This window comes from Rhodococcus sp. SMB37, from assembly GCF_004345605.1.
In the GTDB taxonomy this organism is placed as follows: Bacteria; Actinomycetota; Actinomycetes; order Mycobacteriales; family Mycobacteriaceae; genus Rhodococcus.
In genome coordinates this window covers 170,931-227,933 of record NZ_SLVY01000007.1, presented here as the reverse complement: position 1 = coordinate 227,933, position 57,003 = coordinate 170,931, and the positions used below count along the sequence as shown (strand labels likewise).

Sequence of the window (57,003 nt, the reverse complement as noted above, 5' to 3'; positions counted from 1 at the left end):
ACCTCACCGGATTCGATCTTCTCTTCGATCCGTGCAGCGTCGTCGGGGAAACGGGCGCACAGATACTCCGCTACCGTCTCTGACATGCAGTTTTCCGGAAGCCGTAGACGGGTGGGATTCAGTCCGTCTCGGACGGGCAGGGGAGCGTCGGGCACGTGAAGATACGGTAGTCGCCGAGGCGTCGATTTCGGTTTCGGCTTTGCAGGATAACGATTGTGTGCAAGCCTGCTTAAGTCTCGCGTCCACTTATATTGTGTGACGAGAGTGATTTCTGGGGAAGACGTTTAAGGAGAGCTTGGTGTGACGAATTCGTCCGAAAACGGAACGCGACGCGGAACGCGCGCCTTGGTGCGGCTGCTCGTGGCGGCGATCGTGGTTCCGCTCACGCTCGTCTTCGCAGGTTTCGGCGCCGGAACCGCGTCTGCAGACCCGTACACCCGCTTCTCCGAGGACTGGGTCGCAGCACCCGGCGGCGTCGGTCAGATCAAGGTGCGTATCTGGCACGCGAACAACGGCAGCAACAAGGCCGTGTATCTGCTCGACGGCCTGCGCGCCACCGACGATGTCAGCGGCTGGGAGCACGAGACCAACGCCGCATGGCTCGCCGACAACGGCATCAACGTCGTGATGCCGGTGGGTGGACAGTCGAGCTTCTACGCCGACTGGTACGCGCCGAGCAACATCAACGGCCAGCAATACACTTACAAGTGGGAATCGTTCCTCACCCAGAATCTCCCCGATCACCTCGCCGCCGCCTACGGCATCTCCCGCAGCAACAATGCGGTCGTCGGGTTGTCGATGGGCGGAAACGCCGCACTGATCCTCGCCGCCTACCACCGAGACCAGTTCGGCTTCGCAGGCTCGCTGTCCGGATACCTGAACCTGTCCGCACCCGGCATGCGTGAAGCGATCCGCATCGCGATGCTCGACGCCGGAGGCTACAACTCCGACGCCATGTGGGGCCCACCGTGGGATTCGGCGTGGTTGCGCCACGACCCGTTCGTCGCGGCACCGAACCTGCGTGGTCTGCCGATGTGGATTGCCGCATCGAGTGGCCTGCCCGGCGAGCACGACCGTCCCAACTCCGCGATCGGCGTGTTCAACACCGCCAACGCGATGGGGCTCGAAGCACTCGCACTCGCACAGAACCGCGCATTCCAGGTCCGCCTGGCCACACTCGGTATCGACTCCGCACACTTCTCCTTCCCCGCCACGGGCACCCACACGTGGGGCTACTGGCAGGACGAACTCTGGGAGATGCTCCCTATGATGAAGGCGTCGATTGGCGCCTGAGTCCACTGCGTCACAGGTAGCGCCGGTCACCTTCTTGGTGACCGGCGCTACCAGTGGTGTGGGGGAAGCAACTGCTCGTTCACTCGGCGCAGCCGGGGCAACGGTCCTGCTCGCAGGACGCAACACGGCCAAGGGCGAACGCATCGCATCGGAGATCGGCCCGAATGCGTCTATGCGCCGGCTCGATCTGGCCGACCTCGATTCGGTCCACGAGTTCTCCGCCGAACTCGGTAAGCGCACGGTCGACGTACTCGTGAACAATGCCGGGGTCATGGCGCTGCCACTGACCCGGACGCCGGATGGTTTCGAGATGCAGTTCGGCACGAATCACCTGGGGCATTTCGCGCTGACCGGATTGTTGCTCGACCGCATCACCACGCGCGTTGTCACGGTGTCCAGCGCTGCCCACCTTCTCGGCCGGTTGAATCTCGACGATCTCAACTGGGAGCACCGCCGCTACAGCAGAGCCGGCGCCTATGCGCAGTCCAAGCTCGCGAACCTGGTGTTCAGCCTGGAACTCGAACGGCGCCTCGCGGAGTCCCGTTCGCCGTTGCGTGCGATCGCTGCCCACCCCGGCTATGCCGCGACGGAGGTCGGGAGCAACACTGGCACGTGGTTCGACGGACTCTTCGGTTTCGGCAAGAAGGTCCTGCAGCGCACTCCCGCGCAGGGCGCCGAATCGGTGGTGTGCGCGGCGGCGGATCCGTCGATGACCGGTGGTCTGATCGGACCGGACATGCTGTTGTACGGCGCACCGCACCAGGCCCGGATCGCGCGCAGGGCGCGCGACCGCGACGTCGCCCGCAGGCTCTGGGAGCTGTCGGAGAAGTTCACCGGCGTGACGTTTCCCCTCCTCCCGTGACGCTTCCTGCCTTGACTACTCCCCGCCCTGAAAGACGGGGATTCTCGGACTCACATCCGAGAGTTCCTGTTTCACCGGCGAGTGCGGACGGGAAGACCCGTGCCGTCTGACATCGCCTCCACAGGCGTTTGGTGTCTCCGCCGGCCCGGCGGCGACGAGGATGTTCTTCGCGGCATTGACGTCCCGATCGTGCCGGGTACCGCAGTCGGGACACGACCAGTGGCGTGTCCCGAGGAATAGCACAGCGAGCAGATACTCGCACACGCTGCACGTCTGCGAGCTCGGGAAACCAGCGGTCGATCACCACGAACCGGCGACCGGCCTGCTCGGCCTTGTACTCGAGCATCGACCGGAACTCACCCCACCCGCATTCGCTGATCGACTTGGCCAGGCTGCGGTTGCGGACCATGTTGCGCGGGGCGAGGTCTTCGACGGCGATCGTGTCGAACCGCGCCACGAGATCCGTGCTGGTCTTGTGGAGGAAGTCGCGGCGGGCATCGCGGACACGGGAGTGCTTGCGTGTCACCCTCCGGCGTTGCTTGGCTCGGTTGTTCGAGCCTTTCTGCATCCGCGCCAGGCGCCTCTGGTGGCGGCGCAGGCCGCGTTCGTGCCGGGCCATGTGCTTCGGATTCGCGATCTTCTCCCCGGTCGAGAGGACCGCGAAGTCCTTGATGCCGAGGTCCACACCGACCGACTCGCCAGTATCCGGAAGCGGAGCGGGATCGGACGTGTCGACGGCGAACGTCACGAACCACCGCCCGTCGGCCTCGCGGGAGACAACCACCATTGTCGGGTCGAGAGTGGCAAGGTCGATGCCGGGCCAGGACCACGCCACCTTCAGCGGCGCAGTGGTCTTCGCCAGCCACAACCCGTCCGTTTTGATGCGGAACGCGGAGCGGGTGTAGTGCGCGGACTGGCGAGAATGCCGGTTCTTGAACCGTGGGTATTTGGCGGTGCCCGTGAAGAACGACTGGAACGCGGTGTGTTCCTGGCGAGGTTCCGGTGACGTTCGCGCCGTAGTCACGCGCATGGTCGGCCTATTTCTCCGACAGCCCGGACGGCACCCCGGGTTCGAACGTGAATACCGGTGGTGCCGTATTCGTCGAACCGCCACCGCTGTTTCCGCCGGTTTCCGAGCGCTCGGATTCGTCGTCGGAGTCGTTGTCGCGGGAACGGTCGCGTCGAGACGTCCACCCGGTCTCGGTGGTCGTGGGGGAGGGCTCGGTCGTGGGCGACGGATCGGTGGAGGTCTGTGGCGACGATGTCTCCGTCACGGCGTCGGTCACCTCGGTCGTGGGGACCGGGACCGAAGCAACGGTCGACGTGTTCGTCTCCGGGGGTGTGGTGGTCGGTGTAGTCGTGACGGGGGCGGTGGTGCCCTGCGGGTAGTCCCCGAGGTCCACGCGCAGGGTCGCGCCGCTCGGACTCGGGACACTCTGCTCGGCGGGCGCACGATCGACGAATGCGAACACCGCGACGGCGACCAATGCTGCGACCCCGGCTGCGGACGCGCCCCACGCGACGATCGCGCGTCGTGGTCGCCCTGGCGCCGGAAAACCTGCGCGGTCGACAGGATCGATCCGGCGGCCCATTGCGGTGCGTTCCGCGGCGGACGGCGGCGCTGTGAGCACACGGTCGCGCAGATAAGGCGGTGGCGATGCTGTCGGCAGTTGAGTGAGTTGCCCGGCCGGGTCGGTGGAGACAGCGTTCGCGTGCTCGAGCGCTGCGGCGACATCGAATCCCCGGCCGATGATCGCCGCGACCTGACGGTCGGTGAACCCGTGCCGCACGGTGAGGTCGACCGCCTCGAGATCTGTCGCATCCAGCGCGTGCACAGGGGCGAGGACAGTGGTCTCGGAATCGACGTCCGCTTCGGGGCCGGCGGGAACGTACCCCAGCGCAGAACCGCTGGAGGCGCGAACGCACTCCGACCGCGCGATCGCGTACAGCCACGGCCGGAACATGTCGGGATCACGCAGCGTCCGGATCCGATCGATCGCGATCCACACCGCATCGTGCACCACGTCGGAGGCGGTGGACGGATCGAGGAACCCGCGCACGTACCCGTACAGCGTCTCGCCGTGCAGGTCGTAGACGTCGGCAGCAGCGTCGCCGACCTTCGCGCGCAGCGCCGAGACGAGCGAGCGATCTGTTCCTCCCGAATGCCGGCTCAATCGTCGAACCTTCCGCATGTTGAATCGGTCGTGTCGTTCGGCGCAGTCTACGAGGGAATCGGCGCGCCGGCCGCCTGGACCTACGCGGATCCGTCAGCGGCGGATGTAGCCGAGTTCGGTGGCCGTCGCGACCGCTGCGGTGCGGGAGTCGACGCCGAGCTTGGTGTAGATGTGCGCGAGATGCGACTTGACGGTGCCTTCGGTCAGATGCAATCGCCGTCCGATCCGCTGGTTGGACAAACCCTCGGCCACGAGCGTGAGGACCTCGACCTCGCGTCGGGTCAGCGCGGTGCCCGGATTGCGCAACCGGGTGACGAGTCGATCGGCCACGGCGGGCGCCAGAGTGGTGCGTCCGGCCGCAGCCGTGCGGATCCCCGCGGCGAGCTCTTCGGGCGGAGCGTCCTTGAGGAGGTACCCGGTCGCGCCGGCCTCGATCGCGGGCAGCGTGTCGGCGTCGGTGCCGTAGGTCGTCACGACCAGGATCCGCGGCGCGTCGGGGCGGGCGGTGATCGCGGCGGTGGCCTCCGCGCCGGTCATACCACCACCGAACCGAAGATCCATGACGACGACGTCGATGTCGCCCTCCGCCGCGCGATTGACAGCTTCCTCTGCTGTCGCGGCCTCCGCGACCACGGTCATACCCGGCTCGGTCTCGAGCACGGCGCGTAACCCGGCACGGACGACGGGATGATCGTCGGCGAGCAGCAGTCGGATGGGTTCACCTGTCACGGATCCACCTCGATCGTGGGGAGTGGAAGACGAGCAGCGAGGGCAGTGCCTGTCCCGGGTTCGGACTCGAGGGTGAACGTGCCCCGGAGATCGAGTATGCGTGCACGCATGGCAGCCAACCCGAAACCGTCGCCGTCCGGCCCCGGAGGGCGTACCGAGGCGGGGTCGAATCCGCGCCCGTCGTCGACGATGTCCACAGCGACCTGGTCGTCGAGGAAACTGAGGGTGATCTTCACTGTCGTGGCGTCGGCGTGACTCACGGTGTTCGCGAGCGCAGACTGTGCGACACGCAGCAACGCCACCTCATGGGCGGTGGTTAGGGGAACCGGGGTCCCGGTCAGGTCGAACCGGGCATCGAGGCCGTGCCGCGCCGATGTGGTCGTGCAGAGGCGATCGAGTGCGTCGGCGAGGGTCGTGCCCTCGAGTGCCGGGGGAGTCAGGGCAGCGACGAACCGCCGAGCCTCGGCCAGATTGTCCACAGCGGCGGTCCGGGCCTGCACAACGAGGTCTGCAGCGGCATCGGTGCGATCCGGCAGCGCACGTTCGGCGGCGCGCAGCAGCAATTGGATGCTGGACAGGCCCTGAGCGAGAGTGTCATGGATTTCGCGCGCCAGTCGCTCGCGTTCCTGGAGGACACCAGCGCGGTGCTGTGCGGCCGCCAAGTCGGCGCGTGTCGCAGTCAGCTCGTCGATCAGCATCCGACGCTGGTCACTCTCCCGATACAGGGTCTGGTATCCCCACACGACGGCGACGGCGACCGCTGCGCCCAGCGTCGGACCTATCACCGCGGCAGGTGTCACGGTGTCCTGGTGGAGGGCGAACCCCGCCACGGCCCCGATCGCGGTGACGGCCACCGCGACCAGCCCGTAGCGCCGCGGCAGCAGGTGGAGCTGCACGAAGTACAGGGGGAATGCCAGCCACAGGCCTTCCGCGGACAGTGACATCAGAACCAGCCAGACGACGCCGACTGCGACGAGCCAGAGCGCCGCCGCGCGCGTGGACCGTGCGACGACCGGCAGCAGCGGCCCTGCTGCGTAGGTCAGGGCAAGGACGACCGACACGGTGGCCACCGCGCCCGCATCAGGAGCGTCGCCCGCTACCGCGCGCACGACCGTCAGGGCAAGCAGGCCGATCACGAGCAGGTGCAGGCACCAGGCCAGGACCTTGGTGGCGGTCGTCGAAGTATTCACTGTCGAGCCAGTTTACGGACTTCGCCGCGCATCGACATCTGTCGAAAGGTAGAGGCCGAACGCCTCAGTTCGATCCGGAAAGTCACCACGGTCGCCAGATGATCACAGGGGCTGCTGCGACGACAGTGGAGGACATCCGATACCGACTCCGTTCGTATTCGGCCCCGTCCGATTCAGCCATAGGAGTGTGCCGCACCGTGTTCGTCGCCTGGAGAGACCTGAGATTCGCCAAGGGCAGATTCGCCCTCATGGCGGCCGTCATCGTCCTGATCACCCTCCTGGTCGGGTTGTTGTCCGGTCTGACGGCCGGACTCGCCCGCCAGAACATTTCCGCCATCACGGATCTGCCCGTCGATCGCCTCGTGTTCTCCGATCCCGGCGGCGAGGCCCTGTCGTTCACGAACTCCACCCTCACGAGTGAGCAGTGGAGACAGTGGGCCGATGCCCCGGGGGTGACCGGCGCCGAGCCTCTTGCCATTTCCACCACGAGGGTGACGGCAGGATCGCCGAGCAGTCCCGTGACCGGGACGGTGTCGATGTTCGCCGTCGATGCAGGATCGAGCCTCGTTCCGGGCGGTGAACCGGTCTCTGAAGAATCGGCGGTGTTGTCGGAGACGGCTGCCGAGGACCTGGCAGCCGTGGTCGGCGACCGGATCACGGTCAACGATCGCGAGCTGAATGTGACGGCGGTGCACGGGGACGACTCCTTCGGTCACCTCCCAGTTGTGTGGACCGCTCTCACCGAACCGGCCGCCACGGTGATCGCACTGAATGTCGTCGACGGATTCGACAGCACCGCAGCTGATCTGAGTATCGGAACAGAGACCGTCTCGAAGGGCGACTCGCTGTCCGCCATCGGTTCGTATACCTCGGAGAACGGATCGCTGCAGCTGATGCGGGTGTTCCTGTTCGGTATCTCCGCGCTCGTCATCGGTGCGTTCTTCACCGTGTGGACGGTCCAGCGCAGCGGCGACATCGCCGTGTTGAAGGCGCTCGGAGCCCCGACCTCCGTCCTGCTGCGTGATGCTCTCGGGCAGGCGGTGGTTCTGCTGACCGTCTGCACTCTCGTCGGTACCGGTCTCGCTGCGGCCTTCGGCGCGGTGATCTCCGGTTCCGTCCCCTTCGGTCTGTCGCTCTCGACAGTCCTGATTCCTGCAGCGGTGATGATCGCGCTGGGAGCTGCCGGTGCAGCCCTCGCGGTCCGCCGTGTCACCTCCGTCGACCCTCTGATTGCCCTGGGAAGTGCCCGATGAGCCTGAACCTGACCGATGTCACTCTCACCTATCCGGACGGCGACGAGCGTCTTGTCGCGCTCGACCGCGTCACCCTCGACGTCGAAGCCGGCAACGTCACCGCGGTCGTCGGTCCGTCGGGTTCCGGGAAGTCGAGCCTGCTCGCCGTCGCCGCGACCTTGATCGCACCGGACTCCGGCACGGTCACCGTGGCTGGGACATCCACGGCCGGTATGTCCCGCGGTGCGCTGGCGGATCTGCGTCGTAAGAAGATCGGCATCGTGTTCCAGCAGCCGAATCTTCTGCCGTCACTGACCGCCGTCGAGCAACTCCAGGTCACCGCCGCGATCGACGGACGGTCCGTGTCCGCGGCCCGCGGTAGGGCCCTGGCTCTCCTCGACGCGGTGGGGTTGGCCGGTCGGGCGGAACGGCGCCCGCATCAGCTCTCCGGGGGGCAGCGTCAGCGCGTCAATATTGCGCGCGCGTTGATGAACGAGCCGCCGGTGCTTCTCGTCGACGAGCCGACGAGCGCGCTCGATCACGACCGTGGCGCCGAGATCGTCGACCTCATCGTCGGGCTCACCCATCGGCAAGGCGCGGCGACCGTCCTGGTCACCCACGATCGTGCTCATCTCGTCGCGGTCGACGATGTGGTCGAGGTGGCGGACGGTCATGTTGTAGGTGCATGTCCGAGGGCGTAGGCATATCAGTTCGATATGTTCTCATGCTCGAGTGACGTCTATCGGCATGTGCCGATGCAGCGCAGAGTCGACGTATGCACACCCCCACTGTCACCGCGCCCCCGTCAGAGGCTCCGACCCGAGGCTCGAGCCGGCTGTCGGCGGCAACCGACCTCGCGCCGGGACTTGCGCTGTGCGCGGCAGCAACGGCGGCGGCGATGGGAATAAACGCGTTTCTCCCGACCGTCAGCCCGCTGCTGATCGCGATCGTTCTCGGCGCGGTCGTTGCGAACGTGGTCGACCTTCCCCAGCGTGTGCGCCCGGGTCTGACCTTCTCGGCCAAGCGCCTGCTGCGTGTGGGCATCGCACTGCTCGGTCTGCAATTACTCCTCGCGGACGTGCTCGGGCTCGGCTGGAAGGTCATCGTCGTGGTGATCGCCGTGGTCGCCCTCGGAATCTCGGGAACGATGTTCGTCGGCGGACTGCTCGGGCTCACGTGGACCCAGCGCATCCTCATCGCGTGTGGATTCTCGATCTGCGGCGCGGCAGCCGTCGCCGCTGTGGACGGTGTCGTCGACGCGAAAGAGGAAGAGGTGCTCACCGCCGTCGCGCTGGTGGTGATCTTCGGAACCTTGATGATACCCGCCGTACCTCTGCTGGCGCAGGCTCTCGGCCTGTCCGACGAGGCTGCCGGTGTGTGGGCGGGAGGCTCGATCCACGAGGTCGCTCAGGTCGTTGCGGCAGGCGGAGTGATCGGTGGTGCGGCGCTGGGGGTGGCCGCGGTGACGAAGCTGGCTCGGGTAATGATGCTTGCGCCGGTGATCGCGATTCTCGGTGTGCGTCGTCGGCTCACCGACTCCGGAGCAGACGCGCACCGCCCGCCCCTGGTACCGCTGTTCGTTGCAGCGTTTCTCGTGTGCGTTGCGGTGCGAGCAACCGGGCTGGTTCCGGACGTTGCACTCGACGTGGCGTCCGTCGTGCAGACCGCGCTGCTCACCGCGGCGATGTTTGCCCTCGGCGCCGGTGTGCACGTAGTGACCATCAAGAAGGTGGGTGCGCGACCCTTCGTGCTTGCCGCGATCTCGACCGTGTGGGTCGCGTCGATCGCGCTGGCCGGGGTGTTCCTCGCGGGTCTCGGGTCCTGACCGCTGCTCCGGCAGCACCGATATCTGTTCCGCAAGCCCAGTCACCCGTAGTCTGGCCGTCATGGTGGCATGGACTGCGCAGGACATCCCCGATCAGACCGGCCGGACGTTCGTCGTGACGGGCGCGAACAGCGGACTGGGCGCCGAAACGACACGGGCCCTGGCTGCGGCGGGTGCGCGCGTGGTGCTCGCATGCCGCGATGTCGGGAAAGGCGAAAAGGTCGCGGCCGAACTGGGTGACGGCGTTCAGGTGCGCCGGCTGGACCTGGCCGATCTGGACTCGGTGCGCGAGTTCGTCGACGGCCTCGCCGCGTCGCACGAGGTGGTCGACGTCCTGATCAACAATGCGGGTGTGATGGCAGTTCCGCTGCGGCGGACCGCCGACGGCTTCGAGATGCAGATCGGCACCAACCACCTCGGGCATTTCGCGCTCACTGCACTGTTGCTCGGACGCATCACCGACCGGGTCGTGACGGTGAGCAGCGCGATGCATCGGATCGGACGGATCGATCTCGACGATCTCAATTGGGAGCACCGGCGATACGACCGCTGGCTCGCGTACGGACAGTCGAAGCTCGCCAACCTGTTGTTCGCGTACGAACTGCAACGACGCCTGACCGAGCGCGAGTCGCCGGTGCGCTCACTGGTTGTGCATCCGGGGTACTCGTCGACCAATCTGCAGTTCCGCAGCGAGACCCTGTACGGAAAGCTCATGGAGCTCTCGACGCCGATCATCGGGCAGTCACCCGCAATGGGCGCGTTGCCGTCGCTGTATGCGGCGACGGTCCCCGACGTCGAGCCGGGTGGCTTCTACGGTCCCGACTCGTTCTTCGAGATGCGCGGGCATCCGAAGAGGGTGCAGTCGAGCGCTCGTTCCAGGGACGAAGACGTTGCATCGAGGTTGTGGGCACTGTCGGAGAAGCTGTGCGGTGTGGACATGTTGTCGGAATGACGCCGACGAGGAGGTCAAAGTAGCGTGGACGGCACGAGCGGTAGTGCGTTCCGGCGGCACAGCCGGGTCTGGTCGACGAGGTCGAGTGTCCGCAGGTAGTGGCGGACCAGATCTCCGCCCGAGTGCCCCGAATCGGAGGCCGCCTGCAGTGCTGCGGCGAGTCCGTCGCCGCGCGCCCACCGGTAGATCGCAGCAACCGGAGCCGGATCGGGCTCCGGGCTCACCGTCAGACCGTGCCGTTCCTCGGCGGCGGCGAGTTCGCCCCACAACCGGACCGTCGCGCGCAGCGCCTCGTCGACCGCGGGTGTCGTCCGCCCCGCGGTTGTGGCTGTGCGACGGCGATTCTCGCCGAGCACGCTCGACGCAACCGCGGCCAACTCGGCAGGTTCGAGACCGGACCAGGCCCCGGTGCGTAGGCACTCGGATACGAGAAGATCGCTGCGGCAATAGATTCGACTGAGTCGATGCCCGTCGTCGGTGACGTGCGCGTGCCCGCTGAAGGGGTCGTGCAGGACGTGCCCGCGTTCGTCGAGCAGTGCAAGGGTGCGATCGAACGTCTCGACCAGCTGCCCCGAGACCGTATGAACCTGTGCGAGTAGCAGTTCGGTGTCTGTGTGCAGGGCACTGCGCCGGGCGGCGAGTGCGAGCAGACGGTCGCGGTCGCCTCGGCGGTGACCGGGATGAGAGCGGACCGCACGCGCGAGCACGGTGACCGTGTCGGCCGGTGCGGTGCTGCGGGCAATGGCGAGCCGGTCGCGCAGGCTCCGGTATTCGGCGAATCCGTCGGCCTCGCTGAGCTGCGCATCGAGCGCCGCGAGGGTCGCCGTGTTGACCCGGGCGGTCTCTGCCAGCGCAGCGACTGAGTTCTGCGCCTGGAACTGGGCGAACGAGCGCCCGAGCAGCGCACGAGCACCGTCCACGCCGAGATCGTCGATGAGATTGACCGCCGTGTTGTATCCGACGCGCAGCGAACTGTGCAGGGGATAGGTGCGGGTGGAGGCGAGCCCGGCGACCGTTGCGGGGGCGATATCGGGACTCCACAGCACCACGGCATGTCCCTGTTCGTCGATGCCGCGCCGGCCGGCGCGGCCGGTCAACTGGGTGTACTCGCCGGCAGTCAGCCGTACCGGCCCGTCGGCCGTCGGTTTGACGAGACGTTCCAGCACGACCGTCCGGGCCGGCATGTTCACACCCACCGCGAGTGTCTCTGTCGCGAAGACCACCTTCACCAGGTTGCGGGCGAACAGTTCTTCGACGGTGTGCCGGAATGCGGGGACGAGGCCCGCGTGGTGCGCGGCGAAACCGCGCTCGAGCCCGTCGATCCAGTCGGCGTAGCCCAGCGCATCGAGATCGGCGGGAGGCAGTGTGGCGGTGTGTTTCTCCGCGATGGACCGGATCTCGGACAGGTCGGATCCGTCGGTGAGCCGCACCGAGGCCTCGAGGCATTCGGTGACGGCGGCGTCACACCCGGCGCGGCTGAAACGGAACCAGATGGCAGGCAGTAGCTGTTCGGCTTCCAGGCGTGCGACGATCTCGGGTCGGTCGGCTCCGGCCGGCTCGGGCCGGTGGCTGCGTCGCACGCGGCGTCTGCGCCCGGAGGCCGGTGGCGGAGCTGCCTCGACGAGGCGTCGATGCGCGATGTAGCGGTCGAGGTTGTCGTCGACACTCCCGTCGAGTGGCGACAGCAGATCGAACAGGCGACCTCCCGCGAGCATGTGCTGAGTGAGTGGCACCGGGCGGGTTTCCTCGACGACCACGGTCGTCTCGCCGCGGACGCGGGCGATCCACTCGCCGAATTCCTCGGCGTTGCTCACAGTCGCCGAGAGGCTCGCGAGTCGTACGGACGTCGGGAGATGCAGGATCGATTCCTCCCACACCGCTCCGCGCTCGCTGTCGGCGAGATAGTGCACCTCGTCCATGACGACGTGGGTCAGGCCGGTCAGCAGTGGGGAGTGGCCGTGCAGCATGCTCCGCAGGACTTCGGTGGTCATGACGACCACCGGTGCGTCCGGATTGTGTGTGAGGTCGCCGGTGAGCAGGCCCACCCGGTCGTCACCGAATCGTTCGGCGAAGTCGTGGAACTTCTGATTGCTCAGTGCCTTGATCGGTGTGGTGTAGAAGCACGCCCCGTTCGACCGGAGGGCGAGATGGGCGGCGAATTCGCCCACGACCGTCTTCCCGGAGCCGGTCGGTGCGCAGACCAGGACGTCGCGGTGGTGCTCGAGTGCGCGACAGGCACGGATCTGGAATTCATCGAGAACGAAGTCGAGCTCGGCGGCGAACAGCGTGAGCTGCGGCCCGTACTGCGTGTGCACGTGTCCACGCTACGCGGACACTCCGGCCGCCGCGAAGGTGTGCTGTGGATCACATGATCTGGGGAATTGATTGCCTGTTGTGCACGTTAGTTGAGTAAGTACGACTCAAGTTCAACAGAAAGGCTTCGGAATGCCGTCATTCTTCGGGCCTGGTGGCCCCGGCCGCATCGATATCTCGCGCTTCATGAGCCGCGGGACGCAAGAGCTCATGGCCAATGCGGCGCGTTTCGCAGCGGAACGCGGCGACGCAGATCTCGATGCCCTGCACGTTCTGCGTGCAATGGCTGAGCAGGACCCGGCCCGGACTGTCATGACCCGCTCCGGTGCTGATCCCGCCGACGTGATCAAGGCCGTGGAGCAGCGACTCCCCCAGGGTGATTCCGGGAGCGGTGTGACTGCACCTGCCCTCAGCGGTGCGGTGAAGACCGCGCTGCTCGAGGCTCATCAGCTGTCGCGTGCCCTCGGATCCACGTATATCGATCCAGAACACCTGTTCTTCACGCTCGCTGCCGACCAGACTCGCGCGCCGGGGCGTCTGCTCGCGTCGCTGGGGGTCACCCCGCAGTCGCTGCAGACCGCGCTCCAGCCGGTACCTGCGGCACCGGCGGAGACGGAATCGTCTACGCCTACCCTCGACAAGTACGGCGTCGACCTGACCGATCGTGCTCGAAAGGGTGGGGTGGACCCCGTCATCGGTCGTGCCGACGAGATCGAGCAGACCATCGAGATTCTCTCGCGTCGCACCAAGAACAACCCGGTGCTCGTGGGTGAAGCAGGTGTCGGCAAGACCGCGATCGTCGAGGGACTGGCCCAGCGCATCGTGGACGGCGACGTCCCGGACACTCTGCGCGACAAGCGCATCGTCCAGCTGGACCTGACCTCGATGGTGGCCGGTACCCGATATCGCGGTGACTTCGAGGAGCGGCTCACCTCGGTCCTCGACGAGATCACCGCGCAGGAGGGTGCGCTGATCGTCTTCATCGACGAGCTGCACACCGTCGTCGGTGCAGGTGGTGGCGGCAGTGAGGGCTCGATGGACGCGAGCAACATCCTCAAGCCGAAGCTCGCCCGCGGCGAACTGCACATCGTCGGCGCGACCACGCTCGACGAATACCGTAAGCACATCGAGAAGGACCCGGCGCTCGAGCGGCGATTCCAGCCCGTCACGGTGGGCGAGCCGTCGCACGACGATGCCGTCACCATCCTGCTCGGACTCCGCGACCGGTACGCACAGTTCCACGGTGTCCGGTATGCCGACGAGGCGATCGAGGCCGCAGTGGACCTGTCGGTGCGGTACCTGCCGGACCGGCACCTTCCCGACAAGGCCATCGACCTGATCGACCAGGCCGGAGCGCGGCTGCGGCTGCGCACCCCGCGGGTCGACACCGATGCGCTCCGCGAGCAGGTGGTCTCGCTCGAGGCGGAGAAGGACGCTGCCGTCGCATCCGAAGATTACGAGGAGGCGTCGCGGATCCGCGACGAGATCGTCAAGGTCCAGACCAGGATCGACTCGGGTGCACCCGCGAGCGACGACGCCGATGTCCCCGTGGTCGACACGGAGCTGATCGCCGAGATCGTCTCCCGCGCAACGGGTATTCCCGTCACCCGGATGACGAGTGGCGAGAAGGACCGGCTTCGGAACCTCGAGAGCGAACTGCACGAGCGTGTCGTCGGACAGGACGAAGCCGTCCGCGCGGTGGCACGCGCGGTCCGTCGTAGTCGTTCGGGGATGAGCGATCCGGGCCGGCCGGTGGGCAGCTTCCTGTTCCTCGGGCCGACCGGTGTCGGCAAGACCGAGCTGGCGAAAGCCTTGGCGGAGGTGCTGTTCGGAGACGAGCGATCGATGCTGCGCGTCGACATGAGTGAGTTCGGTGAGCGGCACACGGTCAGTCGTCTCGTCGGCGCCCCTCCCGGGTATGTCGGGTACGGCGAAGCCGGCCAGCTCACCGAGAAGGTCCGGCGCAACCCGTACTCGGTGGTGCTGCTCGACGAGATCGAGAAGGCGCACCCGGACGTGTTCAACACGCTCCTCCAGGTCCTCGACGACGGTCGCCTGACCGACGGAGAAGGCCGCACGGTCGATTTCAGCAACACCGTGGTGATCATGACGAGCAACCTCGGATCGGACATCATCTCGAGCCGCGGTGGCGCGCTCGGTTTCACCACCGGTGATGCAGAGGCGGCCGAGAAGCCGTTGCGCGACAGGGTGATGGCTCGGTTGCGGGAGACGATGCGACCGGAGTTCCTCAACCGGATCGACGAGATCGTGTTGTTCCGCAAGCTCGACGATGAGCAGCTGCGGCGCATCACCGATCTGTTACTCGGCGACACTCGGAAGAAGCTGGCGGACAAGGGCATCGATCTCGATATCGATGGTGTGGCCGTCGACTGGCTCGCCGATCGTGGGCACCAACCCGAGTTCGGTGCCAGGCCGTTGCGTCGCGCGATCCAGCGCGAGGTCGATGATCGCATCGCAGATCTGTTGCTCGACGACGAACTCGTCGAAGGCGGCGCGGTGACCGTGGCCGTCGAGGACGGAGAATTGGTCGTCAGGTGACCGGAAACGGTTGGTAAAGAGATGCATTGGCCCGCCTCGGATGGCAACACCTGAGGCGGGCCGATTGCTGCGTGGGCGGTAGCATCGAGAGTCATGGTCACACGAGCCGGATTGTCCGTCATCGTTCCCGTCCACAACGAGGAGAGGTATATCGGACCGTGCCTCGACGCGTTGATCGAGCAGCAGCACGACCTCGTCGATATCGTCGTGGTCGACAACAACTGCACCGATTCCACCGTCGACGTCGTACGGCGTGCGCAGGAGCGATGCCCGAAGATCAAGCTTGTGCAAGAATCGAAACCCGGTGTCGCGCATGCGAGAAATGCCGGATTCGAAGCAGCCGATGGCGACATCCTCGGACGGGTCGATGCGGATACGCGTGTCCGTCCGCACTGGGCCCGGGCGGTGTGTGACTTCTTCGGAAGGGGCGACACCGAGGAGGTCGGTGCCATCAGCGGACTGAACAATTCGTACGACTCCCCCTATCGCAGAATCAAGGGGTGGTATGTCGAAAAGCAGGTTCAGCGTGGCATTTTCGGTGGAGAGCGACCGTATCGCAATCTGCACGGAGCCAATATGGCGATCCGCCGAGCCGCGTGGGAGAAGGTTCGTGACGACGTGAGCGTGGCTCCGGATATTCACGAGGATCTCGACCTCGCCCTGTGTCTGGGCGCGGCGGAGGTCTCCATCGTCCAGCTCAGCGACATGCGGGTGGACATCTCGCCGAGGCGGGCGCTGACGCCGCCGCGGGAGTTCCGGTCCTACATCGAGTCGGGGGTGAAGACCTTCGACCTGCACGGGAGGATGACGCCGGAGATCCGCCGAGCCGTGAGGCTGCACGAGAAGTTCCACGTTCTCGTCTACGCCGCGTATCGGCCCTATGATCCAGAACTCGGCCGATTCTCGTTGCGGGCTCTGCTCGGCAAGCCGCAGGCGCGCACGATGCCCGTGAGTGAGGGTGTCGAGGAAAGATAGCGCGGGCGCTGCCGAGCTGTGCGAAGGTGGTGGAGACGAAACCGGCGGGCCCCGCGCTCGAAAGCAACGGGACCCGCCGTAGGCGGGGACCGGGAGTTCGCTGCAGCCCTCAGCTCTCCGCTCGGTCCTCAACAGGCCCACTGATGAATATAGGTTAGGCAATCCTTATGCGCAAGGGCCTGGTTTCGGCGCTGCCGATCGGGCGCCGGGTCGAAGCCGACCCACAGAAGCGCGCACGCCGACCCGTGGCGGATCGAAATGCATGTGAACGCATGTGTGTGCCGATAGATTGGCGGCCATGACAGCGAACCGGCCGGAGGGGCGGGTGGCAGAGCTGTGCACCCGCATGCGCTCCTTCATCGACGACGAGGTCGTCCCCCTCGAGCCCGTCCTCTCACGGCATGATGACGAAGCGGTGGCGGCACTCACCCGACTGAAATCCCGCGCGAAAGACCTCGGGTTGTGGGCGCTCGGGCATCCGGAGGAGATCGGTGGGGGAGGAGTGCCGTTCCTCGACTTCGTCTACCTCAACGAGATCATCGGCCGCTCGGAGTTCGGGCAACTTGCCGTGGGATCGGTGTCGATGCAGGATGCGCTGATGCTGCACCGCCACGGCACCGACGAACAACGTCGCCGCTGGGTTCCCGGGCTCGTGTCGGGAGAGATCCTCCCGTCCGTCGGAATGACCGAACCCGAGGTGGCCGGATCCGATCCGATTCTCGTCCGGACCGCCGCAACCCTCGACGGAGATCACTGGATCATCAACGGACACAAGTGGTTCACCACTGGCGCCCGGGAGGCCGGTTACTGCACGGTGTTCGCCCGCACCGAACCCGAGTCGACAGCATTGCATCGCAGCATCAGCGCGATCATCGTCCCCGCCGACACTCCCGGCTTCGAGATCGTCCGCTCCATTCCGACGATGGGTCACGATCCCAGCGACCACTACGAGGTCCGCTACACCGATGTGCGGGTACCTGCGACGAACCTGCTCGGCGCGCGCGGCAACGGATTCGTCGTCGCACAGGACAGGCTCGGGCCGGGGCGGATCTTCCATGCCATGCGCTGGCTCGGGCAGGCGCAACGTGCGTTCGAGTTGATGTGTGCACGAGCCGACGAACGATTCGCCCACGGATCGTTGCTGTCCGAGAAGGGCGAGATCCAAAGGTATGTGGCCGAATCGGCCGCGGAGATCCACGCGTCGAGGCTGATGACGCTCGACGCCGCCCGGGTCATGGATTCCGGCGAGGATGCGCGAGTGCAGATCGGGCTCGTGAAGTTCTGGGGAGCTCGGATGCTCCACAACGTCATCGACCGGGCCATCCAGGTGCACGGCGCGCTCGGGCTGACCGCCGACACACCGCTCGAAAGAATGTATCGCCAGGCCCGTTACGCGCGAATCTACGACGGGCCCGACGAGGTGCACCGCATGTCCACCGCGCGACGACTCCTGCGTGACGGGGAGGCAGCGCCGTGGAAGTAGCGGCGGGCATCGCCGAAATCCTGTCGGCGCACTGGGGAGCGGCGGTGTCGGTGACGAACCTGCGCCGGCTCACCGGCGGTGCCAGCAGGCAGATCTGGTCGTTCGACGCGGTCCACAGTGAGGGCACGGGCGGCTACGTGTTGCGCCGCGACCCGCCCGGCCACGGCGACGCACCGCGGATGCGCGCCGAAGCCGCGTGCCTGCGCGCGGCGCGAGCGGCGGGAGTGCCGGTGCCGGAGGTCGTCGTCGCCGCCGACACCGCGCCCGGCCTCGACGCGCCGTTCCTCATCATGGAACGTCTACCGGGGGAAAGCATTCCGAGGAAAATTCAGCGGAACGAGGGGTTGTCCGGAGCGCGAACGCGGCTCGCAGGCGAACTCGGCGGAATCCTCGCCCGCATCCACGCCGTTCCCGTGTCGGAGGTTGCGATGCTCGGCACCGACGACCCGCTCCACGTCGTGCAGGATCTCTACCGTTCGTTCTCCGAGCCGAGACCCGTTGTCGAGATCGCATTGCGGTGGCTGAATGCGCATCGTCCCCCGGCGCATGGTAAAGCGTTGGTGCACGGTGATTTCCGACTCGGCAATCTCCTGATCGCAGGCGACGGCACCGCGGGGGTTCTCGATTGGGAGCTCGCGCACATCGGGGACCCGGTCGAAGATCTCGGATGGTTGTGCGTGCGCGCGTGGCGTTTCGGCGGTGACGCGCCGGTGGCCGGGGTCGGTACACGCGAAGAGTTGCTCGACGGATACGAACGTGTCGCGCGGTGGCGGCCCGACCCGAAGGATCTGCACTGGTGGGAGGTTTTCGGAACGTTGCGATGGCTCGTCCTCGGACGTTTTCAGGCGCAGAAGCACATCGCCGGAACGGAACCGTCCGCCGAGTTGGCGGCGATCGGCAGGCGGGTGTGTGAATCCGAATGGGACCTGCTGCGGATCATGGGACTGGTCGACGACGTGGTGCCACCTCCGGAACCGGTACCGGCCCCCGAACTCCCCGGAGATCTGCACGGACTTCCCGGCGTCGCTGATCTGCTCGATGCGGTGATCGAGGAGCTCGGTGATGGAATCGCCCCGTCGCTCACCGATGCCGGTGCGGCGTATCGCTTGAAGATCTGCACGAGTCTCCTGCGAGTCGTGCGGAGAGAACACCAGATCGGTTCCGGTCAGCGGGTGGCGCATTCCGGGCGTCTGGCGCGTGTGGACTGTCGCGACGAGGCGGAACTGGCGCTCCGTCTCCGCAATGGAGGACTCGACATGTCCGATCCGGATGTGCACTCCGCGGTGATCGGTGCGGTCGTCGAAAGGCTGCGTGTCGCGAATCCGCGGCACTTCGATCCACACCGAACGCAGGGAAGTTCGCAGCCGGCCGGATCCGCCGGGCCACTGTGAGGCGACCGTCACACCACTGCGATAAAGGCTTCTGTTATGGTCGTCGGCATGCAGCGCGCATATTTCTGGTTTAGCAGGCCGGCCCTGGTGGGGTCGGTCGGCGTCACCACGCGCTGACTTCTTCCACCTACGAGCCGGATGACAGACCGGCTCGCTGGAGATCACAGCATCCTCGAGGGTCGGCCTGGGAACAGGAACCGAGAACCCGATGAGTATTCAGACGAACAGCATCTCCACTGCAAATCTCGACGAGCAGCGCACCGTGCGGGTCAGCCCGCTTGCGGCACCGTCCGTCGTGCGTGCCGAACATGCCCCCGACGAGGTCGCCGCCGCGACCGTGCGTTCGGGTCGCGCCGACACCGTCGGAATCCTGAACGGCACCGACGATCGTCTCGTCGTCGTCGTGGGTCCGTGCTCGGTGCACGACCCTGCCGCTGCGATGGATTACGCCCGCAAGCTCGCGGCGAAGGCCGACGAACTGCGCGACGACTTGCATATCGTGATGCGCGTGTACTTCGAGAAGCCCCGTACGACGCTGGGCTGGAAGGGTCTGCTCAACGACCCGCACCTCGACGGCACGTACGACATCAACACGGGTCTGCGGATCGGCCGCAAGCTGCTCCTCGACGTGTCGAGTCTCGGCCTGCCCGTCGGCTGCGAGTTCCTCGACCCGATCCTGCCGCAGTACTACGCCGACCTGGTCACCTACGGTGCGATCGGTGCCCGCACCGCCGCCAGCCAGGTGCACCGCCAGCTGTGCAGCGCGCTGTCGATGCCGGTCGGGATCAAGAACTCCACCGAGGGCGACGTGCAGGTTGCGGTCGACGGCACGCGTGCCGCCGGCGCGAGCCACGTGTTCCCCGGAACCGATCTCGAGGGCAACACCGCACTGATCGAGACGGCAGGCAATCCGGATTGCCACGTCATCCTGCGCGGCGGCAGCGCAGGACCCAACTACGACGCCGAGACCGTCGCCGACACGATGGCGCGCCTGCGCAAGTCGGGTCTGCCCGAGCGTGTCGTCATCGACGCGAGCCACGGCAACAGCAGCAAGAACCACGAAAAGCAGGTCGACGTCGTCACCGACATCGCCGACCGTATCGTCGCAGGTGAAAAGGGCATCGTCGGTGTCATGCTCGAAAGCTTCATCGAAGCCGGCCGACAGGATCTGACGCTCGGGAAATCGGATGAGCTCGAGTACGGCAAGTCGATCACCGATGCGTGCATCGACTGGGCGACCACCGTCGACCAGCTCGACCGTCTCGCGGACGCAGTGCGCGCTCGCCGGTCGTAGAACTTGACCCCGACGTAACGTCAGGGTTGATGCTGGAGCCATGAGAATCGGCGAACTGGCCGCGGCGGCAGACACGACCGTGCGCACGGTCCGGCACTATCACCGGCTCGGGTTGCTGCCGGAACCACCGAGGTCCTCCAACGGGTACCGCGTGTACTCGCTGGAGGACCTCGTGCGTTTGATGCGCATCCGCTGGCTGGCCAGGTCGGGTGTGCCTCTCGGCGCCATCCCGACGGTGGTCGGCGCCGCTCACGACGGCGAGGCGCGGGACGACCTCGCTGCAGATCTCGAGGCGTTGATCGCCGACCTCGACACGCAACTGCACGCGCTCGAAGGAAAACGGCACGCACTGGCTGTGATGCTCGACGGACACAGCCGCGGCGAAGCCATCTCACCGCTTCCCGAGCCCCTTGTTCGGGCATTCGACGAGCTCATCGATGGTGAAGACGATCCGCGCACACGTGAGGTCTTCGAACACGAGCGTGACAGTTGGGAGATCGTCGCGCTGTCCGGTCAGGCCCCGCAGGAATTCCTCGATGCCGCGACCTCGGTGCTCACCGATCCGGCTCAGCGGGAATCCGTGGTGGCCTTGTATCGCAGGTTCGGTGCGCTCGCTGGGCGCGCACCCGTCGATGTCGCAGACGAAGTCGAGGCGGTTGCCGCAGGGCTGACCGGATTCCTCACCGTGCTCACCGACCGCGGCGACGGCGTCTTCGCGGAATGGGCCGCGACCGCGGCCGGCCACGCGGCGAGCGGAGAGTCGATGATGTCCGAAGTACTCCCCGACCCCGCGCAGCGGGCGGTCGCGATCCGGGTCATCGCAATGGTCGCCGATGCGGCGGGAGCGCAACGATGATCGGGGCACGAGCACGTCGCCTGCACGGGGCGGCCGTGGCGATCACGATCATGGTGGCGGTCGTCAATGCCGTGCTCGCAGCACTCGGGATTCTGAGCGCGGGTGCGGCGTTCGGGTTGTGGTCGGCGGTCGAGATTCCGCTCGCCATCGTGGTCGGCGTGATCACCGTGCTGCGTATCCGATCGCTGCGACGAGAGGGGCTCGAGTGGAATGCGATCCTCGACGAGGTGATCGGGAAGGTCGCAGCCCACCTCATTCGGTTCGAGATACGTGGCTACCGCGCGATATGGCTCTTTGTCCACCGACGCTACGACGGCGCGGGGCCCGGCGTGATGCCGGTCGGATACACGAGGGGCACGATGGGGATCCCGATGGCCTTCCTCGTCGCATGCGTCATCGAAACAGCCGTCGTTCACGTGCTTGTGCCATGGCCTGCGATCCGTACCGCACTGCTTGTGCTCTCAGTCTGGGGACTCATTCAGATCTTCGGGATTCTCGCAGGTCGGATCACACATCCGCACCTGTTGACGGACACACGACTGACGATCCGGGCCGGACATCAGGTGATCGTGGAGCTCGACCCGCGGGAGGTCGGTCGAGCGGTCGCACGGAGGCGGTGGGAGCACACGTCTCAGACCGTCGCCGACAATGCACTGTATCTTCCGGGGCCGGACGGCACCTGTCTGGACCTGGTGCTGACCGAACCCGTCGTAGTCAGGCGACCGGCCTTCTTCGACCGCACACGCTCGACCGCCTCGGTATCGCGCCTGTCGTTGCAGGTCGACGATCCCGAGGCGGTGGCCGCACAGTTCAGAGCAGAGCAGTTCAAGACAGGGGCATGAAGTCTCTGCTACCGAGGTACGACGGACGTGGCCTGCTCGCAATGGCTGCGCCTACTGTCTCCACGCGCACACCCGCGACGCCCTCGCGGGCGGGAATCACCGCATCGCATCGCCGTCCTGCCCGCCTGGCGTGACACCGACCTGTGCACCGACCGTGAGCGCGCCGCGCTCACCCTCGCCAAAGAGGCATCGATATGCGTTTCGGCCGGAATCAGGAATCCTCGGCGACCGACCTGCGGGGTTGGGGTGACGGGTGGCGGCCGAGTTGTCGCCCGAAGGGAACATTCGTGAGCGCCTATACCGTCGGATACCTTCCTCGGTCGGTGTGGCCGGACCCGGACGCCCCTGTCCACACCCGAGGGGTGTAGTAGGTTTGTAGTCAAGATTTTTCAGTGGATCCGGGGCGCGGGGCGGAGTGTAGGACCGCGCCACCAAGGTAGTCGTCGCCGAGGTGTTTCGGGGGTTGTCCAGGACATCGATGCGCGCCGGGGCGATCGCGACCCTGGCCTTCAGCATGGGTTCGCTCATCGGCGTCTGATCCCTGTTCTCACCCCGCACCCCAGGTCCGCAGCCGGGTCACCCCCGGTTTCGGTCGTCGGTCAGCCGGCGTGGGCACCGGACCGCAACACCTGCTCGTCGCAGATCTCCACGAATCGACCGGGGCCGAGACGGATGGCCCCGGCCTTCTGCAACGCCGAGAGCCGACGGCTGAGCGTTTCTGCTGTCGTGCCCAGATACGAGGCGAGGTCCTTCTTGCTGGACGGCAAGCGGAACCGTAGCGAATCTGCATCGTATGCCAGCTGCAGCAGATGCTCGGCCAGTCGCTGCTCGACCGACCGCCCGGTCAACGACGACACCATCTGTTCGGCGGCCGACAACCGTTGCGAGACGGTCTGCAACATCGTCACCGCCACCGACGGCCGTTCGGTGAGGACGGCGAGAATCCGGCGCCGGTCGATCGAGCACACCTCCGCGTCGTCGAGGGCGACGGCGAAGTGGTCGACTTCCGTTTCGGACAGCACCGCGGTCTCGCCGAGGAACTCGCCCGTCCCCAGGATACGGATCAGTTGTTCACTGCCGGATTCGAGCAGCCGGTACACCTTGACCCGCCCCCGATGGACGATGTGCAGGTCCAGCCGGTCCCCGGCCCGGAAGACGTGTTCGCCGCGTTCGTACCGTCGTGTGACCGCTGATTCGGCAATCCGATGCCGGTCTTTCTCCGACAGCGCCGCGAACAACGGCACGAGGCTCACGCATCGGAACCGATGGTCGTGATCGTGCGCCGCGTCACCGTGGAGGCGTCCCGAGGTCATCGCCGCTCCTCACCCGTCACCGGTCTTCTCCCCACCGCACTGCCCGGCGTGCCTTGTCCGGTCGAGGCTGAACCCGTGGGCTTGGGCTCGTTTTATGAACCGGACCACCGGTGCCGGGCGGGTAGGCCCGATACCCCGACGGTGACCGCGGTGGTTGCGCCAGCAGGCCCCGGCGTTCGTAGTATCGCAGTGTCTGGACGTATCGCAGTATCTGGACGTTGACTCCGGCACGGGTTGCCAGCTCGCTTCTGCGCATACCGCCATTCTGAACCCTGTACCCATGTATAGGGGCAAGTAGCTTTCGGTCACCTGACCGTCGGCTCGACAGATGTCGGTTTCTCGGGTGGCTACCGCGTTCGCGGTAGCAGTCCTGCGTTCTTTCCCTCGGGCTCGGAACGCAGCGGGTCAGTGCCCGGTGGTGGGTATGGGCAGTTCGACGGTGAAGCGTGCCCCATGGTCTACATCATCGACGGTCTGCTGAAGAACACCTCCGACGTGCAGCCGGATCCGCTGTATACGGATACTCGAGGCGAGTCGCTGCCGGTTTTCGGGTCGCTTCGCTCCTGGGGAAGCTGCCGCGATCACGTCGGCGGCTGCGGCGGCCGCGGATCGCAGGCGGGTGTCGACCACGACGAAGTTCGATCGGTTCGCCCACGTAGGTTGAGACAGACCCAGCAGGCACGCGGAAAGGACGATCATGGCGAATCTCAGAGAGCTGACCGAATCCCATCTCTCCACGGCGCGAACGGACAAACACGGCCGCAGCGCCGCACTCGTCGCCAATGATGGACCACTCCGTCAGACGGTGATCGCACTTCGGGAGGGCACCCGGCTTGCCGAACACAATTCCCCGCCGGCGGCGAGCCTCCAAGTACTCGCGGGACGAGTTCGCGTCGACCTCGAAGAGGAGTCTCAAGGGGAATTCGGCGAAGGCGAACTGTGGATTCTCACCCATGAACGCCATTCGGTGCTGGCCCTCGCCGACAGCGTCTTTCTACTTACCACGGTGACGAGCCAGCAAGGCCAACAATCATACTCCTGAGCGCTCAGGATCCCTCACTCCTGGCTCTCTGGGAGCTTACGAATTGCGGCGCTGTCAACGCCGCCTGAAATCTGACCCCTTTCGGGCATCCGACCGCGCCACCTGCCGGAGCACCACCATTTCCGAGGTACTCGCTGCTCGCGTCGTGCGAGCAGCGAGCTCATCGGCTGCCCGGTGCGTTCGGCGTACTGTCCCCGCCGGTCAGGTCACGGCTCGACGACGAGCGTGCCTACGGTGTGCCCTTCCTCGACGGCGGCGATCGCCCGGGCAGTGTCGTCCAGGCCGTAGCGCGCCGTCACGGTGGGGTCCACGAGGCCGTACCCGATTACTTCGGTGATCTTCTCCAGACTCTCGTCCGTGGGTTGGACGGGCGCCCGGCCGAGTTCGCGTGCGGTGTCAGGTTTCGCGGTGGTGAGGATGCGTGAGGAATCCTTCGCTAGGCATGCGGGGGCTCGTCCTCGCCGGCGGCCTCGGCCGCGTCGGCCTCTTCCTTGGTGGCATAGGCGCCGTCGGCGGCGTGCTCCGGCGGGCTGTACATCGTGTACAGCACCAAAGGTTCGTCGCCGATATTGCGGAAGTTGTGGCGAGCACCCGCGGCGACCGCGCACTGATCGCCGGCCTCGACCATGTGGGTGTGCCCGTTCAGCACGGCTTCGCCTGTTCCGGAGACGAAGGTCAGGATCTGGTCGGTGCTCTCGTGGACCTCATCCCCGATCTCACCGCCGACCGGGATGGTCATGACCACGATCTGGGCGTATTTGCCGGTCCACAGCACCTTGCGGAAGTCCGGGTTGGCCCGGGCCACGTCCTCGATCGTGAAATGCTCGACGTTGCCCTCGAGGGAGAAGTTCTGCTTGCTCATTGCACACTCCTTGCGTGTGTTGGTGGTGATCTGTCGCGGGTGGATGGTGGTTGTCGGTACCGCGCGGGGTCCGGGGTGACGGGCCACGCCCGGCTTCGGTTTCAGACAGCAATCGTCTCGGCGTCGGTTGCCGCTCGGATCTGCTTTCTCTGGGGGTTCGCGGTGGAACCCTGCGTATTTCGCAGCAGTCGCATGGCGTTGATGATCACGATGAGCACCGAACCCTCGTGGACGAGCATCCCGATCGACATCGTCACACCACCGAAGAAGACACCCGCCAAGAGAACGACGACGGTGAACAGAGCGATCGCGATGTTCTGTTGCATCACCGCCACCGTGCGCTTGGCCAACCCGATCGACTCCGGGAGTTTGAGCAGGTTGTCGCCCATCAGCGCGATGTCCGCGGTCTCCACGGCGACGGCCGAACCTGCCGCTCCCATGGCCACCCCGATGTCCGCGGTGGCCAGGGCCGGGGCGTCGTTCACGCCGTCGCCCACCATGGCCACCGTGTGTCCCTGCCGCTGCAACTCCGACACCGCGTCCAGCTTGTCCTCGGGAAGGAGGCCGGCGTGGATTTCGTCGATATCTGTCGCCTTGCCGACGGCCTCGGCCACCAGTCGGGTGTCACCGGTGAGCATGACGACCTTCTCGACGCCGGCGTCGTGCAATCGCCGGACCATCTCCGGCGCGTCCCGGCGAATCTGGTCCGCCACAGCGACGACGCCGATGACCGCACTGTCGACGGCCACGATCATGGGGGTCCTACCCGCCGCGGCAAGTTCTCTTGCCGCGGCCGCGGCGTCCACGTCGTCGATGACGCCGTACTGCTCCAACAAGGGCATATTGCCGATGAGGACCTGCCTGCCCTCGACATCGGTCACGATGCCCTTGCCCGGCACCGGGGTGACGGTGCCTGGAATACCCTTCGGCGCCACTCCCTCGGCGCGGGCGGTGTCGAGGATCGGGCGGGCGAGAGGGTGCTCCGACCCTGCCTCGGCGGCTGCGGCCCAACGCAGCACCTCGACACGATCGAGGTCGGGCGCCAACACCACGACGTCGGTCAGCTGCGGCCGACCCTCGGTAAGGGTTCCGGTCTTGTCGACCGCCACGGCCGAGATCTTCGCGGAGGTTTCGAGGAACTCGCCGCCCTTGATGAGGATGCCGTTGCGGGCGGCACGGCCGATACCGGAGACGATCGCGACCGGAATGGAGATGACCAGCGCGCCGGGGCAACCGATGACCAGCAGGGTCAGTGCCAGGACGACGTCGCCGGAGATCAGCCCGGCCACAAGGGCCAGCACCATGACGGCCGGGGTGTACCAGGTGGAGAACCGGTCGATGAACGCCTGGGTTTTGGCCTTGGCGTCCTGAGCGTCCTCCACACGGTGGATGATGCGGGCCAAGGTCGTGTCGGCTCCGATGCCGGTGGCAAGCACCTGCAGGAAACCACCGCGGGAAACCGTACCGGCAAAGACCTGATCCGACTTGGATTTCTCGACCGGGATCGATTCACCGGTGATCGAGGCCTCGTCGATCGCGCCGGTACCGGCCACGACCTGTCCGTCGACCGGGACCTTGGCGCCGTTCTTCACCAGAACGATTTCGCCCATCCTGACCTCGGACGCGGGAACCTGCTGCTGTTCGCCGTTGCGCATGACGACAGCGGTGTCCGGGGCCACGGCCACCAGTTCGGCCAGAGCCGAGCGAGTCTTGTTGATGGTCGCTGCCTCGAGCGCGTGGCCGATGGCGAACAGGAACGTGACCGCAGCCGCTTCCCAGAAGTTGCCGATGATGATCGCACCGATCGCCGCGATCGAGACCAGAAGATCGATGGCGAGGTGCTTGACCGTCAGGGCGCGCAACGCCGCGACAACAATGCCGTAGCCGGCCACTACCGCCGCGGCGAGCATCAGTGCGTTCGCCAGCGTGAAGACCGGGGACGTGGTGGAGTGCTCCGCGGCGTCGATCCACCACTGGGGCCCGACAGTGGGATTGAGCGACTCGCTCAGCACATGCTCGAGGAGCAGAGAAATGGCAATCAGCGCACCGGCGGTGGTGGGAACCGACCACTTGCCGTAGATCCACCGTTGGAACCTGTTCACGACGCTACGTCCTTTCAGACGTGAGACCTGGGATCTGTCCGTGCCCGCCTCGGCCGGTTGATCTGGGATGCCCGGGGGCGGACGTAATCAAAATGCCGAGGGCCGGGCGGTGTATCCCGCCTTGGCTACGGCTGCGACGATGTCGTCCACCGACGCCACCTCTGCATCGTGATCGACCTCGATGCGAGCGGACGCGAAGTGGACCTCCACCTTCTTGACGCCCTTCAAGCGGTTAACCCGCTTCTCGATTTTCGCCACGCAGGATGGGCAAGAAAAGCCTTCGGCGCGAAGAACGGTGTGTGTGGTGGTAGTGGTATTCATACTGCAGTCCTCCTCGACTGAATTTCGACGTCGATCGCGCCTCAGCGCTTCTGGTCGACAAGCTCAGCGTAGAGACCGCAGAAATTTACTTCATTGATCCAGATCAATTATCCCGATACTGCCGGTGAACGGGCGATGCCAGCATTCACGAGCCGCTGCGTGAACCGAACCGCCGTATATCGACAGCCCTTGGCACTGTGGAAAATCAACTCCCCGACGTGGATGTCGCGGGAGTACAAGGTCCCAATCATCCTCTGGCCGGTGCTGACCGAACCCGTCGAGGTCCGGCGACCGGCCTTCTTCGAACACACACGCGCCACCGCCTCGGTATCGCGCCTGTCGTTGCAGGTCGACGATCCCGGGGCGGTGGCGGCGCAGCTCAGAGCCGAGCAGTCCAGACCAGGGCGGTTCAGGCCAGGGGCGTGAAGTCCCTGCTACCGAGGTACGACGGGCGCGGCTTGCTCGCCGCGAACGGCTCGGTAGGCGTGTTCTCGACGCTGTTGAACACCACGAACAGGTTGGAACGGGGGAGCGGTGTGATGTTCCCGTTCGATCCGTGCATGCAGTTCGAATCGAAAACCGTTGCCGAACCCGCAGATCCGCGGAACGTGGTGATGCCGCACTCGGCGCTCATCCGGGTCAGGGTGTCTTCGTCGGGCGACCCTGTCGGCGGGACATGGGTGACCAGCGACTCTCGGTAGTAGTCGTCCGGAGTCTCGCCGACACACGAGACGAACGTCTTGTGTGAACCAGGCATGATCATCAATCCGCCATTGAATCCGTAGTTTTCGGTCAATGCGATCGAGATGCTGAGCGCACGAGGAGCCGGCATTCCGTCTTCGGCGTGCCACGTCTCGAAGTCGGAGTGCCAGTAGAACGGACCGCCCCGGAATCCAGGTTTGACGTTGAGTCGGGACTGGTGGACGTACACGTCCGAATCGAGCAATTGCCTTGCTATGCCCACTACTTCGGGACGTCGAATGATTCTGTCGACGAGATTGCTCAGGCGGTGTACGTCGAAGATCGAGCGCACATCACCGCTGCCCTGCTCGCGGATCACCCGTTCGTCGTTGCCGAGTTCACGACCGAGTCGTGATGTTTCTTCCAATAGGTTGCCGACATCGTTGGCGGCGAGAAGTGCCTTCGCCGTGTGGAATCCGCTTTTCTCGTATTCCGTGACTGCAGAGGAATCGAGTGGTCCGGTGGCGGAGCCCCAGACGACAGGATCTTTTCGCGCGATGGATTCCGAAACAGTTCGGTTGCGAGTCGGATATTCGTCCTTCACGACCGTGCGCATGTCTTCCGAATCACCCTCTCGAGGATCGACGATGGTTCCTCTCGACCGTCTCACTCCGGGGCCGGTTATGCAACCCGACATACAGGGCAGGCGACAGAGAATGCCCAGTTCGTCGGGTTGCGCGTCGAGCGGGGAGCCCTGTCGGAGGTCGGAGTTAGGGTCGTGAGATGGGATACGAATTTCAGGTGACAGTCGATTGCAACAACCCCCACATTCAGGCGCGGTGGTGGGCCGAAGCGCTCGAGTGGCGCGTCGAACCCAGCGACGAGCACTTCATCCGCGGGCTGGTGGCAGCCGGTCACGCACGCGAGGAAGACACCGAAATTTTCGACGGCACACTCGTGTGGCGAGCAGGGGCCGCGATCGCCGACCCCGACCACCCGCACCGGCCCCGGATGTTGTTCCAGCGGGTCCCGGAGGGAAAGACGGTGAAGAACCGGATGCACCTGGATATCCAGGCGGGAGACGGTCGAGAGATGGTAGCCGAGCGGCTCGCAGGCGCGGGCGCCACGATGCTGCATCGTGGCAGCCAGGGGCCTTACGAGTGGATCACGATGGCCGATCCGGAAGGCAACGAGTTCTGCATCGTGTGACAGCCGCTTGCCGGGGTCACTTCTCAGTCGTGTGCCCGGTAGGCGCGCGGCGTGTTGCCCGTCCACCGCTTGAACGCGCGTCGGAATGCGCTCGGTTCGGAGAATCCGAGACGCGCCGACAGGTTGTCCACCGGTTCACCACGCCGTAGTCCGGCGATCGCCAGGTCGCACAGCACTTCGTCGCGCAGCCGGCCGAGGGAGGTGCCCTCCTGACGCAGCAGTCGTCGCAGGTGCGGCGGACTCACCGCAAGCATGTCGGCGATCTCGTCGGCGGTCGCGGTGCGTCCCTTGATGCCCGACTCGAAGATCCTGCGTACCTGGGTGGATACTGTCGATTCGTAGTCGCGCTCCGACAGCATGAGGTTCGGGGAGTCTCGCAGATATTCCTCGAGTGCTTCCTCCGACCGGATGATCGGCGACCTCAGAGCGGCGCTGTCGATTTCGAGGGCGGCGCGGCCCGCAAGGAAGGTGACGGGGACACCGAAGATCGCGTCGTAGCTGCGGGCGAGGACGGGATCGGGCTCGGTGTACGGCAGCGCCACCGACACGAGCGGTACTCGGCCGCCAACGAGCCATGCCGCGAATCGGTGCATGAGCATCAAGAGGAAATCGACTGTCACGCGGGTCTTTTCCGTCACCTCGGCGGGAAGGCCCACATCGAGGTAGGTGCTCGTCTCGCCGATGGACAGACTCATCTTCGGGAGTCCCTGAAGGACCCGGTTGACCTCGATGATGCGAGCGAGCGCATGCGCGAGGTCCGGACAGTGGATCAACGTCAACGTCATGATCCGGAACGACCCGCGCGGTACCGAACCGGTACCGAGTCCGAACAGCTCGTCGTCGGTGATCTGCCAGACTGCGCGAGTGAACAGGCTGACCTGCTCGGGGGTGAGACGCGCGTGCGGCTGGGCGAGTACCGCTCGGCTGATCCTGCCTGCGTCGAGTGCCGGCGTGAGGTCGATGCCGTCGTCCGCCGCCACACTCACTGCTCGGCTGACGAAATCGGAGGGAATCGTCGGTGCCGACATCGTCTACAATTCCTCCCCGATACCGTGAAGTCGCCGGACCGCTTCGGCGAGAACATCATCGCGCTTGCAGAACGCGAAACGCACCAGATGATTCCATGCCGGGGTATCGTCGACGAACACGCTCACCGGCACTGCGGCGACACCCACCTTCTCCGGCAGTGACCGACAGAACGAAACCCCGTCGCGGAAGCCGAGCGGCGTGATGTCCGCGCAGACGAAATACGTACCCGCCGAATCGAGCACGTCGAAACCGGCCTCGACGAGCGCGCCCGACAACAGTGTCCGTTTGCGCTGTAGGTCCTCACGCATCGATGCGACCCATGGTTGCTCGTGAGTGAGCGCGTGCGCGACCGCGGGCTGGAACGGCGCGCCGCCGACGAACGTCATGAACTGTTTGGCCGCGCGTACTCCGTCGATCAGGGCGCGGGGGCCGATCGCCCACCCGATCTTCCAGCCGGTGACGTTGAAGGTCTTCGCGGCGCTCGACACCGTGATCGTGCGCTCGGCCATTCCGGGTAGGGACGCGACGGGAGTGTGATGGCGGCCGTCGAAGACGAGGTGTTCGTAGACCTCGTCGGACAGCACCAGCAGATCGCGCTCGCACGCGAGTTCGGCGATCGCGGCCAGCGCGTCGTCGTCGTACACCGTCCCTGTCGGGTTGTGCGGGGTGTTGACGACGAGCATGCGGGTGCGGTCCGTGACCGCGGACCGAAGCGCATCGACGTCGAGGACGAACCCGCTGCCCGATCGAGTCAGCGGCACAGTCCGTCGGGTCGCGCCGGCCATCGCGACCGAGGCCGCGTAGGAGTCGTAGTAGGGCTCGGTGAGCAGCACTTCGTCGCCGGGTTCGACGAGACCGAGCAGCGCAGCACTGATGGCCTCGGTCGCGCCGACGGTCACCAGGACCTCGGTGTCCGGGTCGTGATGGAGGCCGTAGCGCGCCGACCGGTCGGCGGCGATCGCCGTCCTCAACGCGGGCATCCCGGACCCCGGCGGGTATTGGTTGACTCCATCGGCGATCGCTCGACGGGCGACCTCGAGCATCTCGGACGGACCGTCGGTGTCGGGGAAGCCCTGCCCGAGGTTGATCGCACCGTGCTCGACGGCGAGCGAGGTCATCTCGGCGAAGATCGTGGAGGCGAACGGTCGCAGGCGAGCGACGGTGCGAGCCTGTCGCGAGTTCGACGAATCTGCCATTTCTGCAGCGTAGTCGCCGCACATCCGCCATGTTCGGCTGCCGTGTCACATCCGGCTGCGCTGTCTCGTCCAACAGATGGAGGACGAAACAACGACGGAGGAGACAGGCCATGACACGGATACCACCGTTGACCCCGGACCAGGCGGGATTGACGACGAAGGCGATGTACAAGGTCGCAGGACGCATGTTCGACCAGATTCCCGAGCCGTTCACCGTGGTGGCGTACCACCCCGGATTGTTGCGCGCGAGCGGTCTGCACGAGATGCTCGTCGATCGGGCATCGAAGGTGCTGCCGAAGAACGTCCGGGAAATCGCGGTGTACCGCACCGCGTGGACGGTGGGCTGCTCGTGGTGCGTGGATTTCGGGACGATGCTGCAGCGGCTCGACGGTCTGGACACCGATAGGCTCGAGCGCATCGCCGAGTACGCGACCTCGGATCTCTACAGCGACGACGAGAGGGCCGCGATCGCCTACGCCGACGCGATGACCGGCGACGTGGCGAACGATGTGACCGACGAGCAGGTCGCCGACCTCGAACAGCGGTTCGGTCGGGCGGGTGTCGTGGAACTGACGTACCAGATTGCGCTCGAGAACATGCGCGCACGGATGAACTCGGCGCTCGGAATACACGACCAGGGCTTCAGCACCGATGCGTGTCGTGTGCCGTGGGCGGAAGCGCCGGCAGCCGGTGACACTCAGGACAGCACGAAATCGGTGATCACGCCGCGGTCCGCGAAGTAACGCGTGTCGACGCAGCCAGCGTCACCAGGGCACACGGGTGCCCTGGTGACGCTGGCTGGAGATGTTCGGTTGTGGGTCAGGCGACCAGATCCGGTCGGTTTCCCGGTATCGGTGTCCGGAACAGATCGACACTCGCGGGTGGAACGAACTGCGGCCGCCGGGATTCCGTAATTTTCACGTCCCAGCCTGTGTGGTGCATCAACCGATGATGATGACCACATAACAACACCAAATTGTCGAGGTCGGTGTTGCCGCCGTCGGCCCAATGCTCCACGTGATGCGCATCCGTCCACGCCGGCGGAGTGCTACATGCAGGGAAGGCGCATCCTCCGTCCCGCACCGCCAGGGCGCGACGTTGCGCGACGGTCGCCGTGCGTTGCATGCGGCCGTGCACAAGGGGCACGCCGTGTTCGTCGAGAAGAATGCTCGTGACGTGGCAGTCGCAGGCGAGCATGCGGGCGGCGTCGATCGAGATCGGTCCGGCCCATGGTTCGGTGGCATATCCGTGTTCGGGGCTGTTCGCGAACAGTTCTTTCAGTGCGGCGTTGTTGGTGAGGTCTTTGATCGACGCGGTGACCGATAAATGCGGCTTCACACCGCCTTCGACGGGGGCGAGTCCGGCGGCTTCGACGAACTGCAACAGCTGGTCGAGCGCATCGGCGTTGCGTTTCGACGCCGGCCGATCATCCTTCACACCGCCCGTCTCGGGCCGTGGTGCGGAGAGCGGGGAGAGCAGATGCCGCAGGCGGGCACCGGTGACGGCGTCGAACTCGCCTTTGATCACCACCCGGCCGTGCCAGGTGGTGGAGACGAACAGTTCGTTACGCGACGAGTCTTCACCCGGTGGTGGACCGTCGCCGGTGCCGAAGAGATGCTCGAGTCTGCGGATCAGGGCTCGCACGGTAGCCTTCGTCGCGACCTTTTCGCTGGCGTGTTCGAGCAGGATGGTGCGGGCCTTCTCGAAGTCGCAGGGGTTCATGTTCTTCGGGTAGTGCTGGCAGAAGTAGGCGATCTGGCGGGCCTTCTCAGCGTCGAGTAATCCGGATGAATACGCTTCGCGTACTTCCGGTTCGAGCCGCAGTAGCTTCGCGAGTGCTTCGATGCGATGAGATTCACCGATCTCGAGGTTCGTCGCAGCGGCCAGCCAATGCGCGGGGCTACGGTAGCCGTGCTCGAGGAAGGTGTCGCGTTCGAACATGTCGATGACCAGATCGACGCGTTGCACCTGCAGCGTGTGGATCTCGGCGCAGACGGCGAGCGTGGTGGCCATCAGCTGACGATTGTCGAGTTTCCATTGCTCCCCACCCATGTCCGAATTCTATCGAATGAGCATTCGAACTTCAAGGTTTTTGGAACATCCGTTCGAATCCTCCCTGATGAAGTCGATGCGCTGATCCACGTTCACCCTTGCGGGTCGGACGGAAGTCGGACACCGCCGAGCTTGGCCGGGTTTGCCATGTCGTATGCGGCCCACACGCGTCCGTCACGCACAGTGACTCCCATGACGCGTCCGGGAAACCCTCGGTGTGTGTCGTCGCCGGCAGACCCGCGATTGAGGAACCCCAGCTCGCCGTTGATGAGCGCGGGCTCGAGCGACGTGAGTGCCTCCGCGCCGTAGAGGCGTACGAGCCCGAGGAAGAACCGCGCAAAGTTCTCGGGGCCCACGATGACGTTGACTGCAGTGCGCGTGGTTCCGCCTGCGTCGCCGATCATGCGGGCGTCCGGGTGGAGTGCCGCGATCACCTTGTCGATGTCGCCGGTGGCGATGGCTGCCATCAGCTGCTGTACTGCGTGCTCGTGTTCGCTCGGGGACGGTGGTGGCGGGGCGTCGGCGACGGCGCGTCGACCACGTGACGCGAGTTGCCGCGCCGCCGGAACCTCGATGTCGAGGATGCGCGCTACCTCGTCGAACGGGACACCGAATCCGTCGTGCAGCACGAACGCGATCCGTTGTGTGGGGGTGAGGGTATCGAGCACGACGAGTGCCGCCAGACGGTTGTCCTCACTGCGCACGACCTGCTCGAGCGGATCGGGCGGCGTCGCGCCCGCGAGGGGTGTGACGATCGGCTCGGGCAGCCACTGGCCCACGTACTTCTCGCGGCGGGCCACGGCCGATTTCAGCCTGTCGAGGCACAGTCGTCCCACGACGGTGGTCAACCACGCCCGCAGATCGTCGATACTGTCGGCGTCTGCGCTGTCGAGTCGAAGCCACGCATCCTGCACCGCGTCTTCGGCGTCGGCCACGCTGCCGGTGAGCCGGTATGCGACCGACAGCAAGTGGCCACGGTGTTCTTCGAACGATTCCGCCATCGCGGGTGCGCGCATATCCTCGATGCTACGACGCGACGGCATTGGGGACGAGGGGGCGTATGGAGAAGTACGACGTCAAACGTGCACACAAGGACTTGTATTCTCCGCCGTCCGACGACTTTACGGAAGTGGATGTACCCGAGTTCCGGTACCTCGCGGTCGACGGGAGTGGAGACCCGAACATCAGCTCGGCATATGCGGAGGCGGTCGAGGCCCTGTACAGCGTGGCGTACACGGTGAAGTTCGTGTCGAAGCAGAACCTCGAGCGCGATGCCGTTGTGGGGCCGTTGGAAGGATTGTGGTGGGCCGACGACATGTCGACCTTCGTCACCCGCGACAAACAGGCCTGGAAGTGGACGATGATGATCAACCAGCCGCCGTGGATCACCCACGACATGATCGACTCGGCGAAGTCTGTCGCGGCGGCGAAGAAGGATCTGCCGGGGTTACCGAAGCTGTATTCGACGACGTGGACCGAGGGAAAGTGCGTACAGATCCTGCACATCGGCGCGTACGACGATGAAGGCCCGATTCTCGAGAGGCTTCACCACAGTGTGATTCCCGAGCGAGGTCTCACCTTCGACGGCAAACATCACGAGATCTACCTGAGCGACCCCCGGCGCACCGCACCGGAGAAGCTGAAAACCATACTTCGACAGCCGGTTGCCGTCGCATGACCGTCACGAGCGCGGGCCTGCTGCTGTATCGCATCGACGACTCGGGCCTTCTTCAGGTGTGGCTCGTGCATCCGGGTGGGCCGTACTGGAAGGGTAAGGACGAGGCCGCGTGGTCGGTTCCCAAGGGCGAGTACGGCGACGAGGAGGATCCTCGCGACGTCGCATTGCGCGAATTCGAGGAGGAGTGCGGATTTCCCGCTCCCGATGTGCCTTTGACTCTGCTGGGACGTTACAAGCAGCCGTCCGGGAAGATCGTGAGCGTCTACACCGGCGAAACCGCGACAGACCTGCAGTTGGTGTCCAGCAACATGTTCGACCTCGAATGGCCTCCGAAGTCGGGGAAGATACAACAGTTTCCGGAGGTCGACGACGCACGGTGGTGGTCGCTGCCCGACGCCGAGTTCAAGCTTCACAAAGGGCAGCGCCCCATTCTCGAAGGGCTTCGCGCGCGACTCGACGAACTCGGCAGACGCTATCGCCTCGAGTGACGCCCCTGATTTTCGGGAACGCAGCTATCAGCGAACGCAGCGGATAACCGCGCTCGGCACGACGCACTTGTCCGTCGAGCGCGCATCTGTGGCGTCTCCTTTTACTCACCGTGCGCCGAACCATTGTCGGTGAGGTGACAGATCGCGATGCTTGCACGGTCGTCATCGAACAGAAGGGAAATCGTCGTGCGTAGCTGTCCGTGTTGTCGCTGAACCGCAACCACACACTCGAACCGGTGCCCGTGCATACGGGCCGACGCAAGGACACCTCGAACACGATGTCTCACCACACGCTGCGCCGGCGCCTCGTGACCGCCATCTCCGCAGCTGCAGCACTTCTCACTTTGACCTCACTGACCGTAGCCTGCTCGTCGAGCTCGGATGCCGCCGTGACCGCCGACGGTAAGACCGTCCTGCGGTACGAGGGTTCACCCGCACAGGTCGTCTACGCCGAGCTTGCCGAAGCGCTCGGATATTACGAGGACGTCGAACTCGAATGGATCGGCGACAACGGCAACGGACCCCAGTCGTTGCAGAACACCGCCACCGGGCAGGTCGAGTTCGGCGGGGCCTTCAACGGTGCCGTCATCAAAGCTCAGGCCGGTGGCGCGCCGCTCACCTCTGTCCTCGGCTACTACGGCGCGGACAAAGAGAGTTTCCAGGGGTACTACGTACTCGACGACAGCCCGATCCGTGAGGCGCGCGATCTGATCGGCAAGAAGGTCGGCATGAACACACTCGGAGCCCACCACGAATTCCTGACGCGTGAATGGCTCGCGCAGGAGGGCTTGACACCCGAGGAGATCGCACAGGTCGAACTCACTGTGGTGCCTCCGGTCAACACCGAGCAGGCACTTCGCGAAGGCCAGATCGACGTCGGAACCCTTGGAAGTGTGTTCCGTGAGACCGCCGTCGAGCGCGGTGGAATTCGGCCACTGTTCACCGATGAATCGCTGTTCGGAGCGTTCACCTACGGAACGTATGTGTTCCGCGACGACTTCATCGCGACCAACCGCGGCGCCGTCGAAGATTTCGTGCAGGGCACCGCACGTGCCATCCGCTGGGCTCAGACCACTCCCCGCGACGAGGTGGTCGCCGAGTTCGAGGACATCATCAACAGTCGCGGCCGCAACGAGAACACCGACCTCGTGGGCTATTGGAAGAGCACCGGAGTTGCCGGTCCGGGCGGCGTGATCGCCGACAAGGAAATCCGGACGTGGCTGGACTGGCTGACCCGCAACGGTGAACTCGACGAGGGCACGTTCACGACCTCCGAGGTCTACACCAACGAATTCAACCCCTACGCCAACGGAACCTACGACCCGAACAGCGGCCCGAACGGTGAACCCGTCGAGGAGGCAGTGCAGTGACAATCCTGAAGACGACCCTGAAAACGGCGCCGAAGACGACCCCGAAGCTCCGACTGGAGAACGTGACCAAGCAATTCGACGTTCGCGACAGCAACGGCCGATTGACCGCGCTCGACGACGTCAGCATCGACCTCGCGGAGGGCGAGTTCCTCGTCCTCGTCGGCCCCAGCGGATGCGGCAAGTCCACGCTGCTCGACCTTCTCGGCGGGCTGAGCGAACCGACCTCCGGCCGAATCCTTCTGGACGGCCGCGAGATATCGGGTCCGGGACTCGACCGGGGCATCGTCTTCCAGCAGTACGCGCTCCTCCCGTGGCGCACCGCCCGCTCGAACATCGAATTCGGCCTCGAAGCGAAGGGATTGCCGAAGAAGGAGCGACGTGAACTCGCCGAGCACTACCTCGAACTGGTCGGGCTGCACGGCTTCGGCGACCGCTACCCGCATGAACTCTCGGGCGGCATGAAGCAACGTGTGGCCATCGCGCGCAGCCTCGCGTTCGACCCCGAGGTGCTGTTGATGGACGAACCCTTCGCGGCGCTCGACGCGCAGACCCGCGAATCCTTGCAGGACGAGCTCCTGCGGATCTGGCGGGAAACCGGCAAGACGATCCTGTTCATCACCCACGGCATCGACGAAGCCGTCTACCTCGGACAGCGCGTCGCAGTCCTGACCGCCCGTCCCGGACGAATCAAGACCATCGTCGACATCGAGATCGATCGCACCGTCGACGATGTCAGGTCCGGCGACGCATTCCGTCGTCATCGCCACGACATCTGGAGCGAACTACATACCGAGGTGAACCATGTCCAGCACTAGTTCCACACTGATCCGGCCCATCGAAGAGCCTGCGTCCGTCATCGAACGGAAGGCGGACACACGGGCCGTTGCCTCCGCGTCAACCGCTGTGGACCGCGGACGTGCAGTGGCGTGGAAGATCTTCAAGCCGGCCGTCGCCATCGTCGCGTTCTTCGCCCTCTGGGAGATCGCGCCACGCGTGGGTCTCGTCGACGACGTGTTCCTGCCTCCGCTCACCACGGTGCTCAGTGCGTTTCGGGAGCTGGTCGTGGGCGGCCAACTCGCGCAGCATCTGGGTGCGAGCCTGACTCGCGCACTCACCGGATTCGCGATCGCGCTCGTGTTCGCGGTTCCGCTCGGTGTGGCGATCGGCTGGTACAAGCCGGTCGCCGAAACACTCAACCCGATCCTCGAGATCTTCCGCAATACGGCCGCGCTCGCGTTGCTTCCGGTGTTCATCCTGATCCTCGGCATCGGTGAGACCTCGAAGATTGCCCTCGTGGTCTACGCGAGCACCTTCCCGATCCTGCTCAACACCATTTCGGGTGTGCGCACGGTGGATGCGCTGCTGGTCAAATCGGCTCGCTCACTGGGGCTTCCGTCGTACCGGCTGTTCCAGAAAGTGATCCTGCCCGCTGCGGTGCCGACGATCTTCACGGGAATCCGGATGGCCGCGGCATCCTCGATCCTGGTGCTCATCGCCGCTGAAATGGTCGGGGCCAAAGCCGGTCTCGGATATCTGATCACCGCGTCACAGCTGAACTTCCAGATCCCGAACATGTACGCAGGCATCATCGCGATCTCGATCGTCGGTCTCGTCTTCAACGGCATCCTCGTGACCGTCGAACGCAGGCTCTCACGCTGGCGCGTCTCGCAGTGATCGTGCCCTTCATCCATCCAGAAACGTCCTCGGTTAGGTAGTCATGTCTCACTCTCCGAAGCAACTCAACCTCAACGCATTCCTGATGGGTGTCGGCCATCACGAAGCAGCGTGGCGCCACCCCCGCACCGAGGCCCACCGGGTCCTCGATGTGAAACATTTCCAGGAACTCGCGCAGATCGCCGAACGTGGAAAACTCGACTCGGTGTTCTTCGCGGACGGTCTCGCGATCGGCCCCCGCGTCGAACACAACGCGCAGGCCATCTTCGAGCCCATCACACTCCTGAGCGCAATGGCCGTGGTGACCGAGCACGTCGGTCTCATCGCCACCGCCTCCACCGGATACAGCGAGCCCTACAACCTGGCTCGGAAATTCGCGTCCCTCGATCACATCAGTGGTGGCCGCGCAGGCTGGAACATCGTCACCTCGGGGGGCGAGGACGAGGCCCGCAATTTCGGGTACGACGAGACCCCCGACCATGCAGGCCGTTACGACCGCGCAGCCGAATTCGTCGATGTCGCTGTTGCATTGTGGGACAGCTGGGAGGACGACGCGATCGAACTCGATGCCGCAACAGGTCGATTCGCTGATCCTTCCAAGGTCCATGCAGTCGAGCACGAAGGTGAACGCTTCCGGATCCGGGGTCCGCTCAACTCACCGCGTTCGGTGCAGGGCCGTCCTGTCCTGGTGCAAGCCGGATCGTCGGAGAGCGGCAAAGACTTCGCTGCGGAATATGCAGAGGCCGTGTTCACCGCACAACGTACGCTGGCCGAAGGACAGGAGTTCTACCGAGACTTGAAAGCCCGCGTCATCAAGGCGGGCCGCGACCCACAGTCGCTCAAGATCCTGCCGGGGATCGTTCCGTTCGTCGGCGCAACGGAGGAGGAGGCGAAGGCCCTCGAACAGGAATTCACCGATCTCATCTCGCCCGCCTACTCACTGCGCCAGCTCTCTCGGATGGTCGGCGTCGACCTCACCGAGCATTCACTCGACGCGCCGTTGCCACCGCTGCCGCCCATCGACGAGATCCAGGGCAACAAGAGTCGCTACCAGCTGGTGAAGGACCTCGCCGAGAAGGAGGAGCTCACCGTGCGGCAGCTGATCGCCAAGCTCGGCGGCGGGCGCGGGCACCGCACTTTCGCCGGTACACCCACGCAGATCGCCGACGAGATCCAGCTCTGGTTCGTCAGCGATGCGGCCGACGGGTTCAATGTCATGCCGCCGTATCTGCCCGGCGGCCTCGAGGACTTCACGGCGCTGGTCGTGCCGATCCTGCAGGAGCGTGGCCTGTTCCGCACCGACTACACCGCGACGACGCTGCGTGGACACTACGGACTGGAACGCCCGGTGAACCGCTACGCGCCGGCATCGCGATCGGCTGTTGCGACTGCGTGACGCCGGCCATCCGGGAGTCGTCACCGCCTTCGGCGCGGATACTCCCTCGTTCACGAGGGAGAGGAAGCGCCGTCCTCCTTCCAAAAGGTGGGCTGCGTGGAGCAACCGTGTCGGACCGAGCACACCGTGTCGGTGGGCGCGGATATGGTGCCGGGCATGGGGACCGAGGTGGTGCGTTACAAGTACCGACTGAGGCCGGATGCGCTCGCCGAACGTGCCCTGATCGAGGAATGGCACCGTTGCCGATTTTTGTGGAACGAAGCTGTCCACCAACAGAAGACTGGTCGGAAACCGAACTTCACGAAACTGGGCACCATGCTGACCGAGACCCGCGCCCGTTCGTCGTGGTTGCGGGAGGGTTCTCAGGTCGCGCAGCAGCAGATGCTCCGCACCTACGCGCAGGCGTTGGATGCCTCGTTCACCGTCAAAGGCCGCGGTCGTCCCCGCTACAAGGCGCGGAAAAAGGCGTTGCCGTCGCTCGAATACACCCGCCGCGGTTTCCGGATCCGCGACGAGCAGTTGGTGCCCAAAGGTGTGACGATGCCGGTGGTGTGGTCCCGTGACTTGCCGTCGGAGCCGTCGAGTGTGCGCATCACGCGTGATTCGCTCGGCTATTGGTGGGCGTCGTTTGTGGTGACCCGCGAGAGACAGCTGATCCCTGCCGTTGAGGAGGACAGTCGTGTGGGGATCGACTGGGGCGTCACGCAGACCGCGACGGCCACCGATGAGCAGTTCGATCTGCCGCATGCCGAATATCGGAGACGGTGCTCTGCGGAGTTGGCGAAATCCCAGAAACGGATGGCGCGACGCCGGCGTGGGAAGGGGCAGGCGCCGTCGAAGGGCTACCAGCAGGCCCGCAGGCAGGTCGCGAAGGTGCACAAGAAAGCGGCCCGGCAGAACCGGCACGACGGACGAGCCTGGGCCACGCGGGTTGTCGACGAGCATCAGTTGTTGGCGGTGGAGGATTTCAAGCCGAAGTTCCTGGCGAAATCGCACATGGCGCGCAAGGCTGCGGATGCGGCGGTCGCGACCATGAAGCGGGAACTTGTCGAACGTGGCAGGCGGGCCGGCCGGAAGGTGGTGTTGGTGCGGCCCGCGTATACGACGATGACGTGTTCGGGGTGTTTCGCGAGAGCCGAGCAACCCCTCGGACTCGGGGAACGAATCTTCCGATGCTGGGCATGCGGACACACCGCGTGCCGGGATCGGAACGCTGCCGGAGTGATTCTGGCTGTGGCGGAGCGTGGCCACACCGGTGTCGACGACGTAGGTCACTGGGGTCCGCCTCCTTCGGGTGGTGGTTCGGGTGCGGTGTGAGTCGGGAATCTCCTGCCTTCAGGCAGGGGAGACGTTAAGGTTCGAACCGGTAGCCCCGACCAGGTTCCGTGATCAAGTGCCGCGGATGCGCGGGGTCCGGTTCGAGCTTGTGCCGCAGCTGGGTGAGGTAGACGCGCAGATAGTGCGTCTGCGTGACGTACGTCGGCCCCCACAGTTCGGTGAGTAGTTCACGTTGCCCGACGAGCTTGCCGCGGTTGCGGACGAGCATCTCGAGCATTCCCCATTCCGTGGGTGTCAGGTGCACGTCGACACCGTCGCGCGTGACCTTCTTGGCTTCTAGGTCGACGGTGAAGGCTGCGGCGACCACCACGGGATCCGGTAGCCCGGGGGATGCGGTGGCGCGCCGGGCGGCCGCGCGGATCCGGGCCATGAACTCTTCCATCCCGAACGGCTTGGTGACGTAGTCGTCGGCTCCGGTGTCGAGAGCTGCAACCTTGTCGGCCGCATCGGTGCGGGCCGACAGCACGATCACCGGGGCGGTGCACCAGCCGCGGAGTCCTGCGAGGACCTCGATCCCGTCGATGTCGGGTAGACCGAGGTCGAGGACGATCACGTCGGGATGGTGCTGTGCTGCGGCACGCAGGGCTGAGGCGCCATCGGAGGCGGTGACCACGTCGTAGCCGCGGGCCTGGAGGTTGATGCGCAGGGCACGCAGGAGCTGCGGTTCGTCGTCGACCACCAGGATGCGAGTCACGAATCCATCCTGCCCGGTGACGTGGGAAGGTCGATCACCATGGTGGTGCCTCCGCCGGGGGTGTCGGTGATGGTGAGGGTGCCGCCCATCGCGTCGACGAACCCCCGGGCGACGGTGAGTCCGAGGCCCGCGCCGCCGGTCGGCCGACGATCCCCGGATCGAGGGAAGACAGCGAACGCGTCGCTGTGGTCGGCGTGCAGAAAGCCGGGGCCGTGGTCGGTCACGGTGACGATGGTGCGGGCTTCGGCGACGGTGGCATCGACACGGACCGGGCCGCCGGGTGCATACCTCACCGCGTTGTCGATCAGGTTCGCGAGAACCCTCTCGAGCAGTGCCTCGTCGGCGCAGACGGTGGTGTCGTCGACCTCGATGGCGATGCGTTCGCGGAGGGCATGGGCGATGTCGGTACCGCCGCTTGCGAGGGTGAGCACCGCACGATGGACCACTTCGTCCAGGTAGACCACATCGAGCGCGGGGGAGACGACCCCGGAAGCGAGGCGAGACGAGTCGAGGAGATTCGTCACCAGCCGGGTGAGCTGATCGGTGGATTCTTCGACGGTTGCGAGCAACTCGGCGGTGTCCTCTTCGGAGAACTCGATGTCGGTGCTGCGCAGGCTCGACACAGCAGCCTTGACCGCAGCAAGCGGGGTGCGCAGGTCGTGACCGACGGCGGAGAGCAGTAGTCGTCGCAGCCGGTCGGTCTCGGCGAGCGCCGACGCGCGGGAGGCTTCGGCAGCGAGGCCGCGTTGCTGGACGAGTCCGGCGATCTGCCCCGTGACCGCGGTGAGGATCCGCCGGTCGCGTGGACGCAGACGTCGTCCCGACAGCAACAGCGCGTACCGCCCCTCGTCGACCTCGCACACTGTGTCGGCCGTACCGGACCCGGTCGGCGCGGAATCGCCGGTGCTGTCCACGACGTGGTGTACGCCGTCCTCGACCCGCAGGACGGTCACTCCCTTCTGGCCGTACGTCTCTCGTACCTTGACGAGCAGCGCATGCACGTCGGCACCACGGAGTACGGCACCGGCGAACAGTGCGAGCAGTTCGGCTTCCTGCGACACGAAGCGGGCCTCCCGCGTTCGCGCGGCGGCAGCGTCGACGAGCGCGGCCACGGCCACTGCGACGACGAGCAGTACGACGGTGGTGACGAAGTTCTCCGGTGCCGCGATCGTGAGACTGTGCAGCGGTTCAGTGAAGAAGAAGTTCAACAGCAGACCGGACAGCAGAGCAGCAATGATGGCCGGTCCGATACCACCGAACAGAGCGACGGTCAGCACGACGACGAAGAACAGGGCTTCCTGACCCGCCACCCCGATGGTGCGGTCGATCAACATCATCAGCGCGGTGGCCACTACGGGAATCGCGAACGCAGCGATCCAGGCCTGGACTCGCCGTTCGTGGCGGCCGAGGAACGCCACTTTCGGTGCGCGCGCAGTGTGTTCGTGGGTGACCATATGCACGTCGATCCGGCCGGAGTCGCGGATGACGGCTGCCCCGATGCCTTCGTCGACGATCCGGGCCCAGCGGGAGCGTCGCGACGTGCCGATGACGAGCTGCGTGGCATTCACCTCCCGCGCGAACGCGAGCAAGGTCGACGGCACGTCGTCGCCGACGACGCTGTGCACTCCTGCGCCCAGGTCTGCGGCGAGCTGCCGGACCTTGCCCATCTGACGGTCCGAGACCCGGGTGAGGCCATCACCGCGGACGATGTGCACGACCAGCAGCTCGGCGCTCGCCTTCGCCGCGATCCGGCTTGCGCGACGAATCAGAGTGTCGGACTCGGGGCCACCGGTGACAGCGACGACCACGCGTTCGCGTGCTTCCCACGTGTCGGTGATGGCGTGCTCGCCGCGATATTTCGCGAGTGCCACGTCGACCTGGTCGGCGAGCCACAGTAATGCGATCTCTCGTAGCGCGGTGAGGTTTCCCTCGCGGAAATAGTTGCGCAGCGCGGCGTCGACCATGTCCTGCGCGTAGACGTTGCCGTGCGCGAGCCGCCGTTGCAGCGCCTGCGGGGTGATGTCGACGAGCTCGATCTGCTCGGCACGGCGCACCACCGCGTCCGGGACCGTTTCGCGTTGCACCACCCCGGTGATCTGCTCGACGACATCGTTGAGTGATTCGAGATGCTGGATGTTGACGGTGGACAGTACGTCGATGCCCGCATCGAGCAGCTCCTCGACGTCCTGCCAGCGCTTCTCGTTCCTGCCGCCGGGTACGTTCGTGTGTGCGAGTTCGTCCACCAAGGCGACCGCAGGTTTTCGCGCGAGCACGGCGTCGAGGTCGAGTTCGTCGAACTCGGTTCCTCGATACGTTCTGCACTGCGGCGGAACGACTTCGAGGTCGGTTAGCTGCTCTTCGGTGCGGATGCGCCCGTGGGTGTCGACGACCGCGACGACGACGTCGCCGCCGCGCGCGATCCTCCGATGCGCCTCGCCCAGCATCGCGTACGTCTTGCCTGCACCCGGCGCGGCGCCGAGATAGATTCTCAGGCGTCCGCGTCGGGTCGGCGGGGCGGTGGTGCCGCTCATTGCACTCTCACGAGCCGGTGGTGCATTCGGGTGCCGTCAGACCGAGCGCCACATTCAGCTCCGGTACGTTCACCCGCTCCATGCCGAGGAACCCGAGCTGCCTGCCGTCGGTGTGTTCGGCGACGAGTTGGCGGACGCGGTCGAGGCTCAGGCCGGTCACTCGTGCCACCCGCGGGGTCTGCAGCGCGGCGTACTCGGGGGAAATGTGAGGGTCAACGCCGGACCCGGACCCGGTGACCGCATCGACCGGCACCTCCTCAGCAGACACACCTTCACGAGCAGCGATCGCGCTACGCCGCTCCTCGATGAACGTTGCCAGAATAGCGCTGCTCGGACCTTGGTTCGAGGGCAGCGCGGCCGCAGGGTCACCGGGTGCGAAGGGATCCTCGTCGGCGATCGACCCCACGACCCTCAGATGGAAGAACGGGTCGGGGTCGCCGGGCGCGACCTGCGGATCCACACCGATCAGCGCGCTGCCGACCACGCACCCCTTCGTGTCGATCAACGGTGCTCCCTCGGCGCTCACGGCCTCGAGGCGGCTCACCACCCACACCGCTGCCGGATACACGCCTCCGACGACGGCGGTGAGCATGAGCAACACGACCGCCCCCACGCGGAGCTGTCGAAGAAAGTTCGTGGTGTGCATGTCTCATCCCATTCCCGGTGCGAGTCGGACCACGAGGTCGATGAGCCAGATCCCCATGAACGGTGCCGCGACACCACCGACGCCGTAGATGAGCAGGTTGCGGCCCAGCAGCGACGACGCGCTCGACGGGCGGTATCGGACCCCTCGTAGCGCCAACGGAATCAGCGCGACGATCACGAGCGCATTGAAGATCACCGCAGACAGGATCGCGGACTGCGGGGTCGCCAGACCCATGACGTTCATCGACGACAGTTGCGGGTAGATCCCGCTGAACAGTGCGGGCAGGATCGCAAAGTACTTCGCCAGGTCGTTGGCGAGCGAGAACGTGGTGAGTGCGCCGCGCGTGATGAGCAGTTGCTTGCCGATCTCGACGACCTCGATCAGTTTGGTCGGATCGGAATCGAGATCGACCATGTTGCCCGCCTCCTTCGCGGCGGAGGTCCCGGTGTTCATCGCGACACCGACGTCCGCCTGCGCGAGCGCGGGAGCGTCGTTGGTGCCGTCGCCGGTCATCGCGACGAGGCGACCGCCCTGTTGTTCCGAGCGGATCAGTGCGAGCTTGTCCTCGGGTGTCGCCTCGGCGAGATAGTCGTCCACGCCGGCCTCCGCCGCGATCGCCGCGGCGGTCAACGGGTTGTCGCCGGTGATCATCACGGTACGGATGCCCATCGCGCGTAGCTGCGCGAATCGTTGGGCCATACCGGACTTGACGACATCGGACAGTTCGACGACGCCGACGACCACGGCTCCGCGCGTATCCGCGCGCGCGACCATGAGCGGTGTGCCGCCGCGGCCTGCGATGTCGCCGACCGTCGCGGTCACTTCGCCGGGGACCGTGCCGTGCTGTTCGCGTACCCAACGTGCGACGGTGTCGGCGGCGCCCTTGCGGATGTGGACGACAGTTCCGCTGGAGGAGATGTCGACGCCACTCATCCGGGTCTGTGCCGTGAACGGCACGAACTCGGCGGCGTCCTCGGCGGCGGCATTGTGGGGGTCGAGCCGGTGGTGCTCTGCGCACAGTTCGACGATGCTACGCCCTTCCGGGGTACCGTCCGACAGACTGGACGACCGTGCTGCGGCTGCCAGCTCGTCCTCGGTGATACCCGGTGCGGGGTGCAGCGCGGTGGCGCGTCGATTGCCGTAGGTGATGGTGCCGGTCTTGTCGAGCAGCAGCGTGTCGATGTCGCCGGCCGCCTCGACCGCGCGGCCAGACTTGGCCAGGACGTTGCGTTGTACGAGCCGGTCCATCCCGGCGATGCCGATCGCCGACAGCAGCGCGCCGATCGTGGTGGGGATCAGGCACACCAGCAGCGCGATCAGCTCGATCGGCCCCTGCTGTGCGCCGGCGTACGCACTCATCGGCCCGACCGCGACCACGGCGAGGAGTAGCACGATCGTCAAGGCCGCGAGAAGGATGTTCAGCGCGATCTCGTTGGGCGTCTTCTGCCGAACGGCACCTTCGACGAGCGCGATCATGCGGTCGACGAACGTGTGCCCGGGCTCGGCGGTGACCCGGACGACGATGCGATCGGACAACACGGTGGTGCCTGCGGTCACAGCGCAGCGGTCACCGCCGGATTCGCGAATCACGGGGGCGGATTCGCCGGTGATCGCGGATTCGTCGACCGTCGCGATGCCCTCGACCACATCGCCGTCTCCGGGGATGAGTTCTCCGGCTTCGACCACCACGAGGTCGCCGATCCGCAGCTCGGTGCCGTTGACCGATTCTTCGTGGCCGGAAGTGGTCAACCGTCGGGCTACTGTGTCCTGTTTTGTTTTTCGTAGCGACTCGGCCTGCGCCTTGCCGCGCCCTTCGGCGACGGATTCGGCGAGGTTGGCGAACAACAGGGTGAACCACAGCCATACGGCGATCGCCCACGCGAACACGCTCGGGCCGACAATGGCCGCGACCGTTGCGATCGTCGATCCCACCAGCACGACGAACATCACGGGATTGCGAGCGACGTGTCGTGGGTCGAGTTTGCGGAATGCACCGGGGACGGCCGCGGCGAGTTGGCGGGAGTCGAACACACCCGCGGTGATGCGGTCGGGGTGCGGCCCGGGAGAGTACGGGTCGGAGGTGCGGGGAGTAGTGGACGCGGTCAATGCAATGCCTCCGCGATCGGGCCCAGCGCAAGGGCAGGGAAGAAGGTCAGTGCGGCGACCAGTACCGCTGTGCCGGTGAGTAGTCCGGCGAATGCGACGCCCGAGGTGGGCAAGGTTCCCGCGCCGGCGGGCACACGCTGCGCAGACGCCAGAGATCCGGCGAGAGCGAGAACGAACACGATCGGCAGGAAACGTCCGAACAACATGCACATCCCGAGGCTCGCCTGGAACCAGTCGTTCGTGACGGTGAGACCACCGAAGGCGCTGCCGTTGTTGTTGGCCGCCGACGCGTATGCGTAGAGCACTTCGGTGTATCCGTGGATCGCTCCCGGTGTTCCGGGGTCTCCCGAGTTGCCGAGGGCACCTGCGGTTGCCGGCAGGACGACGGCGATCGCGGTACCGATCAGGACGAGCGCAGGCATCACCAGGATGCTCAGCGCGGCGAGGGTGATCTCGCGGGTGCGCAGTTTCTTACCGAGGAATTCGGGGGTGCGCCCGACGAGCAGTCCGCCGACGAACACCGCGACCATCGCGATGACGAGAATTCCGTACAAGCCGGTTCCGGCACCGCCCGGCGCGATTTCGCCGAACAGCATGTTGAGCAGGACGGCGCCGCCGCCGAGCGGCGACATGCTGTCGTGCGCGGAGTTCACCGCACCGGTGCTCGTGCCGGTGGTGGACACCGCGAAGAGCGCCGATCCCGGAATGCCGAATCGAACCTCTTTTCCTTCGAGCATCGTTCCCGCTGCGTCCGCGGCGACACCGTGAGTGCGGGATTCGGCGGCGAGTGTCACCGCGAGCATCGCGGTGTAGAGGATCGCCATCACGGCGAGCACAGTGAGGCCCTGCCGACGATGTCCGACCATGGTGCCGAACGTGCGGGTGAGAGCGACCGGAATGAGCAGGAGGGCAATGATCTCCACGATGTTGCTCACCGGCGTCGGGTTCTCGAACGGATGCGCGGAGTTCGCGGCGAGCACGCCGCCGCCGTTGGTACCCAGTACCTTGATCGCCTCTTGTGACGCGACCGGCGCCAGAGCGGTGGTCAGCGTATGTCCGTCGAGTCCCGTTGCGGCGAAACCGCTCCGGTAGGACTGGATCACGCCCTGGCTCAGCAGGGCCAGCGCGATGACGAACGAGAGTGGGAGCAGGATGCGCAGCGTACCGCGGGTGAGATCGACCCAGAAATTGCCGATCTCGCCACCCCGGCCGACGCGCACGAGCCCGCGGATCAACGCGACGGCGACACCCATACCCACCGCGGCGGACACGAAGTTCTGCACCGCGAGTCCGGCCGACTGCGTCAGCGGGTTCATCGTGGTCTCGGGGACGTACGACTGCCAGTTGGTGTTGGTGACGAACGAGATCGCGGTGTTGAACGCGACGGCGGGGCTGATGCCTTCGAGATCGTTGTTCAACGGCAGCACGCCCTGGACGCGTTGCAGACCGTAGAGGAGGAGCGCGCTCGCGAGCGAAAACCCCAGCACACTGGTGGCGTACCCGTACCAGGTCTGTTCCGCGTGGGAGTCGATCCGGCACGCCCGGTAGAGAATCGACTCGATTCGCAGGTCTTTCGTCCTCGGCCCGTCGGTGGTGTACACCTTCGCCATGTAGTCGCCGAGGGGGACATACAACACCGCAAGGACTGCGACGACCAGCGCGATCTGCAGCCCTGCAGCGAGAGCAGGAGTCATCGCGGCGTCAGAACCTCTCCGGACCGAGCAACGCGACCAGGAGGTACACCACCATCGCCGCTGCGATCACGATCAGCGCGGTGGTGGTCACTCCGGCCCACGTCATCAGCGTTCTCCCGCGCTCTGGGGGGAAGGGTTGTGAGGGCCACTGCCGTGGAGTGCGCGCAACGTGAGCGCGCACATCACGATTCCGGCGATCATCAGCGTCACATATGCGGCGTCGGCCATCTCGTTTCCTGTCGTCGACATGGAGCGGCGCCGGTCGGCGCCGCACCACACCATCGCGCCGCCGGAGCCGACCCGACCGGATCCATGCGAAATCCTGACGCTTCTGCGCGATGTCCTGACGACTTCTTTACGTGGGCGTGCCCTGGTGCGGTGCGCCGGAGGGATGACCTGTGATCCGGTCGACGATCGGATCGGGCTCGATGACGGCAGCGGGCTCGATGACGGCAGCGCGTTCGATGACGGCAGCGCGTTCGACGACGGCAGCGGGCTCATCGAGCGCGGTCAGCTGTGCGATCTTCGTATCGAAATGAGCGTCTGCGGTCTGCGGCGCGAGCAGCAACGCGACGATCGGCACGGCCAGGACGATCATGCCGAGGGTATATGCAGGCAGCAGCAGTGACAGGACGGTCAGCCCCTCCGGTGCCTGCGCGGTCGGATCGACGGTGGCCTGTATCCCGGCCATACCCGTGTAGTGCAATGCGACCACGGCACACCCCATGACCAGGGCTCCCGCGATACGTACGAGGTGCCGTTGGGTGACTCCTGCCAGCCACAGTGCGGCAGTGGAGGCGGCGATCCCGATGATCACCGAGGCCACGACGAACATCGGCGTGTGGGTGAGGGTGCCTTGTATCCGGATCGCGGCCATGCCGCTGTAGTGCATCAGACTCACTGCAAGGCCCATCAGCAGTCCGCCGACGGACAGGGTGAGTGCACGTGGCAACCGCCGGCCGGCGAGTGTTCGCAGGGTGACGAGCCAGAGTCCGAACATGGTGGCGGCCATGGCCACCACCGCTGAGAACACCGTCAGTCCCAGGTCGTACCGGACCAGTGTGGCGGGCACGTCGAAGCCCATCATTCCCATGAAGTGCATCAGCCAGATGCCCACGCCGCCGATGGCGATCGAGGCCATCAGGAGCCATCCCGTGCGGGTTTTTCCGGGTGGGTGCCGGGTGGCCTGGTTGGCACATGACAATCCGGTGTAGGCGCCCACGACAGATACTGCATACGCAAGTCCCAGTACCCACAGGCCATGGTGAAGTGGTGCAATTCGTGTGACATTCGTTCCTCGCAGGTGACGCGCTTCGACCATCCGTGCTCGGGTTGTAGCGCGCCACACCAGACCGACTCGGGCTGCAACGTGAGCTTCTCTGAGCAGCACAGACGATGGTACATAAGTATGGTTACGCTGCGCGGAGTGCCTGGCCTGCTCCGGTCGCCCGGGCCGTGGGCCCGCGGACCTGTTTCCTGCATGCTCGCGTGGAGTTCGCGATACTCGACGGTGCAGCGCCGGGTTCTCGATTTCGCCCGGCGGACCGATCACCGTCAGAAAGGACTCGCATGCGCTTCGGCTACTTCGTTCCCCAGGGTTGGCGACTCGACCTCGTCGGTATCGACCCCGGCGATCAGTGGCGGGTCATGCGTGATCTCGCGCAGCGCGCCGACAAGGGCCCCTGGGAGTCGATCTGGGTGTACGACCATTTCCACACGGTGCCTGCACCGTCGGAGGAGGCGACCCACGAGGCGTGGTCGCTCGTGTCGGCATTTGCGGCGGTGACGGACCGCGTACGAATCGGGCAGATGTGCACAGCGATGGCCTACCGCAACCCCGCCTACCTGGCCAAGGTTGCCGCGACTGCCGACATCATTTCCGGTGGCCGCATCGAGATGGGCATCGGCGGCGGCTGGTACGAGCACGAGTGGCGCGCATACGGCTACGGGTTCCCGTCGGCAGGGGAGCGGTTGGGGCGCCTCGACGAAGGCGTGCAGATCTTCACGCAGGCGTGGGCCGACGGTGTCGCTACTCTCGACGGCAAGTACTACCAGGTCGACGGAGCGATCTGTCGTCCGCTTCCGTTGCAGGACGGCGGTATCCCGCTGTGGATCGCGGGTGGTGGTGAGAAGGTCACCTTGAAGATCGCCGCGAAGTACGCGCAGTACACGAACTTCGACGGCACCCCGGAAGGGTTCGCCCGCAAATCGGAGATCCTGCGCAACCACTGCGCGGAGGTCGGCACCGACTTCGACGCGATCGTGCGTTCGGCGAACTACAACGTTGCGATCGGCCGGACGGAGAAGGAAGTCCAGGACCGGCTCGAGCAACTTCGTAGCCGTCTCGCACCGATCGTCGGTGCGGAGAAGGCCGACGGCGCGCTCAACGCGTTCCGTGGAATGCCCGCTGTGGGAACCCCCGAGCAGATCGTGGAGAACCTCACGGCGTTGAAGAAGCAGGGCCTCGAGTACGCGATCTTCTACTTCCCGGAAGCCGCATACGACACGTCGGGTATCGAACTGCTCGAGAAGGAAGTGCTTCCGCACCTCGCGTGATTCTGTGCCGCAGAACCCGGTTCAGATCGGCCACGTGCCGGTGGGCGTGCGGGGATCGTCGGGTAACAACCCGGCGACCCACACGTCGCGGGGAACGCCCCGCTGCACCGTTCCGTGTCGGGCGATGCCCTCGTACTGGAATCCCGTGCGACGCGCGACCGCGGCCGACGGCAGGTTGCCGACGAATGCGCGCCATTCGATCCGCGAGACACCCATCCCGTCGGCAGCGAAAGCGAAGTCGCATGCGAGCCGCACTGCCGCAGTGGCCAAGCCATGCTGCCGCGCGTCGGGGGCGATCCAGTAGCCGATTTCCGGGATCTCTGCACCACGCTCGAGAAACCCGACCATCCCGCACAATCGCTCGTGAAGGCTCGTGCGGATCGCCCATTCAGGGAAGCCGTCCGCCCATTTCGCTGGCACGATATCGCCGACGAACCGCACAGAATCGGCTCGTGTGTACGGGCTCGGCACGTTCGTCCACGCGGCGATCGCAGGATCCTGGCACGCCTCGGTGATGACGTCGATGTCTCCCGCGACAGGCGGTGACAGCGTCACGCTGCCGTCGGTGAGGACCCGGGTTTCCATATCGGTCTCAACTCACTTTCAGCGCAGCTCAGGTGGGAGATCCTTGTGGTCGAGCACCATGCGCCGCTCGTCGGTGGCGTTGACCTCGTCGGCGAGCTTCAGCTTGTTCGCAAGCAACCGCCATTCGGCGTTGTCGATAGCGCCCGCGGCTTCCGCGAGGACCTTCGTGTCGCGGGTGCCCCACGAGATCGGCATCGGGCTCGCCATCTGCCACACATCCGACTTGTTGCTCGTGGTGCGGTCGGACAGCACCGCAACCGACGGCACCTGCTCGCCGACACGTGCGCGGTGCCCGGGGATCGCCAGGACGTCGCGGGTGACCAGCGCGTAGTGGTGAGTGCCTGCCTCCGGCTTCGCGATATCGATGAGGGCGAGCAGCGTCATGCCGCGGGCACGCGTGGTGGCGACGACCGCCGGGACCAACGGGCTGTCGTGGTAGAGCTCCTCGATGGTGCCGATCTTGCGTGGCGCCCAGAGCGCCACCCACAGTGACGTGACTGCCGCGACGATCAGCACCGCCCCCACTACGTACGACCACGGCTTGCCGAGATAGATCAGCCACGCCGCGGCCGCGGCACACAACACCGCGACGATCACACCGGAGCGCCGCAGGCTGCGGACCTCGGCAAGTGTCTGATTCACACTCTTGGCATGGGGCAGGTCGATGGGGAACTCGAATCGGCGCACGCCCTCCAGCTTATGGGACGCGCTCGACCCGAGGATCGACTCGTTCGGTCCGTCAGGACTGATCAGCCGATCTGAGGTCCGAGCAGATCGTCGGCGTCGGTGATCCGGTATGCGTACCCCTGCTCGGCAAGGAAGCGTTGCCGGTGCGCGGCGTACTCGGCGTCGAGGGTGTCGCGGGAGACCACCGAGTAGAAGTGCGCCTGCCCACCGTCCTGCTTCGGGCGCAGCAGACGTCCGAGCCGCTGTGCCTCTTCCTGTCGCGACCCGAACGTGCCCGACACCTGCACCGCAACCGACGCCTCAGGCAGGTCGATCGAGAAGTTCGCGACCTTCGACACGACGAGGACGTCGAGCTCACCGTTGCGGAAGCGATCGAACAACACCTCGCGTTCCTTGCTGCGCGTCGAGCCCTTGATGACCGGGGCATCGAGGGCCTCACCGAGCTCGTCGAGCTGGTCGATGTAGGCACCGATGACGAGCGCGGGCGAGTTGGGGTGACGGGCGAGGATCGACTTGACCACTGCGTTCTTGGTGCGCGCGGTCGAGCACAGCTTGTAGCGTTCCTCCGGCTCGGCCACCGCGTACGCCATCCGCTCGGCATCGGTGAGCGTCACGCGCACCTCCACGCAGTCGGCCGGGGCTATCCACCCCTGCGCCTCGATGTCCTTCCACGGCGCGTCGTACCGCTTGGGGCCGATGAGTGAGAACACGTCGCCTTCGCGTCCGTCCTCGCGGACCAGCGTGGCAGTGAGGCCGAGACGACGTCGGGACTGCAGGTCGGCGGTCATCCGGAACACGGGGGCCGGAAGCAGGTGCACCTCGTCATAGATCATCAGTCCCCAGTCGCGGGAGTCGAACAGCTCGAGGTTGCGGTACTCGCCCTTCGTTTTGCGGGTGATCACCTGGTAGGTGGCGATGGTGACCGGGCGGATCTCCTTCTTCTCACCCGAGTACTCGCCGATTTCCTCTTCTGTGAGCGAGGTGCGGGCGATCAGCTCGCGCTTCCACTGCCGTCCGGCGACGGTGTTCGTCACGAGGATCAAAGTGGTGGCACCGGCCTTCGCCATCGCGGCCGCGCCCACCATCGTCTTGCCGGCACCGCAGGGAAGTACGACGACACCCGAACCGCCGTCCCAGAAGGAGCTCGCGGCCATCTCCTGGTAGTCGCGCAGATGCCAGGGATGTGTCTCGAAGTCGAGGGCGATGCTGTGCGCCTCGCCGTCGACGTACCCGGCGAGGTCCTCGGCCGGCCAGCCGACCTTGAGCAGCATCTGCTTGAGGCGACCGCGTTCGCTTGGATGCACGATCACGGTGTCGTCGTCGATGCGTGCGCCGAGCATGGGGGCGATCTTCTTGTTGCGCATCACCTCGGCGAGCACCGCATTGTCGAAGCTGACCAGCGTGAGTCCGTGGGCGGGATTCTTCACGAGTTGCAGGCGTCCGTAGCGGCCCATGGTGTCGACGATGTCGACGAGCAGCGGCTGCGGTACGGCGAAGCGGGAATAGGTGACCAGCGCATCGACGACCTGCTCGGCATCGTGGCCGGCTGCGCGTGCGTTCCACAGCGCCAACGGCGTGACCCGGTAGGTGTGGACGTGCTCGGGTGCACGTTCGAGTTCCGCGAAGGGGGCGATGGCCTGCCGGGCCGCATTCGCCTGCTCGTGGTCGACCTCGAGCAGCACGGTCTTGTCGGACTGGACGATGAGCGGTCCGTCGGCCACGAAGCCTCCTGGTGAGCGAAAGTAGAACTCTTCCATTGTCCAGATGCGGAGGGCGGCGCGCCACCTGCGCGCCGCCCATGCGTCCGGACATCACCAGTTCCGACCCGCAGCGGTGTCGATGCACCGCTCGGTCAGTTCGTCAGCGATCGGCGCACCTCCATCACGCACACGAGTGCCTCCGAAATTCCGGAGCGATATCCGACTTCTTTTTCCGAGGAGACCGTTACGGAATCCAATTCCCCTTCGAGCCTTTCCTGAATTCTGTCCAGGGCATGCAGTGTCCTTTTCATTTCGATACCGTCTTCTTATCTCATGCCGGTGCTCTGATCACTCCGGCTCGTTCGTCGAGAACGAACACTCGTGCGCGGGCCAGGGCGGCTCGATATCCGTTGCCTTGCGCATCGGTACCGACAGAATGAATCGGGAGGTCGCGGATCTTTTCATACAGCGCCTCGAGCACTGCAGTCTCGGTGTTCATGGCGTTCGCCGTCTCAACTCCGCTTCCGCTTACGGATGAATTCTCCGGACTCCGCGGCCTTCTGTCGTTTTTCTGCCCGGCGCTCCTTCGCGGACTGCGCGGGCTTCTTGAGTGTTTTTCCCTTGTCGGCCATTGTCGCTCCTCGTTTCGAAGTGGCAATTACTCAACAGCACCACACCATACGTCAAATTCCAGAAAAATCCAGTTTGCGAAAAAAGGGGACTTAAGTTCACGCAGCGCCTATCCATGGTTCGGGGGCGATCCCCGCGGTTAGCGTGCCCGTCACACGATCCACACACCGACCTTCGGGGGACCAGATGCCATTTGCTGTACTCGGCCGCGCTCGAAAAGCGCGGGACGCACTCGCGGTTGCCGCGGTAGCGAGCCTTGTGCTCGCCGGCTGCGCCACCGGCTCGGGAGGGGGCGGCCTCGCGGCAGATGCACCGATTCCTGACGACGTGCCTGCCGGTACCTCGTTGAGCGTCGCCACCAGGGTCGCCAAGGCACAACTGGAGGCCTCCGGTCTGATCGACGAGCTGGGATTCACTGTGTCGGACTGGCCGACAGTCACAGCGGGCCCCGACGTCATCCAGGGGTTCCGGGGTGACGCGATCGATCTTGCGACCAACGCCGCAGTGCCCCCGATACAGGCCGCCGCCACCGGCTTCGATGCCAAGATCGTCGCGGTAAAAGAGAAGGACAAGGCTCAGTACGAGCTCGCGACGTCACCCGGTTCGGATGTGGAGTCGCTCGACGATCTGCGAGGTAGGAAGATCGCGGTCTCGCCCGGGCAAGCGCAGGGCGTCGTCGTGCTCCGGACATTGAAGACTCTCGGGATCGGATTCGACAAAGTGGAGATCGTCGAGCTGCCCAGCACTCAGTTCCTCACCGCGCTCCAATCCGGGCAGGTCGACGTGGCGCCCCTGAGCGAGCCGTCGCTGACCAAGTACCTCGACGAGTACGGCGACGAGGGTGCGCGTGGCATCGTCACACCGGAGGTGGATGCGCTGTCGGTGCTTTGGGCCCCGGTCTCGGTGCTCGAAGATCCCGCGAAGGCCGCCGCGATCAAGTCGTTCATCCCGCTATGGGCGCAGGGCGAGGTGTGGGCCTGGGAGAACCCCGACGAGTGGACTCAGGCGTACTACGTCGATTCCGAAGGCGTGTCGTTCGAGGACGGCAAGCGCATCATCGACTCGGTCGGTCAGGAGCCGCGGTATCCCTCGTCGTGGGACTACGCCATCCAGTGGACACAGGAGACCGCAGACATTCTCGCCGAGGGCGGCTGGTTCTCCGAGATCGATGCTGAAGATCTGTTCGACCGCAGGTTCGAAACCGTTGCCTACGAATCTGTTCCGGAAATCTACCGCGTAGGAGCGGATTCATGACCGAAACACTGATCAAGCCGCCGGGCATCCGACCGGACACGGTCGCACACGAACCCGTGGCGGTCGGCGGAATCCGACCGATCCGAAGACTGGGTCTTCGCAAAGCATTCCCGTTCTCCCGTATGACCGGTGTGGTGATTCTGCTCGCAGTCTGGGCGATCGGATCGGCTGCGGGATTGATCGACGAGCGCAAACTGTC

General features: G+C 65.6%; 57 protein-coding genes and 2 pseudogenes (2 of these 59 running past the window's edge). 28 read left to right on the top strand and 31 right to left on the bottom strand.

What is annotated here, in order from left to right:
• Positions 1 to 155: the beginning of a pseudouridine synthase gene (locus EV641_RS14160; protein WP_054717013.1), read on the bottom strand. 757 nt of this gene lie to the left of the window's left edge; 155 of the gene's 912 nt are visible here — the first part of the coding sequence; it begins with the start codon at positions 153 to 155; its stop codon lies beyond the left edge, outside the window.
• 145 nt (positions 156 to 300) lie between these two features.
• Between EV641_RS14160 and EV641_RS14155 the strand changes: the two genes are divergently transcribed.
• Both EV641_RS14155 and EV641_RS14150 read left to right on the top strand, forming a co-directional pair.
• The gene (locus tag EV641_RS14155) at positions 301 to 1,293 is read left to right on the top strand and encodes an alpha/beta hydrolase family protein (RefSeq protein WP_241997208.1); all 993 of its coding nucleotides are present in this window, start codon (positions 301 to 303) and stop codon (positions 1,291 to 1,293) included.
• Entirely contained in the window at positions 1,283 to 2,155 is an 873-nt protein-coding gene (locus EV641_RS14150) for an oxidoreductase (protein ID WP_132472436.1), read from the top strand. The genes EV641_RS14155 and EV641_RS14150 overlap by 11 nt, the downstream gene beginning before the upstream one ends.
• Positions 2,156 to 2,170: 15 nt before the next feature.
• Here the strand turns inward: EV641_RS14150 and EV641_RS29825 are convergent, their stop codons facing one another.
• The 5 genes and pseudogenes from EV641_RS29825 to EV641_RS14130 all read right to left on the bottom strand — a co-directional run bounded on the left by EV641_RS29825 (position 2,171) and on the right by EV641_RS14130 (position 6,248).
• On the bottom strand, positions 2,171 to 2,398 hold the full coding sequence (locus EV641_RS29825) for a zinc ribbon domain-containing protein (RefSeq protein ID WP_241997219.1): 228 nt from the start codon (positions 2,396 to 2,398) through the stop codon (positions 2,171 to 2,173).
• Positions 2,399 to 2,498: 100 nt separating this feature from the next.
• A pseudogene (locus EV641_RS14145) lies at positions 2,499 to 3,185 on the bottom strand (transposase); the annotation flags it as partial.
• 7 nt (positions 3,186 to 3,192) lie between these two features.
• Positions 3,193 to 4,329 carry a sigma-70 family RNA polymerase sigma factor gene (locus EV641_RS14140; protein WP_158289170.1) on the bottom strand — a complete coding sequence of 379 codons (1,137 nt, stop codon included), beginning with the start codon at positions 4,327 to 4,329 and terminating at the stop codon, positions 3,193 to 3,195.
• Between the two features lie 93 nt (positions 4,330 to 4,422).
• Entirely contained in the window at positions 4,423 to 5,058 is a 636-nt protein-coding gene (locus EV641_RS14135; protein ID WP_132472432.1) for a response regulator transcription factor, read from the bottom strand.
• Positions 5,055 to 6,248, bottom strand: a complete 1,194-nt coding sequence (locus EV641_RS14130) for a sensor histidine kinase (RefSeq protein ID WP_132472430.1) — start codon at positions 6,246 to 6,248, stop codon at positions 5,055 to 5,057. The genes EV641_RS14135 and EV641_RS14130 overlap by 4 nt, the downstream gene beginning before the upstream one ends.
• Positions 6,249 to 6,445: 197 nt before the next feature.
• Between EV641_RS14130 and EV641_RS14125 the strand changes: the two genes are divergently transcribed.
• From EV641_RS14125 to EV641_RS14110, 4 genes are all read left to right on the top strand, one after another.
• A complete protein-coding gene (locus EV641_RS14125) occupies positions 6,446 to 7,501 on the top strand; it encodes an ABC transporter permease (protein ID WP_132472428.1) in 1,056 nt (351 codons plus the stop codon).
• The gene (locus EV641_RS14120; protein WP_132472426.1) at positions 7,498 to 8,181 is read left to right on the top strand and encodes an ABC transporter ATP-binding protein; all 684 of its coding nucleotides are present in this window, start codon (positions 7,498 to 7,500) and stop codon (positions 8,179 to 8,181) included. The genes EV641_RS14125 and EV641_RS14120 overlap by 4 nt, the downstream gene beginning before the upstream one ends.
• Before the next feature lie 74 nt (positions 8,182 to 8,255).
• Positions 8,256 to 9,305 (top strand): putative sulfate exporter family transporter, encoded by a 1,050-nt coding sequence (locus EV641_RS14115; protein ID WP_132472424.1) that lies wholly within the window; start codon positions 8,256 to 8,258, stop codon positions 9,303 to 9,305.
• 61 nt (positions 9,306 to 9,366) lie between these two features.
• Positions 9,367 to 10,257 (top strand): oxidoreductase, encoded by an 891-nt coding sequence (locus EV641_RS14110; RefSeq protein ID WP_132472422.1) that lies wholly within the window; start codon positions 9,367 to 9,369, stop codon positions 10,255 to 10,257.
• A gap of 14 nt (positions 10,258 to 10,271) precedes the next feature.
• Here EV641_RS14110 and EV641_RS14105 read toward each other — a convergent pair whose 3' ends face one another.
• A complete protein-coding gene (locus tag EV641_RS14105) occupies positions 10,272 to 12,572 on the bottom strand; it encodes a DEAD/DEAH box helicase (protein WP_132472420.1) in 2,301 nt (766 codons plus the stop codon).
• Between the two features lie 130 nt (positions 12,573 to 12,702).
• On the opposite strand from EV641_RS14105, the gene EV641_RS14100 reads away from it, so the two are divergent.
• The 8 genes and pseudogenes from EV641_RS14100 to EV641_RS29820 all read left to right on the top strand — a co-directional run.
• The gene (locus EV641_RS14100; RefSeq protein ID WP_132472418.1) at positions 12,703 to 15,129 is read left to right on the top strand and encodes an ATP-dependent Clp protease ATP-binding subunit; all 2,427 of its coding nucleotides are present in this window, start codon (positions 12,703 to 12,705) and stop codon (positions 15,127 to 15,129) included.
• Between the two features lie 93 nt (positions 15,130 to 15,222).
• Entirely contained in the window at positions 15,223 to 16,104 is an 882-nt protein-coding gene (locus tag EV641_RS14095; RefSeq protein ID WP_132472416.1) for a glycosyltransferase family A protein, read from the top strand.
• 298 nt (positions 16,105 to 16,402) lie between these two features.
• Positions 16,403 to 17,587: an acyl-CoA dehydrogenase family protein gene (locus EV641_RS14090; protein ID WP_199233247.1), complete on the top strand. Its 1,185-nt coding sequence runs from the start codon at positions 16,403 to 16,405 to the stop codon at positions 17,585 to 17,587.
• Positions 17,578 to 18,978: a phosphotransferase family protein gene (locus tag EV641_RS14085; RefSeq protein ID WP_132472414.1), complete on the top strand. Its 1,401-nt coding sequence runs from the start codon at positions 17,578 to 17,580 to the stop codon at positions 18,976 to 18,978. The genes EV641_RS14090 and EV641_RS14085 overlap by 10 nt, the downstream gene beginning before the upstream one ends.
• 208 nt (positions 18,979 to 19,186) lie before the next feature.
• Positions 19,187 to 20,272 (top strand): 3-deoxy-7-phosphoheptulonate synthase, encoded by a 1,086-nt coding sequence (locus EV641_RS14080; protein ID WP_054719786.1) that lies wholly within the window; start codon positions 19,187 to 19,189, stop codon positions 20,270 to 20,272.
• Positions 20,273 to 20,312: 40 nt separating this feature from the next.
• A complete protein-coding gene (locus tag EV641_RS14075) occupies positions 20,313 to 21,128 on the top strand; it encodes a MerR family transcriptional regulator (protein ID WP_132472412.1) in 816 nt (271 codons plus the stop codon).
• Positions 21,125 to 21,970 carry a hypothetical protein gene (locus tag EV641_RS14070; RefSeq protein WP_054713714.1) on the top strand — a complete coding sequence of 282 codons (846 nt, stop codon included), beginning with the start codon at positions 21,125 to 21,127 and terminating at the stop codon, positions 21,968 to 21,970. Before EV641_RS14075 ends, EV641_RS14070 begins: the two co-directional genes overlap by 4 nt.
• A 40-nt stretch (positions 21,971 to 22,010) precedes the next feature.
• Positions 22,011 to 22,153 (top strand): annotated as a pseudogene (locus tag EV641_RS29820) (carboxymuconolactone decarboxylase family protein); the annotation flags it as partial.
• A 416-nt stretch (positions 22,154 to 22,569) separates the two neighbouring features.
• On the opposite strand, the gene EV641_RS14060 reads toward EV641_RS29820, so the two are convergent.
• The 3 genes from EV641_RS14060 to EV641_RS29815 all read right to left on the bottom strand — a co-directional run bounded on the left by EV641_RS14060 (position 22,570) and on the right by EV641_RS29815 (position 23,982).
• Positions 22,570 to 23,283, bottom strand: a complete 714-nt coding sequence (locus tag EV641_RS14060) for a Crp/Fnr family transcriptional regulator (RefSeq protein ID WP_054713716.1) — start codon at positions 23,281 to 23,283, stop codon at positions 22,570 to 22,572.
• A 16-nt stretch (positions 23,284 to 23,299) separates the two neighbouring features.
• A complete protein-coding gene (locus EV641_RS14055) occupies positions 23,300 to 23,539 on the bottom strand; it encodes a MerR family DNA-binding transcriptional regulator (protein ID WP_277874501.1) in 240 nt (79 codons plus the stop codon).
• 149 nt (positions 23,540 to 23,688) lie between these two features.
• Complete coding sequence (locus tag EV641_RS29815; RefSeq protein WP_241997206.1) at positions 23,689 to 23,982, bottom strand: hypothetical protein; 294 nt, start codon at positions 23,980 to 23,982, stop codon at positions 23,689 to 23,691.
• Here EV641_RS29815 and EV641_RS14045 point away from each other — a divergent pair.
• On the top strand, positions 23,981 to 24,325 hold the full coding sequence (locus EV641_RS14045; RefSeq protein WP_132472408.1) for a cupin: 345 nt from the start codon (positions 23,981 to 23,983) through the stop codon (positions 24,323 to 24,325). The genes EV641_RS29815 and EV641_RS14045 overlap by 2 nt on opposite strands.
• A gap of 206 nt (positions 24,326 to 24,531) precedes the next feature.
• Here EV641_RS14045 and EV641_RS30160 read toward each other — a convergent pair whose 3' ends face one another.
• The 4 genes from EV641_RS30160 to EV641_RS14025 form a co-directional block, all read right to left on the bottom strand.
• On the bottom strand, positions 24,532 to 24,744 hold the full coding sequence (locus EV641_RS30160; protein WP_132472510.1) for a zinc-binding dehydrogenase: 213 nt from the start codon (positions 24,742 to 24,744) through the stop codon (positions 24,532 to 24,534).
• Between the two features lie 17 nt (positions 24,745 to 24,761).
• Positions 24,762 to 25,187, bottom strand: coding sequence for a cupin domain-containing protein (locus EV641_RS14035; RefSeq protein WP_132472406.1), 426 nt, complete (start codon positions 25,185 to 25,187; stop codon positions 24,762 to 24,764).
• A gap of 101 nt (positions 25,188 to 25,288) precedes the next feature.
• On the bottom strand, positions 25,289 to 27,289 hold the full coding sequence (locus tag EV641_RS14030) for a cation-translocating P-type ATPase (protein ID WP_132472404.1): 2,001 nt from the start codon (positions 27,287 to 27,289) through the stop codon (positions 25,289 to 25,291).
• Between the two features lie 87 nt (positions 27,290 to 27,376).
• Positions 27,377 to 27,610: a heavy metal-associated domain-containing protein gene (locus EV641_RS14025; protein WP_054713719.1), complete on the bottom strand. Its 234-nt coding sequence runs from the start codon at positions 27,608 to 27,610 to the stop codon at positions 27,377 to 27,379.
• Positions 27,611 to 27,799: 189 nt separating this feature from the next.
• Between EV641_RS14025 and EV641_RS14020 the strand changes: the two genes are divergently transcribed.
• Positions 27,800 to 28,036: a hypothetical protein gene (locus tag EV641_RS14020; RefSeq protein WP_054713720.1), complete on the top strand. Its 237-nt coding sequence runs from the start codon at positions 27,800 to 27,802 to the stop codon at positions 28,034 to 28,036.
• Here EV641_RS14020 and thpD read toward each other — a convergent pair.
• Positions 28,020 to 28,907 carry an ectoine hydroxylase gene (gene thpD, locus EV641_RS14015; protein WP_054713721.1) on the bottom strand — a complete coding sequence of 296 codons (888 nt, stop codon included), beginning with the start codon at positions 28,905 to 28,907 and terminating at the stop codon, positions 28,020 to 28,022. The genes EV641_RS14020 and thpD overlap by 17 nt on opposite strands.
• Positions 28,908 to 29,074: 167 nt before the next feature.
• Between thpD and EV641_RS14010 the strand changes: the two genes are divergently transcribed.
• Positions 29,075 to 29,500: a VOC family protein gene (locus EV641_RS14010; RefSeq protein ID WP_054713723.1), complete on the top strand. Its 426-nt coding sequence runs from the start codon at positions 29,075 to 29,077 to the stop codon at positions 29,498 to 29,500.
• A gap of 23 nt (positions 29,501 to 29,523) precedes the next feature.
• Here EV641_RS14010 and EV641_RS14005 read toward each other — a convergent pair whose 3' ends face one another.
• Both EV641_RS14005 and EV641_RS14000 read right to left on the bottom strand, forming a co-directional pair.
• A complete protein-coding gene (locus EV641_RS14005) occupies positions 29,524 to 30,528 on the bottom strand; it encodes an AraC family transcriptional regulator (RefSeq protein ID WP_132472402.1) in 1,005 nt (334 codons plus the stop codon).
• Positions 30,529 to 30,531: 3 nt separating this feature from the next.
• Positions 30,532 to 31,725 (bottom strand): pyridoxal phosphate-dependent aminotransferase, encoded by a 1,194-nt coding sequence (locus EV641_RS14000; RefSeq protein ID WP_132472400.1) that lies wholly within the window; start codon positions 31,723 to 31,725, stop codon positions 30,532 to 30,534.
• Between the two features lie 110 nt (positions 31,726 to 31,835).
• Here EV641_RS14000 and EV641_RS13995 point away from each other — a divergent pair, with 110 nt between their 5' ends.
• Entirely contained in the window at positions 31,836 to 32,468 is a 633-nt protein-coding gene (locus EV641_RS13995) for a carboxymuconolactone decarboxylase family protein (protein WP_132472398.1), read from the top strand.
• 76 nt (positions 32,469 to 32,544) lie between these two features.
• On the opposite strand, the gene EV641_RS13990 is transcribed toward EV641_RS13995, so the two are convergent.
• A complete protein-coding gene (locus tag EV641_RS13990; RefSeq protein WP_132472396.1) occupies positions 32,545 to 33,777 on the bottom strand; it encodes an HNH endonuclease signature motif containing protein in 1,233 nt (410 codons plus the stop codon).
• A gap of 92 nt (positions 33,778 to 33,869) precedes the next feature.
• Positions 33,870 to 34,793 (bottom strand): sigma-70 family RNA polymerase sigma factor, encoded by a 924-nt coding sequence (locus EV641_RS13985; protein ID WP_132472394.1) that lies wholly within the window; start codon positions 34,791 to 34,793, stop codon positions 33,870 to 33,872.
• Positions 34,794 to 34,837: 44 nt separating this feature from the next.
• Between EV641_RS13985 and EV641_RS13980 the strand changes: the two genes are divergently transcribed.
• From EV641_RS13980 to EV641_RS13950, 7 genes are all read left to right on the top strand, one after another.
• Positions 34,838 to 35,455 (top strand): GyrI-like domain-containing protein, encoded by a 618-nt coding sequence (locus EV641_RS13980; protein WP_132472392.1) that lies wholly within the window; start codon positions 34,838 to 34,840, stop codon positions 35,453 to 35,455.
• Positions 35,452 to 35,943, top strand: a complete 492-nt coding sequence (locus tag EV641_RS13975; protein WP_132472390.1) for an NUDIX domain-containing protein — start codon at positions 35,452 to 35,454, stop codon at positions 35,941 to 35,943. Before EV641_RS13980 ends, EV641_RS13975 begins: the two co-directional genes overlap by 4 nt.
• Positions 35,944 to 36,221: 278 nt before the next feature.
• The gene (locus tag EV641_RS13970) at positions 36,222 to 37,313 is read left to right on the top strand and encodes an ABC transporter substrate-binding protein (protein WP_132472508.1); all 1,092 of its coding nucleotides are present in this window, start codon (positions 36,222 to 36,224) and stop codon (positions 37,311 to 37,313) included.
• Between the two features lie 2 nt (positions 37,314 to 37,315).
• Positions 37,316 to 38,128 (top strand): ABC transporter ATP-binding protein, encoded by an 813-nt coding sequence (locus EV641_RS13965; RefSeq protein ID WP_241997215.1) that lies wholly within the window; start codon positions 37,316 to 37,318, stop codon positions 38,126 to 38,128.
• Entirely contained in the window at positions 38,115 to 38,987 is an 873-nt protein-coding gene (locus tag EV641_RS13960; protein ID WP_132472388.1) for an ABC transporter permease, read from the top strand. The genes EV641_RS13965 and EV641_RS13960 overlap by 14 nt, the downstream gene beginning before the upstream one ends.
• A gap of 43 nt (positions 38,988 to 39,030) precedes the next feature.
• On the top strand, positions 39,031 to 40,383 hold the full coding sequence (locus EV641_RS13955) for an LLM class flavin-dependent oxidoreductase (RefSeq protein WP_132472386.1): 1,353 nt from the start codon (positions 39,031 to 39,033) through the stop codon (positions 40,381 to 40,383).
• A gap of 156 nt (positions 40,384 to 40,539) precedes the next feature.
• The gene (locus EV641_RS13950; RefSeq protein ID WP_132472504.1) at positions 40,540 to 41,700 is read left to right on the top strand and encodes an RNA-guided endonuclease TnpB family protein; all 1,161 of its coding nucleotides are present in this window, start codon (positions 40,540 to 40,542) and stop codon (positions 41,698 to 41,700) included.
• 34 nt (positions 41,701 to 41,734) lie between these two features.
• Here EV641_RS13950 and EV641_RS13945 read toward each other — a convergent pair whose 3' ends face one another.
• The 8 genes from EV641_RS13945 to EV641_RS13915 form a co-directional block, all read right to left on the bottom strand.
• Positions 41,735 to 42,415, bottom strand: a complete 681-nt coding sequence (locus tag EV641_RS13945; RefSeq protein WP_132472384.1) for a response regulator — start codon at positions 42,413 to 42,415, stop codon at positions 41,735 to 41,737.
• Entirely contained in the window at positions 42,412 to 44,946 is a 2,535-nt protein-coding gene (locus EV641_RS13940) for a sensor histidine kinase KdpD (RefSeq protein WP_132472382.1), read from the bottom strand. Before EV641_RS13940 ends, EV641_RS13945 begins: the two co-directional genes overlap by 4 nt.
• Before the next feature lie 7 nt (positions 44,947 to 44,953).
• Complete coding sequence (locus EV641_RS13935; protein ID WP_132472380.1) at positions 44,954 to 45,592, bottom strand: potassium-transporting ATPase subunit C; 639 nt, start codon at positions 45,590 to 45,592, stop codon at positions 44,954 to 44,956.
• 3 nt (positions 45,593 to 45,595) lie between these two features.
• A complete protein-coding gene (gene kdpB / locus EV641_RS13930) occupies positions 45,596 to 47,623 on the bottom strand; it encodes a potassium-transporting ATPase subunit KdpB (RefSeq protein WP_199233256.1) in 2,028 nt (675 codons plus the stop codon).
• 71 nt (positions 47,624 to 47,694) lie between these two features.
• Positions 47,695 to 49,392 carry a potassium-transporting ATPase subunit KdpA gene (gene kdpA, locus EV641_RS13925; RefSeq protein WP_132472376.1) on the bottom strand — a complete coding sequence of 566 codons (1,698 nt, stop codon included), beginning with the start codon at positions 49,390 to 49,392 and terminating at the stop codon, positions 47,695 to 47,697.
• 7 nt (positions 49,393 to 49,399) lie between these two features.
• Positions 49,400 to 49,498 (bottom strand): K(+)-transporting ATPase subunit F, encoded by a 99-nt coding sequence (gene kdpF / locus EV641_RS13920; protein ID WP_132472374.1) that lies wholly within the window; start codon positions 49,496 to 49,498, stop codon positions 49,400 to 49,402.
• Positions 49,498 to 49,620: a hypothetical protein gene (locus tag EV641_RS30155; RefSeq protein ID WP_277874500.1), complete on the bottom strand. Its 123-nt coding sequence runs from the start codon at positions 49,618 to 49,620 to the stop codon at positions 49,498 to 49,500. The genes kdpF and EV641_RS30155 overlap by 1 nt, the downstream gene beginning before the upstream one ends.
• Before the next feature lie 127 nt (positions 49,621 to 49,747).
• On the bottom strand, positions 49,748 to 50,614 hold the full coding sequence (locus tag EV641_RS13915) for an MHYT domain-containing protein (protein ID WP_241997203.1): 867 nt from the start codon (positions 50,612 to 50,614) through the stop codon (positions 49,748 to 49,750).
• Positions 50,615 to 50,961: 347 nt separating this feature from the next.
• On the opposite strand from EV641_RS13915, the gene EV641_RS13910 reads away from it, so the two are divergent.
• A complete protein-coding gene (locus EV641_RS13910; protein ID WP_132472372.1) occupies positions 50,962 to 51,948 on the top strand; it encodes an LLM class F420-dependent oxidoreductase in 987 nt (328 codons plus the stop codon).
• Positions 51,949 to 51,969: 21 nt separating this feature from the next.
• Here EV641_RS13910 and EV641_RS13905 read toward each other — a convergent pair whose 3' ends face one another.
• The 4 genes from EV641_RS13905 to EV641_RS29485 form a co-directional block, all read right to left on the bottom strand.
• Complete coding sequence (locus EV641_RS13905) at positions 51,970 to 52,533, bottom strand: GNAT family N-acetyltransferase (protein ID WP_132472370.1); 564 nt, start codon at positions 52,531 to 52,533, stop codon at positions 51,970 to 51,972.
• 18 nt (positions 52,534 to 52,551) lie between these two features.
• Complete coding sequence (locus EV641_RS13900) at positions 52,552 to 53,220, bottom strand: DUF3239 domain-containing protein (protein ID WP_132472368.1); 669 nt, start codon at positions 53,218 to 53,220, stop codon at positions 52,552 to 52,554.
• A 62-nt stretch (positions 53,221 to 53,282) separates the two neighbouring features.
• A complete protein-coding gene (locus EV641_RS13895; protein WP_132472366.1) occupies positions 53,283 to 54,941 on the bottom strand; it encodes a DNA repair helicase XPB in 1,659 nt (552 codons plus the stop codon).
• A 310-nt stretch (positions 54,942 to 55,251) separates the two neighbouring features.
• Positions 55,252 to 55,419, bottom strand: a complete 168-nt coding sequence (locus EV641_RS29485; RefSeq protein WP_199233246.1) for a hypothetical protein — start codon at positions 55,417 to 55,419, stop codon at positions 55,252 to 55,254.
• 317 nt (positions 55,420 to 55,736) lie between these two features.
• Here EV641_RS29485 and EV641_RS13890 point away from each other — a divergent pair, with 317 nt between their 5' ends.
• Together EV641_RS13890 and EV641_RS13885 are read left to right on the top strand one after the other, a co-directional pair.
• On the top strand, positions 55,737 to 56,804 hold the full coding sequence (locus tag EV641_RS13890) for an ABC transporter substrate-binding protein (protein ID WP_132472364.1): 1,068 nt from the start codon (positions 55,737 to 55,739) through the stop codon (positions 56,802 to 56,804).
• Positions 56,801 to 57,003, top strand: the beginning of a protein-coding gene (locus EV641_RS13885; protein ID WP_054715595.1) for an ABC transporter permease. The gene runs 658 nt beyond the window's last position; only the first 203 of its 861 coding nucleotides appear in the window; it begins with the start codon at positions 56,801 to 56,803; the stop codon falls past the right edge of the window. Before EV641_RS13890 ends, EV641_RS13885 begins: the two co-directional genes overlap by 4 nt.

Coding starts and splice junctions, on each gene's coding strand:
- EV641_RS14120 (WP_132472426.1), top strand. CDS start 7,498: ATGAGCCTGAACCTGACCGATGTCACTCTCACCTATCCGGACGGCGAC.
- EV641_RS14115 (WP_132472424.1), top strand. CDS start 8,256: ATGCACACCCCCACTGTCACCGCGCCCCCGTCAGAGGCTCCGACCCGA.
- EV641_RS14110 (WP_132472422.1), top strand. CDS start 9,367: ATGGTGGCATGGACTGCGCAGGACATCCCCGATCAGACCGGCCGGACG.
- EV641_RS14100 (WP_132472418.1), top strand. CDS start 12,703: ATGCCGTCATTCTTCGGGCCTGGTGGCCCCGGCCGCATCGATATCTCG.
- EV641_RS14095 (WP_132472416.1), top strand. CDS start 15,223: ATGGTCACACGAGCCGGATTGTCCGTCATCGTTCCCGTCCACAACGAG.
- EV641_RS14090 (WP_199233247.1), top strand. CDS start 16,403: ATGACAGCGAACCGGCCGGAGGGGCGGGTGGCAGAGCTGTGCACCCGC.
- EV641_RS14080 (WP_054719786.1), top strand. CDS start 19,187: ATGAGTATTCAGACGAACAGCATCTCCACTGCAAATCTCGACGAGCAG.
- EV641_RS14075 (WP_132472412.1), top strand. CDS start 20,313: ATGAGAATCGGCGAACTGGCCGCGGCGGCAGACACGACCGTGCGCACG.
- EV641_RS14070 (WP_054713714.1), top strand. CDS start 21,125: ATGATCGGGGCACGAGCACGTCGCCTGCACGGGGCGGCCGTGGCGATC.
- EV641_RS14060 (WP_054713716.1), bottom strand. CDS start 23,283: ATGACCTCGGGACGCCTCCACGGTGACGCGGCGCACGATCACGACCAT.
- EV641_RS14055 (WP_277874501.1), bottom strand. CDS start 23,539: ATGCGCAGAAGCGAGCTGGCAACCCGTGCCGGAGTCAACGTCCAGATA.
- EV641_RS14045 (WP_132472408.1), top strand. CDS start 23,981: ATGGCGAATCTCAGAGAGCTGACCGAATCCCATCTCTCCACGGCGCGA.
- EV641_RS29815 (WP_241997206.1), bottom strand. CDS start 23,982: ATGATCGTCCTTTCCGCGTGCCTGCTGGGTCTGTCTCAACCTACGTGG.
- EV641_RS14035 (WP_132472406.1), bottom strand. CDS start 25,187: ATGAGCAAGCAGAACTTCTCCCTCGAGGGCAACGTCGAGCATTTCACG.
- EV641_RS14025 (WP_054713719.1), bottom strand. CDS start 27,610: ATGAATACCACTACCACCACACACACCGTTCTTCGCGCCGAAGGCTTT.
- thpD (WP_054713721.1), bottom strand. CDS start 28,907: ATGCGCACGGTCGTGAAGGACGAATATCCGACTCGCAACCGAACTGTT.
- EV641_RS14010 (WP_054713723.1), top strand. CDS start 29,075: ATGGGATACGAATTTCAGGTGACAGTCGATTGCAACAACCCCCACATT.
- EV641_RS14005 (WP_132472402.1), bottom strand. CDS start 30,528: ATGTCGGCACCGACGATTCCCTCCGATTTCGTCAGCCGAGCAGTGAGT.
- EV641_RS14000 (WP_132472400.1), bottom strand. CDS start 31,725: ATGGCAGATTCGTCGAACTCGCGACAGGCTCGCACCGTCGCTCGCCTG.
- EV641_RS13995 (WP_132472398.1), top strand. CDS start 31,836: ATGACACGGATACCACCGTTGACCCCGGACCAGGCGGGATTGACGACG.
- EV641_RS13990 (WP_132472396.1), bottom strand. CDS start 33,777: ATGGGTGGGGAGCAATGGAAACTCGACAATCGTCAGCTGATGGCCACC.
- EV641_RS13985 (WP_132472394.1), bottom strand. CDS start 34,793: ATGCGCGCACCCGCGATGGCGGAATCGTTCGAAGAACACCGTGGCCAC.
- EV641_RS13980 (WP_132472392.1), top strand. CDS start 34,838: ATGGAGAAGTACGACGTCAAACGTGCACACAAGGACTTGTATTCTCCG.
- EV641_RS13975 (WP_132472390.1), top strand. CDS start 35,452: ATGACCGTCACGAGCGCGGGCCTGCTGCTGTATCGCATCGACGACTCG.
- EV641_RS13970 (WP_132472508.1), top strand. CDS start 36,222: ATGTCTCACCACACGCTGCGCCGGCGCCTCGTGACCGCCATCTCCGCA.
- EV641_RS13960 (WP_132472388.1), top strand. CDS start 38,115: ATGTCCAGCACTAGTTCCACACTGATCCGGCCCATCGAAGAGCCTGCG.
- EV641_RS13955 (WP_132472386.1), top strand. CDS start 39,031: ATGTCTCACTCTCCGAAGCAACTCAACCTCAACGCATTCCTGATGGGT.
- EV641_RS13950 (WP_132472504.1), top strand. CDS start 40,540: ATGGGGACCGAGGTGGTGCGTTACAAGTACCGACTGAGGCCGGATGCG.
- EV641_RS13940 (WP_132472382.1), bottom strand. CDS start 44,946: ATGAGCGGCACCACCGCCCCGCCGACCCGACGCGGACGCCTGAGAATC.
- EV641_RS13935 (WP_132472380.1), bottom strand. CDS start 45,592: ATGCACACCACGAACTTTCTTCGACAGCTCCGCGTGGGGGCGGTCGTG.
- kdpA (WP_132472376.1), bottom strand. CDS start 49,392: ATGACTCCTGCTCTCGCTGCAGGGCTGCAGATCGCGCTGGTCGTCGCA.
- kdpF (WP_132472374.1), bottom strand. CDS start 49,498: ATGACGTGGGCCGGAGTGACCACCACCGCGCTGATCGTGATCGCAGCG.
- EV641_RS30155 (WP_277874500.1), bottom strand. CDS start 49,620: ATGGCCGACGCCGCATATGTGACGCTGATGATCGCCGGAATCGTGATG.
- EV641_RS13910 (WP_132472372.1), top strand. CDS start 50,962: ATGCGCTTCGGCTACTTCGTTCCCCAGGGTTGGCGACTCGACCTCGTC.
- EV641_RS13905 (WP_132472370.1), bottom strand. CDS start 52,533: ATGGAAACCCGGGTCCTCACCGACGGCAGCGTGACGCTGTCACCGCCT.
- EV641_RS29485 (WP_199233246.1), bottom strand. CDS start 55,419: ATGAACACCGAGACTGCAGTGCTCGAGGCGCTGTATGAAAAGATCCGC.
- EV641_RS13890 (WP_132472364.1), top strand. CDS start 55,737: ATGCCATTTGCTGTACTCGGCCGCGCTCGAAAAGCGCGGGACGCACTC.